49 protein-coding genes, 4 tRNA genes and 1 riboswitch (1 of these 54 only partly in view) are annotated in these 56,526 nt (G+C 60.9%); of the genes, 23 read left to right on the top strand and 30 right to left on the bottom strand.

The genetic code is table 11. From position 1 onward, the window contains the following. From qatD to PG897_RS19830, 9 genes are all read right to left on the bottom strand, one after another. Positions 1 to 531: the 5' portion of a Qat anti-phage system TatD family nuclease QatD gene (gene qatD / locus PG897_RS19870; RefSeq protein ID WP_065371228.1), read on the bottom strand. It extends 207 nt beyond the left edge of the window; only the first 531 of its 738 coding nucleotides appear in the window; its start codon is at positions 529 to 531; the stop codon falls past the left edge of the window. After that, positions 528 to 1,862 carry a Qat anti-phage system QueC-like protein QatC gene (qatC, locus tag PG897_RS19865; protein ID WP_270829290.1) on the bottom strand — a complete coding sequence of 445 codons (1,335 nt, stop codon included), beginning with the start codon at positions 1,860 to 1,862 and terminating at the stop codon, positions 528 to 530. Before qatC ends, qatD begins: the two co-directional genes overlap by 4 nt. Further along, the gene (locus PG897_RS19860) at positions 1,855 to 2,730 is read right to left on the bottom strand and encodes a hypothetical protein (protein WP_065371230.1); all 876 of its coding nucleotides are present in this window, start codon (positions 2,728 to 2,730) and stop codon (positions 1,855 to 1,857) included. The genes qatC and PG897_RS19860 overlap by 8 nt, the downstream gene beginning before the upstream one ends. Then, on the bottom strand, positions 2,730 to 4,490 hold the full coding sequence (locus PG897_RS19855) for a KAP family P-loop NTPase fold protein (protein WP_065371231.1): 1,761 nt from the start codon (positions 4,488 to 4,490) through the stop codon (positions 2,730 to 2,732). The genes PG897_RS19860 and PG897_RS19855 overlap by 1 nt, the downstream gene beginning before the upstream one ends. Positions 4,491 to 4,718: 228 nt before the next feature. Beyond that, complete coding sequence (gorA, locus tag PG897_RS19850; RefSeq protein WP_270829289.1) at positions 4,719 to 6,071, bottom strand: glutathione-disulfide reductase; 1,353 nt, start codon at positions 6,069 to 6,071, stop codon at positions 4,719 to 4,721. Between the two features lie 76 nt (positions 6,072 to 6,147). Then, positions 6,148 to 8,115 carry an ATP-binding protein gene (locus PG897_RS19845; protein ID WP_195879599.1) on the bottom strand — a complete coding sequence of 656 codons (1,968 nt, stop codon included), beginning with the start codon at positions 8,113 to 8,115 and terminating at the stop codon, positions 6,148 to 6,150. A gap of 122 nt (positions 8,116 to 8,237) precedes the next feature. Then, positions 8,238 to 11,318 (bottom strand): multidrug efflux RND transporter permease subunit, encoded by a 3,081-nt coding sequence (locus PG897_RS19840; RefSeq protein ID WP_010635626.1) that lies wholly within the window; start codon positions 11,316 to 11,318, stop codon positions 8,238 to 8,240. A gap of 15 nt (positions 11,319 to 11,333) precedes the next feature. Next, positions 11,334 to 12,440 (bottom strand): efflux RND transporter periplasmic adaptor subunit, encoded by a 1,107-nt coding sequence (locus PG897_RS19835; protein WP_005307097.1) that lies wholly within the window; start codon positions 12,438 to 12,440, stop codon positions 11,334 to 11,336. 32 nt (positions 12,441 to 12,472) lie between these two features. Next, a complete protein-coding gene (locus tag PG897_RS19830) occupies positions 12,473 to 13,036 on the bottom strand; it encodes a TetR/AcrR family transcriptional regulator (RefSeq protein ID WP_270829288.1) in 564 nt (187 codons plus the stop codon). Between the two features lie 259 nt (positions 13,037 to 13,295). On the opposite strand from PG897_RS19830, the gene PG897_RS19825 reads away from it, so the two are divergent. From PG897_RS19825 to PG897_RS19800, 6 genes are all read left to right on the top strand, one after another. Beyond that, positions 13,296 to 13,372, top strand: a tRNA-Arg gene (locus tag PG897_RS19825). A gap of 50 nt (positions 13,373 to 13,422) precedes the next feature. Then, a tRNA-His gene (locus tag PG897_RS19820) sits at positions 13,423 to 13,498 on the top strand. A 20-nt stretch (positions 13,499 to 13,518) separates the two neighbouring features. After that, positions 13,519 to 13,604, top strand: a tRNA-Leu gene (locus tag PG897_RS19815). Between the two features lie 64 nt (positions 13,605 to 13,668). Further along, positions 13,669 to 13,745, top strand: a tRNA-Pro gene (locus PG897_RS19810). 181 nt (positions 13,746 to 13,926) lie between these two features. Then, the gene (locus tag PG897_RS19805; protein ID WP_301952230.1) at positions 13,927 to 14,403 is read left to right on the top strand and encodes a ricin-type beta-trefoil lectin domain protein; all 477 of its coding nucleotides are present in this window, start codon (positions 13,927 to 13,929) and stop codon (positions 14,401 to 14,403) included. A gap of 14 nt (positions 14,404 to 14,417) precedes the next feature. After that, positions 14,418 to 14,942: an RICIN domain-containing protein gene (locus tag PG897_RS19800; protein ID WP_017766490.1), complete on the top strand. Its 525-nt coding sequence runs from the start codon at positions 14,418 to 14,420 to the stop codon at positions 14,940 to 14,942. 71 nt (positions 14,943 to 15,013) lie between these two features. Here the strand turns inward: PG897_RS19800 and PG897_RS19795 are convergent, their stop codons facing one another. Further along, complete coding sequence (locus PG897_RS19795; RefSeq protein ID WP_201882049.1) at positions 15,014 to 16,351, bottom strand: MFS transporter; 1,338 nt, start codon at positions 16,349 to 16,351, stop codon at positions 15,014 to 15,016. 314 nt (positions 16,352 to 16,665) lie between these two features. Here PG897_RS19795 and PG897_RS19790 point away from each other — a divergent pair, with 314 nt between their 5' ends. The 3 genes from PG897_RS19790 to PG897_RS19780 are packed head-to-tail and all read left to right on the top strand — an operon-like array spanning position 16,666 to position 21,618. Next, complete coding sequence (locus tag PG897_RS19790) at positions 16,666 to 17,925, top strand: ABC transporter substrate-binding protein (RefSeq protein WP_005307083.1); 1,260 nt, start codon at positions 16,666 to 16,668, stop codon at positions 17,923 to 17,925. Then, positions 17,922 to 20,357: an ATP-binding protein gene (locus PG897_RS19785; protein WP_201882051.1), complete on the top strand. Its 2,436-nt coding sequence runs from the start codon at positions 17,922 to 17,924 to the stop codon at positions 20,355 to 20,357. Before PG897_RS19790 ends, PG897_RS19785 begins: the two co-directional genes overlap by 4 nt. Then, complete coding sequence (locus tag PG897_RS19780) at positions 20,341 to 21,618, top strand: sigma-54-dependent transcriptional regulator (RefSeq protein ID WP_201882053.1); 1,278 nt, start codon at positions 20,341 to 20,343, stop codon at positions 21,616 to 21,618. Before PG897_RS19785 ends, PG897_RS19780 begins: the two co-directional genes overlap by 17 nt. An 81-nt stretch (positions 21,619 to 21,699) precedes the next feature. On the opposite strand, the gene PG897_RS19775 is transcribed toward PG897_RS19780, so the two are convergent. The 8 genes from PG897_RS19775 to PG897_RS19740 form a co-directional block, all read right to left on the bottom strand. Continuing rightward, positions 21,700 to 22,512: a Cof-type HAD-IIB family hydrolase gene (locus PG897_RS19775; protein WP_017783517.1), complete on the bottom strand. Its 813-nt coding sequence runs from the start codon at positions 22,510 to 22,512 to the stop codon at positions 21,700 to 21,702. Between the two features lie 93 nt (positions 22,513 to 22,605). Next, on the bottom strand, positions 22,606 to 23,646 hold the full coding sequence (locus tag PG897_RS19770) for an alpha/beta fold hydrolase (RefSeq protein ID WP_201882054.1): 1,041 nt from the start codon (positions 23,644 to 23,646) through the stop codon (positions 22,606 to 22,608). Then, positions 23,643 to 24,305: a CatB-related O-acetyltransferase gene (locus tag PG897_RS19765; protein ID WP_270829287.1), complete on the bottom strand. Its 663-nt coding sequence runs from the start codon at positions 24,303 to 24,305 to the stop codon at positions 23,643 to 23,645. The genes PG897_RS19770 and PG897_RS19765 overlap by 4 nt, the downstream gene beginning before the upstream one ends. A gap of 2 nt (positions 24,306 to 24,307) precedes the next feature. Beyond that, positions 24,308 to 25,048, bottom strand: a complete 741-nt coding sequence (gene trmH / locus PG897_RS19760) for a tRNA (guanosine(18)-2'-O)-methyltransferase TrmH (protein ID WP_201882058.1) — start codon at positions 25,046 to 25,048, stop codon at positions 24,308 to 24,310. A 118-nt stretch (positions 25,049 to 25,166) separates the two neighbouring features. Continuing rightward, a complete protein-coding gene (gene spoT / locus PG897_RS19755) occupies positions 25,167 to 27,284 on the bottom strand; it encodes a bifunctional GTP diphosphokinase/guanosine-3',5'-bis pyrophosphate 3'-pyrophosphohydrolase (protein WP_005307064.1) in 2,118 nt (705 codons plus the stop codon). 137 nt (positions 27,285 to 27,421) lie between these two features. Further along, positions 27,422 to 27,697, bottom strand: coding sequence for a DNA-directed RNA polymerase subunit omega (gene rpoZ / locus PG897_RS19750; protein ID WP_005307060.1), 276 nt, complete (start codon positions 27,695 to 27,697; stop codon positions 27,422 to 27,424). 79 nt (positions 27,698 to 27,776) lie between these two features. Next, positions 27,777 to 28,403, bottom strand: a complete 627-nt coding sequence (gene gmk, locus PG897_RS19745) for a guanylate kinase (RefSeq protein WP_017766485.1) — start codon at positions 28,401 to 28,403, stop codon at positions 27,777 to 27,779. Positions 28,404 to 28,707: 304 nt separating this feature from the next. Next, on the bottom strand, positions 28,708 to 29,763 hold the full coding sequence (locus PG897_RS19740; protein WP_201882060.1) for a glycosyltransferase family 9 protein: 1,056 nt from the start codon (positions 29,761 to 29,763) through the stop codon (positions 28,708 to 28,710). 155 nt (positions 29,764 to 29,918) lie between these two features. On the opposite strand from PG897_RS19740, the gene PG897_RS19735 reads away from it, so the two are divergent. After that, complete coding sequence (locus PG897_RS19735) at positions 29,919 to 30,632, top strand: 3-deoxy-D-manno-octulosonic acid kinase (RefSeq protein WP_026141425.1); 714 nt, start codon at positions 29,919 to 29,921, stop codon at positions 30,630 to 30,632. Positions 30,633 to 30,702: 70 nt separating this feature from the next. Next, positions 30,703 to 31,566 carry a GGDEF domain-containing protein gene (locus PG897_RS19730; RefSeq protein ID WP_010635641.1) on the top strand — a complete coding sequence of 288 codons (864 nt, stop codon included), beginning with the start codon at positions 30,703 to 30,705 and terminating at the stop codon, positions 31,564 to 31,566. A gap of 7 nt (positions 31,567 to 31,573) precedes the next feature. Here PG897_RS19730 and PG897_RS19725 read toward each other — a convergent pair whose 3' ends face one another. Next, complete coding sequence (locus PG897_RS19725; RefSeq protein WP_017766481.1) at positions 31,574 to 32,428, bottom strand: DMT family transporter; 855 nt, start codon at positions 32,426 to 32,428, stop codon at positions 31,574 to 31,576. A gap of 43 nt (positions 32,429 to 32,471) precedes the next feature. On the opposite strand from PG897_RS19725, the gene PG897_RS19720 reads away from it, so the two are divergent. Next, complete coding sequence (locus tag PG897_RS19720) at positions 32,472 to 32,930, top strand: DUF6314 family protein (RefSeq protein ID WP_117405688.1); 459 nt, start codon at positions 32,472 to 32,474, stop codon at positions 32,928 to 32,930. 135 nt (positions 32,931 to 33,065) lie between these two features. Here the strand turns inward: PG897_RS19720 and PG897_RS19715 are convergent, their stop codons facing one another. After that, complete coding sequence (locus PG897_RS19715) at positions 33,066 to 33,227, bottom strand: hypothetical protein (protein WP_005307030.1); 162 nt, start codon at positions 33,225 to 33,227, stop codon at positions 33,066 to 33,068. Beyond that, positions 33,212 to 34,111 carry a DMT family transporter gene (locus tag PG897_RS19710; RefSeq protein WP_010635645.1) on the bottom strand — a complete coding sequence of 300 codons (900 nt, stop codon included), beginning with the start codon at positions 34,109 to 34,111 and terminating at the stop codon, positions 33,212 to 33,214. The genes PG897_RS19715 and PG897_RS19710 overlap by 16 nt, the downstream gene beginning before the upstream one ends. Before the next feature lie 91 nt (positions 34,112 to 34,202). Between PG897_RS19710 and PG897_RS19705 the strand changes: the two genes are divergently transcribed. Beyond that, positions 34,203 to 35,177: a LysR family transcriptional regulator gene (locus PG897_RS19705; RefSeq protein WP_201882062.1), complete on the top strand. Its 975-nt coding sequence runs from the start codon at positions 34,203 to 34,205 to the stop codon at positions 35,175 to 35,177. Here PG897_RS19705 and trpS read toward each other — a convergent pair. Then, positions 35,156 to 36,169: a tryptophan--tRNA ligase gene (gene trpS / locus PG897_RS19700; protein ID WP_010635647.1), complete on the bottom strand. Its 1,014-nt coding sequence runs from the start codon at positions 36,167 to 36,169 to the stop codon at positions 35,156 to 35,158. The two genes, PG897_RS19705 and trpS, sit on opposite strands and share 22 nt — an antisense overlap. A gap of 191 nt (positions 36,170 to 36,360) precedes the next feature. Then, entirely contained in the window at positions 36,361 to 36,795 is a 435-nt protein-coding gene (locus PG897_RS19695; RefSeq protein WP_010635648.1) for a universal stress protein, read from the bottom strand. A gap of 436 nt (positions 36,796 to 37,231) precedes the next feature. Between PG897_RS19695 and fabV the strand changes: the two genes are divergently transcribed. Continuing rightward, positions 37,232 to 38,419: an enoyl-ACP reductase FabV gene (fabV, locus tag PG897_RS19690; protein ID WP_201882064.1), complete on the top strand. Its 1,188-nt coding sequence runs from the start codon at positions 37,232 to 37,234 to the stop codon at positions 38,417 to 38,419. Positions 38,420 to 38,437: 18 nt separating this feature from the next. On the opposite strand, the gene PG897_RS19685 is transcribed toward fabV, so the two are convergent. Further along, positions 38,438 to 40,228 carry a GGDEF domain-containing protein gene (locus PG897_RS19685; protein ID WP_201882088.1) on the bottom strand — a complete coding sequence of 597 codons (1,791 nt, stop codon included), beginning with the start codon at positions 40,226 to 40,228 and terminating at the stop codon, positions 38,438 to 38,440. Between the two features lie 209 nt (positions 40,229 to 40,437). Between PG897_RS19685 and ftnA the strand changes: the two genes are divergently transcribed. Next, a complete protein-coding gene (gene ftnA, locus PG897_RS19680) occupies positions 40,438 to 40,962 on the top strand; it encodes a non-heme ferritin (RefSeq protein ID WP_005307011.1) in 525 nt (174 codons plus the stop codon). A gap of 163 nt (positions 40,963 to 41,125) precedes the next feature. Beyond that, positions 41,126 to 42,310 carry an NAD(P)/FAD-dependent oxidoreductase gene (locus PG897_RS19675; RefSeq protein WP_201882066.1) on the top strand — a complete coding sequence of 395 codons (1,185 nt, stop codon included), beginning with the start codon at positions 41,126 to 41,128 and terminating at the stop codon, positions 42,308 to 42,310. Between the two features lie 293 nt (positions 42,311 to 42,603). On the opposite strand, the gene PG897_RS19670 is transcribed toward PG897_RS19675, so the two are convergent. Then, positions 42,604 to 43,824 carry an MFS transporter gene (locus PG897_RS19670; protein ID WP_201882068.1) on the bottom strand — a complete coding sequence of 407 codons (1,221 nt, stop codon included), beginning with the start codon at positions 43,822 to 43,824 and terminating at the stop codon, positions 42,604 to 42,606. A gap of 274 nt (positions 43,825 to 44,098) precedes the next feature. Between PG897_RS19670 and leuE the strand changes: the two genes are divergently transcribed. The 4 genes from leuE (at position 44,099) to PG897_RS19650 (ending at position 48,610) form a co-directional block, all read left to right on the top strand. Further along, complete coding sequence (gene leuE / locus PG897_RS19665) at positions 44,099 to 44,737, top strand: leucine efflux protein LeuE (protein ID WP_025202475.1); 639 nt, start codon at positions 44,099 to 44,101, stop codon at positions 44,735 to 44,737. A 174-nt stretch (positions 44,738 to 44,911) separates the two neighbouring features. Beyond that, positions 44,912 to 46,585 carry a sensor histidine kinase gene (locus PG897_RS19660; protein ID WP_201882070.1) on the top strand — a complete coding sequence of 558 codons (1,674 nt, stop codon included), beginning with the start codon at positions 44,912 to 44,914 and terminating at the stop codon, positions 46,583 to 46,585. Beyond that, positions 46,579 to 47,310, top strand: a complete 732-nt coding sequence (locus tag PG897_RS19655) for a LytR/AlgR family response regulator transcription factor (protein WP_017785110.1) — start codon at positions 46,579 to 46,581, stop codon at positions 47,308 to 47,310. The genes PG897_RS19660 and PG897_RS19655 overlap by 7 nt, the downstream gene beginning before the upstream one ends. Positions 47,311 to 47,419: 109 nt before the next feature. Continuing rightward, complete coding sequence (locus PG897_RS19650; RefSeq protein WP_019839374.1) at positions 47,420 to 48,610, top strand: L-lactate MFS transporter; 1,191 nt, start codon at positions 47,420 to 47,422, stop codon at positions 48,608 to 48,610. A gap of 74 nt (positions 48,611 to 48,684) precedes the next feature. Here the strand turns inward: PG897_RS19650 and PG897_RS19645 are convergent, their stop codons facing one another. From PG897_RS19645 to PG897_RS19630, 4 genes are all read right to left on the bottom strand, one after another. Then, positions 48,685 to 49,809 carry a 5-(carboxyamino)imidazole ribonucleotide synthase gene (locus tag PG897_RS19645; RefSeq protein ID WP_201882074.1) on the bottom strand — a complete coding sequence of 375 codons (1,125 nt, stop codon included), beginning with the start codon at positions 49,807 to 49,809 and terminating at the stop codon, positions 48,685 to 48,687. Further along, positions 49,806 to 50,315 carry a 5-(carboxyamino)imidazole ribonucleotide mutase gene (purE, locus tag PG897_RS19640; protein ID WP_005306988.1) on the bottom strand — a complete coding sequence of 170 codons (510 nt, stop codon included), beginning with the start codon at positions 50,313 to 50,315 and terminating at the stop codon, positions 49,806 to 49,808. The genes PG897_RS19645 and purE overlap by 4 nt, the downstream gene beginning before the upstream one ends. 62 nt (positions 50,316 to 50,377) lie before the next feature. After that, positions 50,378 to 50,680 carry a P-II family nitrogen regulator gene (locus PG897_RS19635; protein ID WP_005306985.1) on the bottom strand — a complete coding sequence of 101 codons (303 nt, stop codon included), beginning with the start codon at positions 50,678 to 50,680 and terminating at the stop codon, positions 50,378 to 50,380. A 4-nt stretch (positions 50,681 to 50,684) separates the two neighbouring features. Next, positions 50,685 to 51,611 carry a sodium-dependent bicarbonate transport family permease gene (locus PG897_RS19630; protein ID WP_201882076.1) on the bottom strand — a complete coding sequence of 309 codons (927 nt, stop codon included), beginning with the start codon at positions 51,609 to 51,611 and terminating at the stop codon, positions 50,685 to 50,687. A 111-nt stretch (positions 51,612 to 51,722) separates the two neighbouring features. On the opposite strand from PG897_RS19630, the gene PG897_RS19625 reads away from it, so the two are divergent. From PG897_RS19625 to murI, 3 genes are all read left to right on the top strand, one after another. Then, a complete protein-coding gene (locus PG897_RS19625) occupies positions 51,723 to 52,625 on the top strand; it encodes a LysR family transcriptional regulator (RefSeq protein WP_025202483.1) in 903 nt (300 codons plus the stop codon). Between the two features lie 35 nt (positions 52,626 to 52,660). Then, a riboswitch (cobalamin riboswitch) is annotated at positions 52,661 to 52,838 on the top strand. Between the two features lie 52 nt (positions 52,839 to 52,890). After that, entirely contained in the window at positions 52,891 to 54,768 is a 1,878-nt protein-coding gene (locus PG897_RS19620) for a TonB-dependent receptor domain-containing protein (RefSeq protein WP_201882078.1), read from the top strand. A gap of 105 nt (positions 54,769 to 54,873) precedes the next feature. Next, positions 54,874 to 55,668, top strand: a complete 795-nt coding sequence (gene murI / locus PG897_RS19615; protein ID WP_005306974.1) for a glutamate racemase — start codon at positions 54,874 to 54,876, stop codon at positions 55,666 to 55,668. Between the two features lie 18 nt (positions 55,669 to 55,686). On the opposite strand, the gene PG897_RS19610 is transcribed toward murI, so the two are convergent. After that, positions 55,687 to 56,181: an RNA recognition motif domain-containing protein gene (locus tag PG897_RS19610; protein ID WP_005306971.1), complete on the bottom strand. Its 495-nt coding sequence runs from the start codon at positions 56,179 to 56,181 to the stop codon at positions 55,687 to 55,689. Between the last annotated feature and the right edge of the window lie 345 nt (positions 56,182 to 56,526).

The raw sequence follows: 56,526 nt of genomic DNA, 5'->3' as shown, positions 1-56,526 counted from the left end.
TCCCCGATTTGAATTCAACATTGCCGGGCCGACAGAGAAAAAACAGCCGTGTTCAGTTGCTTCCTGTACTTGCTTTTTGGTTCCTAAAAACCAATGAAGTATTGGGGTTCCTGATAGAGGGTGTTTTTGCAAACAATCGATGACTTGTTCTGTAGCGTTTAGGCTATGAATAGATAGAATTTTGTCATTGAACTGAGAGCACTTTTCAAGAATATGGTTGAATACGTGGAGTTGATCCTCGATGTAGGGAAGGTAACCCTTTGAACCATCTAGACCAATCTCTCCTATGTACCTAGTTTCACCTATTAACTCATCGAAGATTGCTAGCTCATGCTTTCTCAAGTGGGCAAGCTGTGGGTGTAATCCTAAAGCAGTCTTACAACGGGCAATACCTTCAGTAAGTTTAACTGTGCCTCTCCAAGCGGATGGCACAGTTGTAACAGACAGCACATAGTAATTGCATTCTCTCAAGTCATTAAGTACCTCGCGGTGATCTGGGTACAAATCGACATGGCAATGCAGATCCATCATGCTAGTTTGACCGATTTCAAAAATGCTTCAACTTCTGCCAAACCTCTTTTCACTGTAGACTCCAGTTTTTCGCGTGTCTCTTTATTCTGTGGTAAAGGTCCAGACTGGCGTAACCAAGCCATGTAGTCAGGGCTCTTCTTTAATCGAATTATTGCAGTCTGTACTGCATGAACGTCATCTCTTTTCTCCGATTCGTTCAATACACTTGTAAGTCGTGGAACCGCATAGTCAGCATCTTTTGTAAAGCCTGCATGAAATATGGAAGCTCGCCTGACTAGACATGGAAGGCAATAACCACATTGTATATGTTCTCTATGCCAGTGGCTGCAAGATACACTTAATGGTATCGCTTTTTTAACAGCGTCTTGATCAACGCACTCAGCTAGCATTTCGCCTTTGGTTTTAAACTGGTACGGATTTGTAAATTTAATGTTAAACCCAACATCGTTAAGCAATAACTCTAACTGAGATAGAAAGTTTGGGTGAGTTGTTCGAGTGCTGTGGCTTCCAATGCGCCTGCGAGTTAACGGCGGATTAATTGATATATATCCATTTTCAGGCACAATAATCTGAGAGATAGTATCATCGTTATTTACTTTCCTAAGTGCCGTAATCCCTAATACAGCCATTGCTAAAAAATTAAAGCTTCTCCCCCTCATGCTGGTATCGTTAGCATGCTTAGCCTGATCTGATAATTGAGGGGCTATTGAATATGAAAACTCCCCAAATGGCTTTTTGAGCAGTTTTTTTATATCTTGCTGTTTCGCTCCATCAGCTCGATATGCGTGGCTTACAAGCATCGGACGGATTTCAGAGTGACCATTGAGAATATCAATCGCTCCAACTGCGCTATCTAACCCTCCAGAAAAAAGACAAACTGTATTCAATCCTTTTAATGAGTCCGCCGAAATCTTGGACTGCTTGCTATTTATTGGCTTAGGTAGTCCTAACTCCGACTTGATAAAAGATAATTTCCATTGATCGCCAGTTAAAAAACCTAACAGTGATTCAAGTCTTTTTGCTACTGCTTCCCACTTATCTGGAGCCAATACCGGTATGTGGAGATTTAAGATTCGTGACCAAGAATTTGGCGCATTCTCTCTTGGCTCAAATGTCTCTGCCGAAGTAACTGCTGTTGCGATAGTTACCAAATCAAGTGCATCGGGATTAATCTCAACCCCAAGCCTTCTAATCTTGGTGATCAACTCTTTCGATGCGTGGCTGCATTTATACTTATTTAGTGGATGATTATCAAAAATTTGCACCGGGTGGCATTTGCCTGAGTACTCAGGAAGTAGATCTGGGTTGTGATGGAAGTAAAAATCAGTCATTGAATTTCTCCCAATGGTCTACAGTTTTTGATATTGCCTCGATTTGAATTTTCTTGATGTTGTTCTTGGTGATATTACTTGGATTGCCGTTTGTCGCTGTGTCCATTTCTTGTTGTGCTATCACTTTAATCAGCTCCCTTAATTCGCTTTCCATTTTGTGGTGCTTAGTTGCTACCTCTGCTTTGAACCACGCTTCTCCCATTCCTGTGACTACATCTTGAAAAATTAAGTCAGTTAAATAACAGGAGATTGCTTCTTGGATTACCTCGTCAGTGAAACTTGCAGGATCGAAGTCTTGAGTGTCAGGAAGTGCTTCTTCCAAAGCGTAATTTAGAGCAATGCGCACCGCGTCAGAATCTGAGTTATCTGGTGCTAAATGAGAGGCAATGCGATCAATCGCTTGATCAGTAGTTAGACCTCGAAGGTCCTTAAGAGATAAGGACTGGTCACCAACAGTAACGCTGTCCCCTCGCATCATTCCTACGAGTCCTGCGCCTGCGGTTATACCACTGGCAAGTCTTCGACTTGTCCCTTTCCCGCCACCGGAAGAGTTTTTAGAGTAATGTTTTAGGGCGCGCCTAAGATCTGAACTTGTACCACCTGTACCAGCATATTTCCCGAATGCTTGTCTCGCACTTTTGTATCTGCTAGCAGGTGGTTGTGCTTGAGCCGATGGACCAATTTCTTGCTGCACCGCATTGTTATCAACTTCTTGGTTATTGTCAGCATGGCCGCCGCCATCACCGACGTTCACGTCTCCATCAGTATCAGTAGCTGGACTAATTGTTAATCCATTTCCACCTTCTGCCCATGGTGGTACGAGGGGATTTTTATCTTTAGGTCCCCTGGATGAGGCTGATGTTCCCATTATTTGGCTCCTTCTAATTCTTCTATTATTGGTTTCATCCAACGCTCTTGCGGTAGGTGCTTCATAAAATCCAAGAAAGTGGCTTTGCACCGAATATCTTTTTCAGCGAGCAATCGCGCTCCAAAAATACCATCAGGACGTTTGCTCCAATCTGCAATTGGCCTCAGCTTTTCTAGAACCGCGTCCATTGCTGGCATGTAGTCTTCTGGTGGAGTTTCTTCTATTGCTAAAGTACTTGCTTGGCTGATTCGTTGGGCCTGCTTCAATAATGCCACTACGAGTTTTTGAGCTGCTCCCGACATAACAGTTCCAAAAGCACCCATGGGAACATTTTCTTTACTCAGGTACAGAGCTGGGGTCAGATCAATATCAGAGAATTTAGGCGGCAGTTTTGCCCATTTAGCCAGAAACTTTTTCTCTGACTGCCACTCTTCAGGCAGTTTTATGTCCTCTATGTTGGCTCCGGCAGCTTCAAGTTCAGCTAAAACCTTTGGTTTGCCGTTTTCACTATCAATCATTTGGTAAAGCTTGTTACTGGCTCTTGTTCCAAGGCAACGTTCAAAGATAACTAGTTTGGTTATCGTTTTCTCATCTAATTGCATGCCGCGCCGGAGTGCCGTCTTTCTTCTGATCCTCACTTGATTAAGAAGACGCTTAACTATTCGTGGGTTACCATTTATGTTGGTTGATTCAGCTAATAAAGGTGCGAGTTGTTCTGCAACGACAAACTTATTCCTTAACTCAGGAGTCCCCAGAATATTTTTCCCATCAAGCAAATCATCTATGGTTATTGCTTCCTCTTTCCAAGACATTTTCAGATTTTTTTCAAGGGCATGTCGTAGAGTCTCTAATTCATCGCCTTTGACACCGTGATCAAGTGCAACCAGCATTAACAGATAGGCCCTAATTTCTAAAGCACCAGGGCGTGGGACATGTATAGGTATTTGAATCAGTTTGTCCAAATAGTCAGTTTGATGCCGTTGAGATGAACCCTTGTGGTATTCACTGACTGCGAGACGAATCATGTCTTCATCGGCTGCTATTACAAATGCTGTATTGGGCAGAAACAAGAAAAGGCGAATGGCTTCTAGCGTTGAAATCGCGTTGTAAGGCGAACAACGGTCTAAATTATCAACGTAGACAATTAATGGCTTACCAAACTCTGCAAGAAGATCTGAGTATGCTTGTCTGAACTCTTTGATTTCTTTGGGTGGAGAAAAATCTTTTTTCTTTCTCAGGAGGTCTTTGTTTCTGTTAGCAATTTCTTTAGCACCTTCGACCCCATCCTTAACATCATCGAAATCATATTCGCCGTCTTCTCCTCCACTGAACATTCCGAACAGCTTTTGGAACCCTCCAAATGTGGGGACACCTGCTGCGAGACTGCCTGCATCCATCAGAAGTCCCATAAGTCTAATTTTGTTTACACGCCCAGCAAAATCTTTGGCCTTTTCGCTCAAGCTTTGATCTGTCTTGGCTTGTTTGACGAGTGTTTCCGCGATTGTCTCTAATAGTGCAGCTTTGGCATCGTCGTAACCTTGGAACATCCAAGCGTCGAAACTTACTTGGATATAATCGTCCTTGTCGCTTACAAGTGCAGACTTTGTTAGTTCTAAAACTGTGGACTTTCCTGCTCCCCAATCTCCAAACACACCAACACTTATTGGCATAAGATTTTTTTCAGTAATTAGATCTTTGATGGATTCGGCAGTTTCATTGAAATTAAGAAAATCAATATTTGATTCTTTATCAGACCACATCTTTATATCCCTATTTAGCGTCCCTTAGCGACTCTCAATCGTCATTATTTATATAGTCACTTTGTGGCATAACTAAAGTTTGGTCAACTAAATTAGCCACACATTATGCATGGAGTTTTGAACTAGCAAGCTTAGGGGAAGTATCTATGAGCCAGTAAAGGCCAGAGAACGATGCTCTGGCCTCTCCGTTTTTCTACAGTAAGAACGTGTGTAGGTGGGTTTTCTACATTAACCCCTCATAGTAACAAACTCTTCCGCACTGGTCGGATGGATGGCAACGCAGTTGTCGAAGTCCGCCTTGGTGGCACCCATCTTCATGGCGACGCCGAAGCCCTGCAGGATCTCGTCCATGGCGAAGCCGATGCCGTGCAGGCCGACCACCTTCTCTTCCGGCCCGACGCAGACCAGCTTCATCCGGGTGGGCTGGCGATGCTGGGTCAGCGCCGAGTACATGGCGGTGAACTGGCTGCGGTAGACCTTGACCTGATCTTCACCGTATTCGGCGACGGCTTCCGGCTCGGTCAGCCCTATGGTGCCGATGGGCGGGTGGCTGAACACCACGGTCGGCACCAGATCGTAGTTGAGGTGCTCGTTCGGCTTGTTGTTGAACAGCCGCTCGGAGAGACGACGGCCCGCCGCAACGGCCACCGGGGTGAGCTGGATGCGGCCGGTGTTGTCACCGACGGCATAGAGGTTGGCGATGGCAGTATTCTGGAACTTGTCGGTCGGGATAAAGCCCTTCTCGTCGAGCGTGATACCGGTGGCGGCCAGGTTGAGGTTGTCGGTGGCCGGGACACGGCCGATGGCCCAGATCAGGCAGTCGACGGTGAGGTGGCGACCATCTTCCAGCTGCAGGGTCAGGCTCTCGTCGGCGTTCTTGACCACCGCCTTCGGAATGGCGTGGGTGTGCAGCTTGGGCCCTTCCTGCGCCATGATCTCCACCAGAGTCTCGTGGATCATGGGGTCGAAGTTGCGCAGCGGTGCGTGCTTGCGCACCACCAGGTGGGTTTCGGAGCCGAGCGCCTGCATCACGCCGGCGATCTCCACCGCGATATAACCGGCACCCACCACCGCAACCCGCTTGGGTTGTTCTTGCAACTCGAAGAAACCGTCGGAGTCGATGCCCAGTTCGGCACCCGGAATGGCCGGCACTTCGGGGCGGCCGCCGGTGGCGATCAGTATGTGATCGGCGCTGTACTGCTCGCCATTCACCTCGATGGTGTTGCTGCTGACGAAGCGGGCGAAGCCCTTGATGACGGTGATCTGGTTCTTGCCCAGCACGTTCTGGTAGGACTGATGAATGCGGCCGATATAGGCCTGGCGGGACTCGACCAGCTTGGCCCAGCTGAAGTGGTTGAGAGTGGTGTCGAAGCCGTAGTCGGCGCCATATTTCAGGGCATCGGCGATCTGGCCGGCATACCACATGGCCTTCTTCGGCACGCAGCCGACGTTGACGCAGGTTCCACCTAACTCTTTGGCTTCAATCAGGGCAACTTTCTTACCGTACATGGCAGCCCGGTTGGCCGAGGCGATGCCGCCGCTGCCGCCGCCGATGGCGATATAGTCAAAATGCTGTGCCATTGCGAGGTTCTCCGCTCATTAAGAATGCAATCACAGCATGATGGGGATAAAGCGGCTGGCTCACAAGAGCCAGCACTCAGTTATGTTGGATCGGCAGGCGAATATGGAACTGGGCGCCTTGCTCCGGTTCGCTGATGCAGTTGATTCGACCACGCAGCAGCTGCACCACCAGGTTGTAGATGATGTGGGTGCCGAGCCCGCTGCCGCCCTGGCCCCGCTTGGAGGTGACAAAGGGATCGAAGATGCGCGGTAGTATCTCGGGCGGGATGCCGCGGCCGTTGTCGCTGTAGTCGATCAGCAGCTCTTCACCCTGTTGCTCTACCTTGATGGTGATTTTCTTGGGCTTGTCCCAGTTGTCGAAGCCGTGATTGATGGAGTTGAGGATCAGGTTCGAATAGATCTGGGTGAAGCTGCCGGGGAAGGAGAAGATCGACAGCTTGGGATCGCACTGGATATCCACCTCGCACTGGGCCTTCTTCAGCTTGTGACCGAGGGAGACCACCACCTGATGCAGGTTGTCGGCGAGGCTGAAGTTGTAGCGCGCCTCGGACGACTGGTCCACCGCCACCTGCTTGAAGCTGGCGATGAGCTCGGAGGCGCGGCGCAGGTTGCCCTGCAGCAGCTGCATGGATTCATCCAGATTGACGGTGAATTCGGTGAGATAGGAGCGCGACAGCTGCTTGGAGTCGATGTGCTGCTTGAAGTCGGCCACCCGCTCCTGCAGGTAGGAGGAGGCGGTCACGCTGATGCCGATAGGGGTGTTGATCTCATGGGCCACGCCGGCCACCAGGGAACCGAGGGAGGCCATCTTCTCCGACTCCACCAGGGTCTGCTGGGCCTGTTTCAGATCGTCGTAGGCCTTGCCCAGCTGGTCGTTGGCATCGCTCAGGCTGCGGGTACGCTCCACCACCTTGCCCTCAAGCTGTTCGTTGAGCTGGATGATCTCCCGCTCCACCTTCTTGAGGCGGGTGATGTCGTAGCCGAAGCCGATCAGGTATTTGAGGTTGGGCCCTTCGTAGAAGGGGGCGAAGGTCCATTGCAGCACCAGCTCGTGGCCCTGCTGGTCATGCATCATGACCTCTTTGTCTTCGATGGAGCCGTGATCGGCCAGGGTGGCCGCCAGCTGGTCGCGCTGCTCCTTGCTGACGAACAGATCCAGCCAGTTGTGCTGCAGTATCTCCTGCTGGTGGTAGCCGGTCAGCAGTATGGCCGCCGGGTTGATGCTGGCGATGTTGAGGTCCGGCTCCATGCAGCAGATGACCATGTTGGCGGAGTTGATCAGGGTGGCGGAGAAGTCCCGCTCCTGCTGCAGCTGTTCGGCGGCCTGATGGCGCGCCGCAAATTCGTCGAGCAGCCGGGTGCGCATCTGGTTGAGGGTGGCGACCAGGGTGTCGAGCTCGTCGGGTTTCTTGCGGGGCAGCTGGCGCCCCTCCAGGGTCAGCTCGTTGGTGAGCCGGTCCAGATTCAACTTCTGGGCGTAGTGGGCGATGCGGTTGAGGTGACGCACCACCAGGTAATAAATGATGATCAGGATGCAAAACGAGACCACCAGGGTCTTGATGGTCTGGCTGACCATGATCAGCACGGATTTTTCGATGAGGCGCTGGTAGATCTGCTCCAGCGAAGCGGCCACGAACAGCTTGCCCACCACCTCGCCCTGATAGGTGAGGTTGAACTCACGGGAGATGTCGTAGCTTTCCCGTTCCACCCCCTGGGTCAGCAGCGGCACTTCCGAGTTGCCGAGCATCTCTTTCACCATCACGAACTGCATGTTGGGCAGGTTCATGATGCCCTCGATCTGCACCTTCACCTGCTCTTCATCCAGGTTCCACAGGCTGGCGGCGATGGGCTGCAGGAAGGAGGCCTCGATCTGGCCGATGCTGTCCTCGATGACGGCCACGTCCTTGCGGTAATCCCAGGCAAGCTGCAACACCGTAATGATCATCGCCAATACGGTACTGCACACCAGAATGTAGGAGAGCAGGCGGTATGAGAGTCCGTTACGGCCGACGGCCCTAGCGGTCTTGGAGAAGAGTCCTGACATGGCGTCCTTGCGGTCTGGATATATTGCCATTTAGTTTAACTGCTTCATGCACTTATGTCGTGTTTCGTTCGCGTGATAAAAACAAGGCCCCGAAACGGGGCCTTGTTGATTCAAAAAGGTTTTTAATGACTCCCTTTCGCCTTGGGCGGAATGGATTCATCAAACACCGGCAGCGGTTTGTGTTCGGAGGCCAGGTAGGTGTAGATCACCGGCAGTACGAACAGGGTGAACACGGTGCCTATGGCCAGACCGGCCACGATCACGATGCCGATGCTGAAGCGCTGGGCAGCCCCGGCCCCCGTGGCATAGAGCAGCGGGATGAGACCGGCGATCATGGCGGCCGTGGTCATCAGGATGGGTCGCAGACGCACCTTGGCGGCAGTCATGACGGCTTCTATCCGGTTGCGGCCGTGCAGCAGCTGCTCCTCCTTCGCCACTTCACAGATCAGGATGCCGTGCTTGGTAATCAGGCCGACCAGGGTGATCAGACCCACCTGGGAGTAGATGTTCATGGTGGCGGCACCCCAGGCCAGGGCGATCAGCGCCCCGCTGATGGCCAGCGGCACGGAGACCATGATCACCAGCGGGTCACGAGCCGATTCGAACTGGATTGCCAGCACCAGGAAGATGATGGCCAGCGCCAGACCGAAGGTGGCGTACAGGGCACTGCCCTCGGTCACGAACTGGCGGGCCTCGCCCATGAAGTCGTAACGGTAGCCCTGCGGCAGCTTCTCGTCCGCCGTGGTGTTGAGCCAGTTGATGGCATCACCCATGGTGGTGCCAGGCATCAGCACGGCACCTATGGTGGCGGAGTTGAGCTGGTTGAAGTGGGGCAGGGAGCGCGGCTCACCGATCACCTCGATGCTGATCAGGCTGCCGAGCGGGATGGATTTGCCATCGGCCGCCCGCACGTAGTAGCCCTTGATCGACTCGGGGTTGAGGCGGTATTTGCGCTCGACTTGCGGGATCACCTCGTAGGAGCGGCCATCCAGGTCGATACGGTTGACGTAACCGTCCGACATCATGGTGCCCAGGGTGATGCCGATGTCCTGCATGGTGATGCCGTAGGCACCCGCCTTGTCCTTGTCGATCTTGATCTTCATGGTGGCGGAGTCGTACTGCAGGTCCAGCTCGGAGTAGACGAAGCGTCCGCTCCCCTGGGCTGCGGTCAGGATCTCGCTGGCCACCTGATAGAGGCTCTCGAAGTTGTTCGGCGTGGTGATGACGAACTGCACCGGCAGGCCGCTCGAGGCGCCCGGCAGTTCCGGGAACTGGAAGGTGGTGATGGACATACCGGGCACGTCTTTCACCAGCCCGGCCACCCGGTCCAGCACCTCTTTCTGGCTCGCTTCACGCTGGCTCCACGGCACCATGGAGGCGATGCCGAACGCCTGGTTGGCGTTGAACACCCCGGAGAAGACCTGGGAGAAGGCCACTTCCGGCTGGGAGTCCAGCACCTTGTTCACCTGCTCCATGGTCCCCTGGATGTAGTCCAGGTTGACGTTGGAGGGGGCGGTCCCCAGCACGGCCATGACGCCCTTGTCCTCGTTCGGCGCGAGCTCGCTCGGGATGAACTTGAACAGCATCGGCAGGCTGGCGAACACGATAACGGCGAACAGCACCACCACGATGCGCTTTTGCATCACGGCGTGCAGCATGGCGTCGTAACGCACCGTCATGCGCTCGAGCAGGTGGTGTACCGTGCTTTCGAACTTGCCCGGCTCCTCGTTGGCCTTGAGCATCTTGGCGCACATCATGGGCGACAGAGTCAGGGCTATGATGCCGGAGACGAACACGGCGCCCGCCAGGGTCAGCGCGAACTCCTTGAACAGGGAGCCAGTGATGCCCCCCATCAGGGCGATCGGCGCGTACACGGCGGCCAGGGTGACCGTCATGGCGATGACCGGCACGGCGATCTCGCGGGTGCCTATGATGGCGGCACGGAACGGATCTTCCCCCTCTTTGACGTGACGATCCACGTTCTCCAGCACCACGATGGCGTCATCCACCACCAGGCCGATGGCCAGCACCATGGCCAGCAGGGTCATCAGGTTGATGGAGAAGCCGAACATCTGCATCACCATCACCACGCCGATCAGACTGAGCGGGATGGTGATAATCGGGATGATGACCGCGCGGAACGAGCCGAGGAACAGGGTGATCACCACCAGCACGATGGCGGCTGCCTCGGCGATGGTCTTGATCACCTCGTGGATCGATTCGTTGATGGCCACGGTGGAGTCATAGAGGACGTTGGCCTCCATGGTGCTCGGCATGTTGCTCTTCAGGCTCGGCAGCATCGCCAGCACGTCGTGGGCGATGTTGATCGGGTTGGCGGTCGGTGCCGCGTTGATGGCCAGTACCACGGCCTCGCGGCCGTTGGCGGTGGCGCGATAGGTGTCGTGGCTCTTCTCCAGGGTCACCTTGGCGATGTCTGCCAGGCGGATCACCTTGCCGTCACGGGTGGAGACCACCAGGCGCTCGAGCTCCTCGGTGGTGTTGACCTGGGTCTCGGCGTTGCCGTTGTAGAGGGTGAAGTAACCGGTAGCCTGGCCGGTGGCGGACTGATAGTTGTTGCTGTTGAGCACGTTCATCACGTCCGCGGCAGTCAGGTTGAACGCCGCCATCTTGGCCGGATCCAGCCATACCCGCAGGGCGTACTTGGTACCGCCGTACATGTCGACCTTGGAGACGCCGCCGACGGTGAAGAGCTGGGGCTTGATGACCCGCTCCAGGTAGTCGGTGATCTGGCTAGCGTTGAGCTCTGGGCTGGTGAAGCCGATGTAGAGCACCGCCGTGGTGGAGCCGGTGGACATGGTGACCGAGGGGTCTTCCGACTCCTTGGGCAGCTGGGATCGCACCGAGTTGACCTTGGCCAGAATGTCGGACAGGGCGGCGTTGGGATCGGTGTTGAGCTTCATGTAAGCGGTGATGGTGGAGCTGCCGAGCTGGGTGGACGACGTCATGAAGTCGATGTTGTCCGCCTGGGCGATGGCCTGTTCCAGTGGCTGGGTGATGAAGCCCTGGATCAGGTCGGCACTCGCGCCGTAATAGCTGGTGCTGACCGTGACGACCGTGTTGGTCATCTCGGGGTATTCCCGCACCTGCATCTTGAACACGGCCTGCAAACCCAGCAACGCGATCAGGAAGCTGATCGAGATGGCCAGGATGGGCCGTTTGATGAATATGTCGGTAAAGCGCATCTGTCTCTCCGCGTTTTACAGCATGGGAGCCTGGTCAGGAACCTTCAGACCCTGGTCCTGCACGATTTTTACCTTGGCGCCGTTGCTCAGGCGTACCTGGCCGGACATGACCACTTCGTCACCCGCCTTGATGCCGGAGACCACGTGGGCATCGTTGCCCTTGCGCTCGCTCACCTTGACCACCACCTGCTCGACGCGCTTCACGCCGTCCTGCTCCTTGACCAGGTAGACGTTCTCGCCGTACAGGGTGAAGGTGATGGCGGTCTGCGGCAGCACTATCTGGTCTTTCTGGGCCGGCAGCAGGATGCTGGCGCGGGCAAACATGCCGGAGCGCAGCAGGCCGTCGTTGTTGGGGATGTTCGCCTGCACCTGGATCAGGCCGCTCTGGTAGTTGACGGCCGGCTCGATGGCGCTGATGTGACCCTTGAACTGGCGGTTCGGGTAGGCATCCACGTTGATCCGGATCTCCTGATTCAGGCTGATGCGGGAGATGTCGGTCTGCGGCACTGTGAAGCGCAGGCGCATCACGCTGGTGTCTTCCAGCCGCACTATGTCGGTGCCCGGCTGCAGGTACTGGCCGAGGAAGACGTTGCGCAGGCCGACCACGCCGGCAAACGGTGCGCGCACTTCGCGGCGGGCGATGGTTGATTTCAGGCTCTCGATGTCGGCCTCGAGGGAACGATAGGTCGCCTCGGCATCATCCAGCTGGTCGCGGGAGATGGAACCCTTGGTAAACAGGTTCTGGTAGCGTTCGTACTTGGCCTTGGCCGCCGGCAGCTTGGCCATGGAGGCGCGCAGGTTGGCCTTCTCGACGCTGGCGTCCAGGCTCAGCAGCAGCTGGTCCAGCTTGACGGTGGCGCCGGATTCGAAGGAGATGCTGTCGATGGTACCGGACTGCTCGGTCGACAGGGTCACCCCCTGATTGGGTTCGATGAAGCCGATCGCCTCGATGGTCGGTACCCAGTCACGGGTCTCCACCTTGTGGGTGGTGACCGGGAACTCGGGCTCCGGCATGTTGGCCATGTAGTTGGCTATCATCTTTTGCTTGAACAGGTTGAAGCCAATCACGCTGCCGAACAGGGCCAGCGCGATGAGCAACATGATGCTCATCCACTTTTTCATGAACTCTCGCTCCTGAGATATGAGTGCAATGTTTAAGGGGTCAAAATGGCTCGCCAGCTGGCCCGGATCACGGCTTCCAGCTGCTCTTGCGTCAGTTCGAATTGGTGAACCTGGCGTTGAAACGCCAGATTTGCCACACAGTCCAGGCTCAGCACCTGCAGTACCCGAACGGGCAGGTCGATAAACAGGCCCTGTTCTATCCCCCGTTCGTAGAAGCGATCCAGCGGGGCCCAGGCGGCCTGGATGACCGGGTCCTGCTCCAGCTCAGCTCCCAGCGGGGATGTTTCATACTGCAATTTGCATTTGAGCGCGTTCGGTTCGTCGACAAAGATGGCGTGGATGTTGAGCCACAGCCGCCGAAATTGTTCGAACGATACCTCCTCTGTCTGCACGCCTTCCATGACCAGGGAATGACACTGGAGGATGGTGTGCCGATAGAGTTGACGGATCAGGTCATCCTTGTCGCTGAAATAGCGATAGATGGTGCCTGCCGCCACCCTGGCTTTCTTGGCCACCACGGCAATGGAGAGGCCGTGGAAACCCTGTTCGCCGAGTACTTCATGAGCCGCATCGAAAATGCGTTCTTTCTTGTTCATGATTGGATGATCACAACGACTGAATGAACGTTCATTCATTCTAGGGAGGCTTTGAGGCAAGTCAAGTTTTGCCCACCGCTGTCAGCAAGATGGTGGGGGTCAAAAGTAGCGGGGAGGGGCCGGAACCGGTCTGAATAACACAAAATCGCTTAAAAAAAACCAGAAACGATGGAAAAACAAGCGGTTGATTCGGCTTGATAAAAAAAGGGTAGACAAGGTGGGTCCTCATCATTAATATTGCGCCCCGTTCGACAGCGTAGCGCCCGTAGCTCAGCTGGATAGAGCGCTGCCCTCCGGAGGCAGAGGTCACAGGTTCGAATCCTGTCGGGCGCACCATCAAAAGTGCGCCGGTTAAACGGGCGAGTTGAAGAACGAAAACAGCTGTGGTGGCTGTAGCTCAGTTGGTAGAGTCCCGGATTGTGATTCCGGTTGTCGTGGGTTCGAGCCCCATCAGCCACCCCATTTTACAGCTTGTCAGGTACGCGAAGGTGGCGGAATTGGTAGACGCGCTAGCTTCAGGTGTTAGTGCCCCCCGGGTGTGAGGGTTCGAGTCCCTCTCTTCGCACCATACTTGCTGTATAACGAGGATGACCGCATGGTCGTCTTTGTTTTTTGTAGAATCAAAATATTCTCGGTGATTAGCGCAGCCCGGTAGCGCATCTGGTTTGGGACCAGAGGGTCAAAGGTTCGAATCCTTTATCACCGACCACATTCTGAAAAACCTCGCTTCGGCGGGGTTTTTTGCTTTCTGCCTTGCCTATCATCCCGGCTTGCCGCGTCGCTGTAACGTTTGTTTACACTCTATCCGGGCAGTCTTGTCCCCCCTTCAGTTATCCTGCCAGCTGGAGTCCTTGGTGACCGGATGTCACAGACCTCTTTCAGGCTTTTTTATGAATAACAAAATCTCGATTTTCTCCTGCAGACCCGCAGTCATGGCCGCCCTGCTGCTGGGCGGTTGTACCCTCAAGCCGCCGATGGATGAGGTGATGAACTCCATGGTCTCTCAATCGCAGAGCGAGTCTGCCTCCTCCCTCTTGCTGACCTACAACGGCTTCTGTGTCGGTGTTGCCGGGCAGCAGGCTGTCACCCAGGTATGCGGTGGCAAAGACTCCAGGTCGTTTGAGTGGGCGCTGGGAGAGCTGAAGATGCAGGAGACATGCCTGCAGGCCAGAAGCGGCAATGAACTGATCCTGGCTCCCTGCGATGGTCATGCCCAGTGGGTGTGGCGGGAGGACAAGCTGTTCAACAACAAGGCCTCCCGTTGTCTGGATGTCGCGGGGCGGCGTCACACCCCGAATACGCCCTTGCGTTTGGCAGAGTGCTATGGTGGTGCCAATCAGAGCTTCCTGGTCGGGGGGATTGAGTGATGCGTCCATCTCCTTTGATTGCCGCCTGTCTCTCGCTTTCGCTGGGAGGGTGCCAGAGTCTGGACTCTTCGGATTTTCTGCTGGGGGCCGTGGTGATCGGTGCCATAGGTGCTGCCGCCTACTACGACCACAAGCAGGAGAAGAAGGAAGCCCGCAAGCGAGAAGAGTCGGGGGGCCAGTTGCTGGCAGCCAATGGCAAATGCCTCGACATTGCCGGTGGCGTGCGCAATGGCAACCAGTTGCAGCTTTGGGACTGCAACGGCGGAGAGAACCAGCGCTTTCGTCTGGATGGCAAGGCGGTGAAGGTCGGCGGCAAGTGCCTGGATGTGGCCGGCGGCGATCGCGACACCGGGGCCAGGGTAATCGCCTGGGATTGTCATGGCGGCAGCAATCAGCAGTGGCGCTGGGAGCGGGATCGGCTGGTCAGCCGCAGCAGCCACCTCTGTCTGGATGTATCCAAGGATGGCAGTGCCAATGGTACTCCCCTGATCCTCTGGCAGTGCCATGGGGGCGACAACCAGCGCTTTCGAAGAAAGTAACCCCGGATTGCCAATGCCAGTCAGCATCAACTGACTGGCATTGTTTTTTGGCGTGTCCCGGTGAACGGGGATCAGTAGTTGACGACTTTTTTGGCGCTCCACACCGTCATGGCGAGCAGCATGGAGACCACGGAGGCACCGAGCCAGAAGTACTGGGCACTGCTGAAGTCATAGTGGGTCACGCCGTCGATCTCGCTGGTCTTGATCAGGGCCGCAGAGACCAGCTCCTGGATGGAGGCGGCGATGTAGGAGCAGAGGCCGATGAAGCCTTTCACGGCACCGACCGCCGTCTTGGGCATCAGGTCGCAGGCGGTCAGGCCGGCCAGGAACACCACCAGACCACCGATGGCGTAGCCGATCAGGGCCAGCGCGACGGCATCCATCATGCGGCTCTGCGGGCCCCAGAACATCAGGCACATGCCGGCCACGTTGGCCAACCCGTACAGCAGGGTGGGGATGTGGCGGTTGGCGTTGAATACCTTGTCGGAGATGATCCCGGCCAGGATGGCGCCGAGGAAGCCGGCGATGGGGTAGGCCGACATGGCGAAACCGGCGTCGATCAGGCTGTAGCCCTTCTGCTCCTGCAGGTAGAGCACGGCCCAGGAGCTCATGGCGTAGCGGGACATGTACATGCAGGCGCAGGCGGCGGCGATGAGCCAGACGACGGGCTGCTTGAGTACGAACAACTGGGCGCGGCGGATTTCGGCCGGATCCACCTTCTTGGCGATCTCGGGGGCTTCACCAAAGGCGACGGCCGGCTCCGGCAGGGCGTAGGTCTGCGGGCGATCCTTCAGCACCAGATACATGCACAGGGCGGCGATCAGGGAGGCGATGCCGGCGCCGATGAAACCGGCCTTCCAGCCGAAGTAGCTGACGATGGTGGCGGTCAGGATCCAGGAGATGCCTTCCCCTATGTTGCGCGAGCCACCCCAGACCGAGTAGACCGAACCCCGCTGCTTGGGGGAGAACCACTGGAAGATGGAGACGCAGGAGGGGGCGGAGCCGACGGACTGGAACCAGCCGTTCAGGCCCCACATCAGCACCAGGAAGAAGGTGGCGGTGTTCATGCCCATCAGAATGGTACAGATGGACGAGAGCCCCAGCGAGACCGACATGAAGCGGCCTATGTTGGCGTAGTCGGAGAGGAAGCCGTTGGAGAACTTGCCGACGGCATAGGTGAACAGGAAGGCGGAGCCGATGACCCCCAGCTCCTCCAGGGTCACCACGCCGGAGTCCAGCATGGGTTTCTTGACCACGTTGAGGCTCATGCGCACGACATAGAACATGGCATAGCCCAGTACCAGCCCCAGGAAGACCTGCCACTGGTACTTGCGGTAAATCGAGCGGATTTTATCGGGCGAGGCATCCATGACCGGCAGGTCGGCTCGCGTCTTGAAGAAGTTGAACATGGGGTTCTCCGTTTCTATTTTGGCAGCATGGTTTCAGAGGGAGCTCTGATAGCGGCTGCCATCATATGAAGGGAGAAATTCAGTCGGCAAAAAGCCGGATATGGGTCAACTCTGACTCAATCATGGGAAAACCATGAGTCAAAAATGACATATTTGAACTGTCCTATTGATATTCGATGAATAACAATAGCCGCGTGCCGAGGCATAATGAGTCAGAACTGGCTCATCCTCGTGAAAATAAAAATTACGGCATGTGCCGAATATTAGATGTACTGCACATATTCCTGAATTAACGCGCGAGTCGACCGATAGTCATGCACCTCTTTTGCCGCCGGCTGGCCCTGTTCATGGGCAGCGTTTTGTTGCCATTCAGCACCCTGCAGGCCGCTTCACTGACGGTGCTCACCTCGTTTTCGGAGGCGCCGGTCAAGGCGGTGATCGAGGGCTTTGCCGAACAATATCCCGGGATCCGGGTCGAAGTTATTTATCGGCGCACCATTCCCTCCCTGCGCTTATTAACGGAGGCCGATGCACCGCAAGTCGATATTATCATGTCCTCTTCGCCGACTTTTTTTAACACGCTGGACAAAGCCGGTTTGTTGGCGGCTTTGCCAAATGAAACTATGCCGCCCAAATGGCTCGCTCCCCATACTCTGGGGCTGGGCAATAAAGTGGCCGTGGTCGGTTATTCCAGCAGTGGCATCATGTATAACCGCCATTATCTGGCCAAATATCAGCTGCCGCAGCCCACCAGTTGGCAGCAACTGGCGTCCCCGCTCTTCATGGGGCACGTGATGATGAGCTCCCCCTCCCAGTCCGGCACCACCCACATGATGGTGGAGAGCGTGCTGCAGCAATATGGCTGGCAGCAGGGCTGGGCCCTGCTGATGCGCCTGGGTGGCAACCTGTCGGCCATCACGGCGCGCAGCTTCGGGGTGAGCGACGGCATCAGCCGCGGTCTGGCGGGGGCCGGCCCGGTGATCGACAGCTACGCCCTCACCAGCCAGGCCCGCTTCGATCACGTCGGCTTCAACATCATGCCGGACTCGGTGATCCTGCCGACCTACCTGGGGGTACCCCGTCGCTCGGACAATCCGCACAGTGGCGCCCTCTTCATCCAGTACCTGCTCTCCGACAAGGGGCAGGGGATCCTCGCCACACCCGGCATGGCCAAGGCCACGCTGAGCCAGCCCGGGCTGGCCAGGCAGACCCGCTACGTCACCGACAAGACGCTGCTCTATCGACGGGCAGGCCTGCTCAAGGCCCTGTTCGAGCAGGCCATCACCCAGCAGCTGCCCAGGCTGAAGATGACCTGGCAGGGGATCAACGGGTTGAATACCCATGGCGAGCCCTGGCGGGTTGCACTGCTGGAACAGGCTGTCGCCAAGGCGAGCATGCCGCCGCTGAGCGAGCAGGAGGCGCAGGATCCGGCCCTGCTGGCGCTGTTTGACGGCCTCTATGACCGGGAGCAGGGCAATCCGCAGGCGGAGCGGGTGATGCACCAGTGGCGCCAGGCGACCGAGGCGCGCCTGAACGAGGCGCAGCGGCTGGTCGAACAGGCGGCCAGGCCATGAGCCGGCTGGGGCACCTGCTGGCCATGCCGCGCAGCCTGGGGCGGCGGCTCATCCTCGCCTTCGTGGCCATCACCGCCCTGACCGGCGCCATGGGCATGGCCGCCTATGTGATGTGGGATCGGCTGGGCCGGCAGATCCACCTCATCGTGGAGGAGAGCCTGCCCGCCATCGACAACGCCTATCAGCTGGAGCGGGCCAGTTCCCGCCTGTTGCTGTTGCTGGCCCAGCTGCGCGACACCCGGGATCCGGTGCAGTACCAGCGCCTCTCCCACGCGGTGTCGACCACCCTGCGGGACATCCAGCGCGCCTACCGGCTGGGCACCCCGGGGGATCAGGAGACACCCTCGCAACGCCAGGCGTTCGGGGAGCTGAGCGCGCTGGTGGCGGATCACGGGCGCTACCTCAAGCAGCAGATCGAGCACGCCGAAACCCTGCAGCAACTGCAAAAGCGCAGCAACTGGCTGCATCAGGATCTGGTGGATGATGCCGCCCCTCTGCTGCAGGAGGTGGAGTGGCACCTGACCGGCATGGTGGCAAGCCCGGACGACATGAGCGAGTTTGGCAACGTCATCAAGGAGTTCTCCGCCCTGCAGGATCTCACCTTCAAGGAGAACGAGCTGCAGTCCCTGGTCGGCGAGGTGATCGCCCAGCGTTATCAGCAGGATCTGGAGAGCGCCTTCCTGTTCATCGGCTACAAGATCGACGAGATAGACGAGCTGACCTCGCGGCTAGCAGAGTACCCCTCGACCGTGAGCTACCGCCAGATCCTGCAGGACATCATCACCCTGGTGAAGCCGGACGGCCCGCTGCACCGGCTGCTGCTGGCGGATGTGCAGACCCATCAGCAGCTGACGGCCCTGCGCCCCCGGCTGGACGACGCCGTGTCGCGCTATCACCAGAAGGTCAGCCTGATGGTGAGCGACGCCAACCGCTCCCTCAGCGCGCTGGGGGAGGACAGCAGCCAGCAGGTGGCGACCGGCAAGCTGGTGATCCTGGTGGTGCTGGCGCTCACCCTGCTGCTCAGCATCTTCGTGCTGGTGGTGCTGATCGGCCGCCGGCTGATCAAGCGGCTCGACCTGCTGGGGCAGGAGCTGGACAGGGTCGCGGTAGGCCGGCTGGACGTGCCGGTCAGCACCTGCGGCCGGGACGAGATCGGCCGACTGGGCGACAGTTTGCGCCACTTCAGCCAGCAGTTGCAGCAGATGGAGCGGGCCAATGCCCTCAACCTTATCAACAACACCCAGGCCTGCCTTATCACCTGCCATCCGGATGGCACCATAGAGTCGGTCAACCCGAGCGCGCTCACCCTGTTCCGGCAGACCGGCGTCGAGCCGGGCCGGCCGTTGTGGCAGGCCTTTCCGGCAGCGGCGAGGGCGATGCTGGCGGAGCAGTTCGGGGCGGACCAGCCGCTGCACCGGCTCGGCCACAGCGAGTGCACCCTGGCCTGCGATCAGGACGAGACGCCCCGTTTCCTGCATCTCAACCTGCGCCGCTTCGAACAGGGGCGCGGGTACAGATTCATCATCACCATCACGGATGTCACCCGCCAGGAGCTGACGGCCAGGGAGCTCGGCCTGCGGGTGGCGGAGCGTACCCGCGAGCTGACCGAGAACAACCGGCTGCTGGCGGAGGAAGTGGTGCAGCGCCAGCAGGCGGAGCGCACCCTGTTGCAGACCCAGGATGAGCTGATCCAGGCGGCCAAGATGGCGGTGGTGGGGCAGGCGATGACCAGCCTGGCCCACGAGCTGAACCAGCCGCTGTCGGCGATGATGACCTACCTCTACACCAGCCGGGCGGCCCTCGCCGCCGGTCAGCTGCAGGCGCTGGACCAGGACCTGGGCAAGCTCGACAAGCTGGGGCGGCGCATGAGCCGCATCATCAATGCGCTGCGCCATTTCGCCCGCAAGTCGCCGGCGGAGGAGGTGCGGGTCCGGCTCGAGCTGGGGACGCTGGCCGAACAGGCCATGTTGCTGCTGGAGACGCGGGCGAAACGCGATGGCTGCACCCTCTGCAACGAGTTGCCGGAGGGGCTCTGGCTCGAGACCGACCCCGTGCTGCTGGAGCAGGTGCTGGTCAATCTGCTGGTAAACGGGCTGGACGCGGTGGCCGGGCTGGCGCGGCGGGAGATCCGGTTGCAGTTGCTGGAACGAAGCGAGGCCCGGCTGCGACTGGCGGTGGTCGACAGCGGTGCCGGCTTTGGCGAGGCGATCCTGCCCAGGCTGTTCACCCCCTTCACTACCTCCAAGGAGGTTGGACTGGGGTTGGGGCTGACCATCTGCCGTTCCCTGCTGGCCCGCTGCGGCGGCGAGATCATGCTGGGCTCGGCGCTGACTGGCGGCGCCATGGTGATAGTGGAATTGGCGGCGGTCGACCCTGCCGGGTCGATCGCCCATCAGAACGAGGAGAGTGCCATCTATGCTGTTGCCCGCTAACCGTCCCGCCAACGTGCTGCTGGTGGACGATGACGAGGACGTGCTGGAATCCTATTGCCACCTGTTGCGGCTCTCCGGCTACCAGCCGAGGGCGACCACCTCCCCCCACGAGGCACTGGAGCTGCTGGCCGGCCAGTGGCCCGGGGTGCTGGTCTCTGACATCTACATGCCCGCCATGAACGGCATGGAGCTGTTGGCCCGGGTGCACGAGATAGATGCCGAGATCCCGGTCATCATGATCACCGGCCATGGCGACATCCCGCTGGCGGTGAAGGCGGTGAAACAGGGGGCGTTCGACTTTCTGGAGAAACCGCTTCATCCCCAGGATTTGCTGGGCCTGCTGGAGCGGGCCTGCCAGCAGCGCAGCGCCGTGCTGGCGCGGCGCAGCGAGATCCAGGCGACGGTGGATGACGAACTGATCGGCACCAGCCCGCAGATAGTGGCGATCCGCGGCCAGCTCAACCAGCTGGCGCAGACCGACAAGGATCTGCTGCTGGAGGGGCCGGCCGGTTCTGGCCGCCACACCCTGGCCCGGCTGCTGCACAGGATCAGCGCCCGGCGGGAGCAGACCTTCCAGCTGCACGACTGCGGGTCGGCACCCAGTCTGGCCGAGGTGCAGGCCAGCCTGGCGCAGGCCGATCAGGGCACGCTGGTGCTGCAATCCCCGGCCCGCCTGAGTGCCGGCTGCCAGCGCTGGCTCGGCAACCACCTGCTGGATCAGGAGCGCAAGGGAGGCAAGTCGCTGCGCACCATAGCGCTGTTCGAGGAGTCGCCGGAGGCGCTGGTGGAGCGCCAGCAGCTGATGCCTGAGCTCTACTACTTCCTCTCCCAGGTGCGGCTCAGGCTGCCGCGGCTGGTGGAGCGCAGCTGCGACATCATTCCCCTGTTCCGGGCCTTTCTGCGACAGGGCTGCAAGCGCATCGGCCGGCCGGTGCCGGCGGTGGATCGCGCCTATCTGGAGACGCTCAAGCGGCATCAGTGGCCCGGCAATCTGCGTGGACTGCGCAACGTGGCCGAGCTCTATGCGGTGGGGATCGTCAAGCTGGCCGGTGCGGAGCGGGCCATGCCGCTGGCCAGCGGCAAGGAGCCGCTGGACGATCTGGTGGAGGAGTTCGAGCGGCGGGTGATCGAGGATACCCTGTTCCTCTTCTCCGGCCGGGTGACCGACGCCGCCCAGTACCTCGGCATCCCGCGCAAGAAGCTCTACTTGCGCATGAAGAAGCACCAGCTCGACAAGGAGCAGTTCAAGCCGGCCACCTGAGGGGCTGCCGGCCTGTTCGTTTGGAGGATTATCCGGGCGGGAGCACGCCATGAGCCGCAGCGTGGCTCATGGCGCCTTGTCTCAGGCGACGTCAACGCCCTGCAGAGCGAACAGCTGCTCCAGATAGACGGCGACGCCGTCCTCGTCGGAGCTCAGGGTCTGCTCGTGGTTGGCCAGCGCCAGCTTGAGCCGGTCGTGGGCATTGCCCATCACCACGCCGCGGCCGACCATGCTCAGCATCTCGAAGTCGTTCATGCCATCGCCGAAGGCCACCGCCTGGGACATCTCCAGCCCGTGCTGCTCCAGCACGGCGCGCACCGCATTGCCCTTGTGCACCCCGGCGTGCATCACCTCGAGACAGTCCGGCAGGGAGAAGGTGACGTTGAGCCGATCACCATAACGCTGGTTCAGCTCTGCCTCTATCTGCAGCAGCTTCTCGTGCTCGCCGATGTAAAACACCTTGTTGACCTTGTCCAGCGGGTGGCTGGCGAGATCGGTCAGGCGATAGCTGAAGCCGGATTCATGATGGAACTGCAGCAGCCAGGGCATCTCCTCTTCCACCAGCCACTCGTCGCCGTAGTAGAGGTTGATGTGGATGGAGGGGTCGCGCTCCAGCGCGATCAGCTCGGCCGCCACGCTGTCCGGCAGGGCCTGGTTGAAGATCAGCTGATCCTGCTTGTCGTGCACCACGGCGCCATTGGAGGTGATGAGATAGATGTCGAGCCCGAGCGTGTCGCGGATGCTGCGCACATCCACATGGTGACGGCCGGTGGCCACCACGAACTTGACTCCCTGATCCACCAGGCGGTGCAGGGTATCGCGGGTGCGGGGGGAGATCTGGTGCTGCCCGTTGAGCAGGGTGCCATCGAGATCAGATACAACGACCTTATACATCATCACCTCGGGGTTACGAATGAAAGCGGGAGCAGTGTACAGCAACCGCTCCCGCGACCCCATTTATTTAGGGATACAAAAAATAACCAGCCGCTAGTAGCGCGCGAAGAAGGCCAGGGTGGCGTTGAGCGCGGCCTGGCGCTGGGGATCGGCCTCCATGAACAGCTCGTGCCAGGCCCCTTCGATGCGCAGCGGCTTGCCTCCCTCGCAACGAGCGAGCGCGCAGAAGGCATCCTGCGCCGCGTTGTCCACCACGCTGTCGTCACCAGCCTGCAGCAGCAGCAGCGGCGTCTTGATGGCGCCGGCCCCGGCCACGGCGGCGTCCGCCCCCGTCAGCCCCTGATAGATCCAGTGGGCGGTGGCGCCCCCCAGCTTGATCTGCGGGCGCTGCTCATAGAGCTCGCGGAAGGCCTGATAGCGGGCTTCGCTGTGGCTCAGACCGTTGTCAGCAAAGGCGTGGCTCTCGTACGGGCCCTGACCCGGGCCGTAGGGAGGCTCGCCCAGCCAGCCGCCGACCGTGCCTATGGTGGCCGCCAGCCCCTTGGCCAGCCCCTTGGGCAGGCCGCCCAGGTTGATGCCCATCATGGGGGAGGAGAGCACGGCCGCCTCGATGTCACCGGGCCAGCGCTCCAGATAGCGGGCCGAGATGGCGCCGCCCATGGAGTGGGCCAGCAGGAACAGCTTGGCGGGTTGGTCCTGGGCGATCACCTCGTCATGAAACTGCTTGAGATCGAGCACATAATCGTCGAACTGGTCGACATATCCCTTCTCCGGGTCGGTCAGCAGCCGATCGGACAAGCCCTGGCCGCGGTGGTCGATGAGGTAGAGGCTGTAGCCCTGACGCCACAGATCCCAGGCCAGCTCCTGATACTTTAGGTAGCTTTCGACCCGGCCGTTGACGATGAGGATGGCGCGATCGACCTTGGCCTGGCGCAGGGCGGCATAGCGGATGGTGACGCCATCTTTGCCCTTGAAGGCGCTCTCGACGGCGTGCTGGCGCCAGAAGTCTGGCAGCGTCTGCTGATGGAGGGTGGCGACGTCGGCTTCCGGCGTCAGCTGATAGGGATTGTTCACGGCGAGGGCTCCGGCAGAAAACAGGGTCAGGGCCAGCAGGGCGGGCGACATCAGCTTCATGATGCCGACTCTTGCTGCCAGTGCTGGTAAAGCCCCTCGATATCGCCCGAGCAGAGCAGCGGCATGGCCACCTGCAGGCGTGGCAGCGGCCAGTCCCACCACCGCATCTCCTGCAGCAGGGCAATCTGCTCATCGCTGAAGCGGCGACGGATCGGCTTGGCCGGGTTGCCGCCGACTATGGTGTAGGGCTCCACATCCCGGGTGACCACGGCGCGAGTGGCGATGACGGCACCATCGCCTATGGTGATGCCGGGCATGATCATGGCTTCCGAGCCGATCCAGACGTCATTGCCGACCCGGGTATCCCCCTTGCGCTGGAAGCCACTCTGCACCCCGTCGCCAAAGGTGGCCGGATCGAACGGGAAGGTGGATACCCACTCCATGCGATGGCCCTGATTGCCCGCCAGCAGGAAGGTGGCACCCGAGCCGATGGAGCAGAACCTGCCGATGAGCAGGCGATCCACCTCGCCCCAGATGCCGCTCTCCCAGGTCTCCCGAGTCGAGCCGTCACCCAGCAGATAGCGTATGCAGTGATCCTCGAACGTCTTGCCATGGTAGTAGCCGGAGTAGTAGCTGTAGTCGCCCGCCTCGATATTGGGGTTGCTGAGATGATCCCGTATTACCTGGGACTCCAGCCAGCTGCCAAAGGGACTATTCATTATTATTGCTCCTGTAATTGCTCCTGTAATTGCTCATCTTGCTGTGCTGCCCAGCCTTTGCGGGTCAGCTGCATCTGCTGCCACCACTGCTCGTCAGCCAGGATCTCACCGGCCGGGCCGAGCTGGGGATAGGGCATCTCCTTCTCCTTGCAGAGCTGGGCATATATGGGATAGCCCCCCTCGAACAGTATGCTGTTCTGCTCTTCCAGGCTTAAGGGGCAGCCGCGTTGATAACAGCCGGCCAGCTCGCGTTGGCGCTGGGCCTCGTAGAGGATGGCGGCGGCGGCCACCGAGACGTTGAGGGACTGCACCATGCCCACCATGGGGATGACGATATGGTGATCGGCCAGGGCCAGCGCCTCTTCGCCGATGCCGTGCTTCTCCTGGCCCACCAGGATGGCGGTGGGTTTGGTGTAGTCGATGGCGCGAAAATCCACCGAGCTGTCGGAGAGGTGGGTCGCCAGGATCTGCATGCCGGAGGCCTTGAGCTCGGCCACCGCGCTGCCGATGTCCGGGTGCAGCTTCACGTCCACCCAGTTCTGGCTGCCGCGGGCGGTACCCTTGCGCTTGTGGATCCAGCTCTTGGGCCAGACCGCGTGCACCCGGTGGATGCCGATGGCATCGGCGGTGCGCACGATGGCGGCCAGGTTGTGCGGCTTGTGGACCTCTTCCATGCAGACGGTCAGATCGAGCTGGCGCTGGGCCAGCATGTCGGAAATTCGTTTGAAGCGTTCAGGTGTCATGTCAGTTTCTATCGGGTGAGGCTGGTGCGCGCATCGCTTGCATGCACAGGGTCAAATCGGGCCGGCGCCGGGCCAGCATGTCTCTTGAAAAGCAGCAGGCGGCTTGCGCCGCCTGTGTTCAGTTTTTCTGCCGGCTCACCTTGAGCACGTTCGGCATCACCCGGATCTTGCGCATGATGTTGGCGAGGTGGATCCGGCTCTTGGTGGTGATGAGCAGGGTGACCAGATAGACCCGGCCATCCTTCTCTTCGGTGCTGATGGCGTGAATGTTGGCGCCGGTGGCGGCAATCACGTTGGCCAGCTCCGCCAGGGCGCCCTGGTGGTTAACGATCTCGATGCTGATGCCGGTACGGAACTCCTGTTCCTGCTCCTTGTCCACTTCCCACTGCACCGGCAGGTACTTGTCCGGCTCCTTGCTGTAGCCCTTGATGTTGCGGCAGGCTTCCTGGTGGATCACCAGCCCCTTGCCCGGGCTGATGTGGGCGATGATGGCGTCCCCCGGGATGGGGCGGCAGCAGTTGGCAAAGGTGACCAGCATGCCGTCGGCACCCTTGATCGGCATCTTCTTGCTGCTGGACTTGGGCTGCTCTTCCGGCGGCAGTTCATCCCCCAGCATGCGGCGCGCCACCATCACGCTCATGGCGTTGCCAAGGCCCACGTCGGCCAACAGGCCCTGCAGGTTCTCGTGCTTGGTGTCGGCCAGCACCTGCTTGATGCGAGGCTCGGGGATGTCTTCGATGTTCTTGGCGCCGAGTGCATGGTTGAGCAGGCGGCGACCCAGCACCACCGACTCCTCGGTGCGCAGGTTCTTGAGGAACTGGCGGATCTTGGAGCGGGCCTTGGTGGTCACCACGAAGTTGAGCCAGGCCGCGTTCGGGCGGGCCCCCGGTGCCGTGATGATCTCCACCGTCTGGCCGGAGTGCAGCGGGCTGCTCAGCGGATAGGGGTGGCGGTCGACCCGCGAGCCGACGCAGGCGTGGCCGATGTCGGTGTGCACCGTGTAGGCGAAGTCCACCGGAGTGGCCCCGGCGGGCAGCTCCATGATGCGCCCTTCCGGCGTGAACACGTAGATCTCGTCGGGGAAGAGGTCGGTCTTGACCCCCTCGATGAATTCAAAGGAGCTGCCGGCGCTCTGCTGCAGCTCGAGCAGGCTCTGCATCCAGCGCTGGGCGCGGATCTGGGCCGTGGTACCCGAGCTGTCGCCATCCTGCTTGTAGGCCCAGTGGGCGGCGACGCCCTTGTCGGCCATCTGATCCATGAATTCGGTGCGGATCTGCACCTCCACCGGTACCCCGTGCGGCCCCACCAGGGAGGTGTGCAACGACTGGTAGCCGTTGGTCTTGGGGATGGCGATGTAATCCTTGAAGCGGCCGGGGCGGGGCTTGTAGAGACTGTGCATCTGGCCCAGCACCCGGTAACAGGTATCTATGTCCTTCACCCTCACGCGAAAGGCGTAGATATCCATTACCTCATGAAATTGCAGCTCTTTTTTCTCCATCTTGTTGTAGATGGAGAACAGGTTCTTCTCGCGGCCGCTGACCTGGGATTCGATGCCTGCTTCCCGCAGCCGGCCTTCAATCTCGCTCTGGATGGAGTCGATGATTTCGCGGCGATTGCCGCGGGCGCGGCGCACCGATTCGCGCAACACCCGCGAGCGCATGGGGTAGAGCGCCTCGAAGCCCAGCTCTTCCAGCTCGTTCTTCATGGTGTGAATACCGAGGCGGTTGGCGATGGGGGCGAAGATCTCGAGGGTTTCCCGGGCGATGCGGCGGCGCTTGTCCGGCCGTAGCGAGCCCAGGGTACGCATGTTGTGGGTGCGGTCGGCCAGCTTGATCAGGATGACCCGGATATCCTGGGTCATGGCCATCACCATCTTGCGGAAGTTCTCGGCCTGGGCCTCCTTGCGATCGCGAAACTTCAGCTTGTCGAGCTTGGAGACGCCTGATACCAGCTCGGCAACGGCATCGCCAAACAGTTCGGCCAGGTCGGCCTTGGTGACAGGAGTATCTTCGATGACGTCGTGCAGCACGGCGGCCATCAGGGTTTCATGATCGAGGCGCATGTCGCCGAGAATGCGGGCAACGGCAACCGGGTGGGTGATGTAGGGCTCGCCGCTGGAACGCATCTGTCCCTGGTGAGCATCACGGGCCACCACATAGGCTTGCCTGAGCTTCTCCACCTGCTCGGGTGGCAGGTAGGAACTGGCTATTTCTTTAAGATTTTCAAATAAATACAAGACAGTCCCCGCAGCGGTGAAACGGCAATCCGTGGATATAGAGGGTATAGTCCTGAGTTTGCGAGGTTTTCGAGCGGTTGTAAATGGGGGAGAACAGTCGGCACCCGGGCGGGCGCCGACTATAGGAAACAGCTGACTTAGCCGCGACCTTCGGCGATGGCGGCAACGGCAGCCAGCTCGGCGGCTTCCTGCTCTTGCTGCTCGTAACGGTCCTGGGTATCCATTACCTGGTTGTTCACCAGACCCAGTTCGATCTCACGCAGGGCGATCACGGTCGGCTTGTCGTTCTCTTCGTCAACCAGGGGATCTTTGCCTTGAACCGCGATTTGGCGGGCGCGGCGTGCGGCGACCAGCACCAGGTCAAAACGGTTACCTACCTGTTTTACAGCATCTTCTACAGTAACGCGTGCCATGCAGGACTCCAGTGTTTGGGCTTTCTCGGTTTAAAAAAGCGGTGTTTAAAAATGACGCAAAAGTTTACTTGTTTTTGGCCTATTCTGCCAGTAGCTGTTGCAGCAAGTTTTGTTGGGCCTGCTGCTGCTGGCGCAATTCCAGCCGTTGGCACTCGATGATGGCCCTGAGCTGGAACAGCGCCTGCTCAAAGTCTTCGTTGATGATGACATAGTCATACTCGTCGTAGTGCACCATTTCGGCAATGGCTTTATCCATCCGGCCCTTGATCACCTCTGCACTGTCCTGGCCGCGGCCGATCAGGCGACGCTCCAGCTCTTCGCGGCTGGGGGGCAGGATGAAGATGGATTTGGTCGGCATCTGCTCGCGGATCTGGCGGGCTCCCTGCCAGTCGATGTCGAGGAAGACGTCGATGCCCTGCGCCAGGCAGGCTTCGATGGCGGCGCGGGAGGTGCCGTAGTAGTTGCCGAACACCTCGGCCCACTCCAGAAAGTCGCCACGCTCGATCAGCGCCTTGAACTCTTCCACCTTGACGAAGTGGTAGTGCACCCCGTGCTCTTCACCGGGACGGGTGGCGCGGGTGGTGTGGGAGACCGACAGCTGCATCTTGCCTGCGCTGTTGTGCTGGGTCAGCAAGGCATTGAGCAGGCTGGATTTACCCGCTCCGCTCGGGGAGGAGATGATATAGAGAGTGCCTTGTTGCGCCATGTCTGTACCTTTAATCTAAACCCGTGTTTTGGTTGTAGCAGAGGCCGCCGTCTTGTGCCCGAAAGGGAGACAGCCAAATCCGAAACGCGGAAAATTCTTGAAGAAGAGGGATGTAAAGGCGGCGAATTTTAACAGAAGGCAGCGGATAAAAAAACGGCCGGAATCATATTCCAGCCGATCAAAGTATTCGTAGCTTGCTGCGGGAGCGTAACCCACATCAGCCCTCATTCTGCCTGCCGTTGCCGGGGCGGGCCAGCAGATTATCCCTGCCGCTGGCTTCGGGATTTCCGAGTTGCGCGCATCATCAGCGCGGCAGTTGGCGCTCGGCGCAGAGCCGGTCGAAGGCGGCGATGACCCGTTCGCTGGTGATTTTGCCCATGGCGTCCGGATCCTTGAGGCGGGTGCGCCAGCCAAGCTTGGCCAGCGGCTTGCCGGTCTCCTGCTCAATCAGCTCCTGATAGACGCTGACCGCGTAGTCGCGGCACAGATAGGGGCCGGTACGATCCGGGTTGTGATGGGCATAGAGGCCGAGCACCGGCGTACCCACCAGGGTGGCCATGTGAGCCGGGCCGGTATCGGGAGCCAGCACCAGGCTGGCCTCCTTGATCAGCGCCAGCAGTTGCTTGAGGTTGGTCTGCCCCACCAGATCCACCGGCTTGCTGTGGCTTAAGCGCTGAATGTTGGCAGCCAGTTCCCGCTCCAGCTTGGCCGGCCCGCCACACAGATAGACCTGAAACCCCTTGAGGGCGGCGTGATCCGCCAGTGCGGCATAGCCGGCGGCAGTCCAGTTCTTGAAGGCCTTGCTGGCGGCGGCGCAGATGAGCAGAGTCGGCTTGCCGCCGATCTTCTCCTTCGCCCAGGCCTGGTGCTCGGCGCTGATGGGCAGTTGCCAGTCCGGGGTCAGATCCTGGATGCCGAGCTCTTTGGCAAAGGCGAGAAAGCCGTCCAGCACGTGGGGTGAAGCGGGTGAGGGCACGGGATGGTTGGTGAACAGCCACTGGCCGTCGCTGGCCCGCTCCCGATCAAACCCGAGTTTGACTTTAGCCTTGATGCCGAGGGTGGCGATGCTGGCCCGCATGGCCGCCTGCAGGTGGAGCAGGGCATCGAACCTGCGCCCCTTGAGGGCCTGCCAGAGCTCGCGATAGCCGCGCCAGCCCTTGCTCTTGTCGAAGGGGATGACCTCGACCCCAGGCAGATCGGCAAACAGGGTCGCCTCAATCTTGCCGGTGATCCAGGTGATGCGGGTCTGGGGCCAGGCACGCTGGATGACGCGCACCAGCGCCAGCGCGTGGCAGCAATCCCCGATGGCGGAGAGCCGCAGGATGCAGATGGAGGAGGGCGGCGTTTGGAACAGCGGCATGATGTGGCGCAACGATGGCAAAATGGATGGATGGCATTATGCAAACTCCCCTGTGGATTGTAAAATTGCGCACGACTGGCAGCCGGCCCCACCGGGCCCCTGTTGCCCTGGCCCTGAGCGCCAACCCGTAGCGATGACCGACCGGAATGACCAAGATGCAAATTCAGACCGAACACAACCAGATCTGCTGGTATGCCGAAGGGGCGTTTCGCGACCCTTCTCCTGAGCTGTTTGATCCGGCCTGGTGGCAGAACAACCGGCAGGTGGTGGGTACCTCCATCGGCCGCGGTGTGACCTGGTTCGTGAAGGATGAATCCCGCCACCTGGTGCTGCGTCACTACTATCGCGGCGGCATGGTGGGCAAGGTGGTGCGGGATCGCTTCTGGTTCGAGGGAGTGGAGTCTAGCCGGGCCATGGCCGAATACAGCCTGCTGGCCAAGTTGAGCGCCCAGGGGTTGCCGGTGCCGCGCCCGTTTGCCGCCCGCATGGCCAAACAGGGCCCCTTCTACCGGGCCGACATCCTGATCGAGCGCATCCGCGGCGCCAAGGATCTGGTCGCCCTGCTCAAGCAGGGGCCGATCGCCGGCGAGGTGTGGCACAAGGTGGGCCAGACGGTGCGCCAGTTGCACGACGCCGGGGTCTATCACGCCGATCTCAACAGCCACAACCTGTTGCTCGACAAGGAGGGCAAGGTGTGGGTGATCGACTTCGACAAGGGGGCCATCCGCTCGCCCGGCAACTGGCAGCAGGCCAACCTGGAACGCTTGCTGCGCTCCTTCAACAAGGAGTCCCAGCTGCATACCAGTTTTCACTTCGTACCGGAGAACTGGCAGGCCCTGATGAACGGCTATCAAGGAAAAGCGAGCTGACCCTGTTGCTCGGCGCGAGAGCCAATGTTACTTATTGAGAAGGTCTTCAGATTCGGTGTCGAGGCGCTCGATGGACATGCTCAAGGCTCCCCTCAGGGAGGCAATTACCCGGTTTGATCTGGCGCTGATGGCGGATGCCATCGCCTTGCTGGAGGCAGGGCTCTGGAGCTGGAGTCCGCAGCAGGGCGTGCAGCGAGATCTCTCCTGTCTGCGGCTACTGGGATTGAACGAAGCCGGTCTGGATGATCTCGGCTGGCTGGAGCGGGTGCACCCCGACGATCTGGGGAGCCTGCAGGAGGCGCAACTGGCCTGCCAGAGCGGGCGGGTGGCCCAGATCCGGCTCGAATACCGGATCCTGCATCACGATGGCCACTATGTTCGGCTGGAAGAGCGGGCCAGGCGCGATGTCCACGGCCAGGTGCTGGGGGTGGTGCGTCTGCTCGAACCGCAGGCAGTGCAGGTGGAGGAGCGGCACGGTACCGATCCCCTCACCGGGCTGGAGAGCCGCAGCCGCTTCGAACAGCTGCTCGATGAGCGGCTGGCCAGCGCGAGCGGCAGTTTCAGCCTGCTGCAATTCACCGTCGATCACAGAGCCAAGATCCAGCAGCTGTTTGGCGAGGCGGCCTGCGACGCCATGCTGGCCAAGCTGGCCCGCATCGTGCGCCACGAACTGCGGCGGGAAGATCCCTTCGCCCGCTGGGACGAAGACGGCTTCATCCTGATGCTCTCCCAGACCGACCGACTGAGCGGCCTCGAGATTGCCGAGCGACTGCGGATGGAGATCGCCGATGCCAGCCTGTTGCCGCAACGGCCGGTGACCGTCAGCATCGGGCTGGTGCAGAGTCAGGCCGGCGAGCAGATCGATCACCTGCTGGCCCGGCTGGCCACCTGTCACGGTCAGGCCAGACGGGAGCACAACACAGTCGTTGGCTGATTTTTAGTCAGCGCTCACTTACCCCATGACGCTGGCATACCCAGAGGGAGGCCAGCATCAGCAGGCCGCCCAGGCTGAGCCTGAGCAGGTCGGTATCCTTGCCCCACAGCACTAGGTTGACCAGAAGACCCGCCGGGATCAGGGCGTTGTTCATGATGGCCAGCACGCCGCTGCTGACCTGGGTCGCCCCCTTGTTCCACAGGAAGTAACCAAGGCCCGAGGCACCGATCCCCAGCCACAGCAATATGCCCCACTGCAGGGCGCTGGTGGGGTATTGCGGTGTGCCGAGCAGCCACCAGGCGGGCAGGGCCACGGCCAGGGCGCCCAGATAGAAGCAGCCGAACACCGCCAGTTGCGGCGGTTGCTGTTCCTCCCGTGCCAGCAGTACCTTGTAGCCCACCTGACCCAGGGCGAAGCAGACGTTGGCACCCTGCACCACCAGGAAGCCCAGCACGTAGCTTTCGGTCAGCCCGTCGAAGCGGATGACGGCCGCCCCCAGCACCGCCAGCAGTGCTCCCCACAGATAGATCGGCTTGAAGCGCCGCTCCAGCAGATCGTGGATCAGGGTGACGTAGATGGGGGTGAAGATGGTGAACACCAGCACTTCCGGCACCGTCAGCAGCAGGAAGGAGTGGTAATAGAACAGATACATGATGCCGAGCTGGGTGGCACCGAGGGCCATCAGCTTGGCCACCAGGTCGGGCCGCAGCCAGCGGCGGCGCAGGAAGGGCAGGAACACCAGGCTGGCGAGCACGATGCGGGTCAGCACCGAGAAGTAGGCATCCACCTGGCCGGCGAGATAGACCCCGATCAGGCTGAAGGAGAATGACCAGAGCAGGGTAACCCCTATCAAGTAGTTCATGTGGTTGATTTGTCGTCAGTTGTCAATTTTGAAGGGGGCTATGATGGCCGAGAAGGAAGCCGTGATCCAGCGTTTATGGCGCCAGTTGCCACAGATCGGAGCATTTGCCTTTAGCGCGAGCAACGGGGCAGGATCCGCCACCGACTGGAGTGGCAGCGGCGAGGGGGAGGTGGTGGTGACCGATCACCAGGGCGGCTGGTTGTTTGTCGAGACGGGTCGCTACACCACGCCCCATGGCCGGGTGCTGACCATGCACAACCGTTTCTGGTGGCAGCGCGGCGAGCAGGGGATCCGCCTCTCTCATCTGCGCTATGAACAGCCGGTGGTGCTGTTCGAGCTGCTGCCCCAGGCCGATGGTCGCTGGCTCACTGCCGAACCCCATCTGTGTGGCCAGGATCACTACAGCGCCGAGCTGACGCCGGCCGAGGGCGGTTTTCTGCTCGGCTGGCAGATCACAGGGCCGCGCAAGAACGAGCGGCTGAGTTATCGCTATCTGGGGTGATGGGACGGCAAGGCCGCCAGGCGGGCATAAAAAAACCGGCGCAGAGCGCCGGTAGAGGGGACAAATCGGAGGTTTTTTTAAAACGGTCCCAAAAACAGGAGAGATACACTCTCGTCACACATTCAGAAACAGACCTCAGGCGCTCAACGCATAGCTCAGCATGGCTTGCAGCTTGCTGTCGAAGAACCAGGGCAGCAGCACCATCAACAGCCCGAGCAGACCCACCAGCCGCTGGCGATACTGCCAGCCGGCGATCACCACCAGGCCGCCGCAGAGCGTGGTCAGGATGCCTGACATAGGGCAGCCTCCCGCTGGACGCGGCGCTGCTGGGCCCACTGGTTGAGGGCGACCGAGCCCAGGATCAGGGCCAGTGCCACGCCGGTGGTGGACTGGATCTGCTCGCCGAGGAACAGGGCACCCAGCATGACGCCGAACAGCGGCACCAGGTAGTTGCTGAAGGAGGCGAAGGTCGGGCCCGCCTTCTGGATCAGCGCCATGTAGAGGAAGTAGACCAGACCGGTACAGAACACCCCGAGCACCGCGACGGCGCCGATGGCCTGCTGGCTCGGCAGGGTGAGCGCGCTCAGATCGGTGACGAACGGTGCGGCCAGCAGCAGCTGGATGGCCGAGGAGATCAGGATGTTGCGTGCCACGACCACCGGGTGGTCCTTGGCGAAGCGCTTGATCATCAGCAGGCCGATGGCGAAGCAGCTGGCACCGAACAGGATGGCCATGGCGCCGAGCAGGCCGGCATTCATCCCGCTGGCCAGTTTCGGCCAGAACAGCACCAGTACGCCGACGAAGCCGATGATCACGGAGACGAGACCGCCCTTGGTGATTTTTTCACCGGAAACCAACAAGGGTGCCATCAGGATGGTGACAAACGGGATACAACCCATTACCACGGCGGCGATGGCGCTATCCACATACTGTTGACCCCAGGCCACCATGATGAAGGGCAGGGTGGCATCGAGCAGGGCGATCAACATGTAGGTACGCCACGGGGTGTGCTCGCTCTTGAGACGCATGAACAGGCAGAGCAGACCCAGGGTCAGGCTGCCACACAAGGCGCGACCGGCTGCCACCATGATGGGGGGCAATTCGGTCACGGCCTGATGCATGAAAATGAACTGGGAGCCCCACAACAGGCCAATCGCCAGCAACAACAGATAGCTACGCATTTTAATCTCCGATGTAATTCGCCTGCGCATTCTATGCAATCTGCTACTATGCCAAAAATGAATTGTCGTCATCCAACCATGGTCAATATCGATGGAACTGCCCCTTTCCCGCCTCGACCTCAACCTGCTCACCGTGTTCGACATGCTGATGCAGGAGCGCAACGTCACCCGTGCCGCCGAGCGGCTGCACCTCTCCCAGTCCACCGTCAGTCATGCGCTGGGGCGGCTGCGAACGGCGCTGGACGATCCCCTGTTCGTGATGAGCCGGCGCGAGATGATGCCGACCGAGCGCGCCAAGGCGCTGGCTGGCCCGGTGCGCCAGGCGCTGGCCATGCTGGAGCAGGGGTTGCGGCAGGCGAAGGGGTTCGATCCCGCCAGTGCGCGGCGGATCTTTCGTATCGCCACCCCGGGTTCGGTGGAACACGGCCTGGTGCCGGCGCTGGTGGAGCGGTTGCACCGGCATGCCCCTCACTGCCGGCTGGAGGTGTGCGAGCTGGCCAATAGCGACTACGAGCGGGAGCTGGAGAAGGGGGAGCTGGATCTGGTGATCGGTTTCGCCGATGCCAACCACCTCTCGCCCCGGCTGTGGCGCGAGCCCTGGTTCAACAACCCGCTGGTCTGTCTGTCGCCCCTTGGCTGCGAGCTGCCGGACGTGCTGGGGCCGGATGATCTGGTCAGCCGGCCCCACATCCACACCTCCAGCTGGGGCCATAGCCAGGCCATGGTGGATCTCTGGCTGGCTCGCTTCGGGGTGGAGCGGGAATTGGGTGTCCGCCTGCCGAGCTTTATGGCGGTGCCGCCGCTGATGGCCACCGGCCGCTATCTGGTGGTGGTGCCAGAGATGATCGGGCGCCACTTCTGCCGCTACTACCCGCTGCGGCTGCACCAGCTGGACCCCGCCATCCCCATCGTCTATCTGATGGCGGGCCACCCGCTCACCGCCCATGACGAGGCGATCGGCTGGTTCAAGGGGCTGTTGCACCGGCTGGCGTTCGAGCGCTACGGGGCGGATGCGCTCGGTAGCCCGGCGCAGCGCGGGGCGGATCAGTTCAATCCGGCGAAGTAGTCGAGCCCCATCGCCCCCTTCACCTCGGCCAGCACCTCGTCGGTCAGGGCGCGCGCCTGCTCGGTGCCCTGCTGCAACAGGCGCAGCAGCTGGCGCTTGTCGGCGATGGCCGCCTCGCGCCGTTCCCGCATCGGGGCGAGCAGGGTCTGCAGGCAGTCATTGAGCACCTGCTTGCAGCGCATGTCCCCCAGCCCGCCGCGCTGATAATGGGCCTTCATCTCGGCCACCAGCGCCTTGTCGGGGTGGAAGGCATCCAGATAGGCGAACACCGTATTGCCCTCCACTTGACCCGGATCGCTCACCTTGAGGTGGTTGGGGTCGGTATACATGGCGAACACCGCCTGCTTGATCTCGTCGCTCGACATGCCGAGCTCTATGGTGTTGCCGAGGGACTTGGACATCTTGGCCTTGCCGTCGATGCCGGGCAGGCGGCCGGTGTCGCTCAGAATGGGCTGGCACTCGGTCAGCACCTCCTTGCCAACCAGAGAGTTGAAGCGGCGCACTATCTCGTTGGTCTGCTCCAACATGGGCAGCTGATCCTCGCCCACCGGCACATGGGTGGCGCGAAAGGCGGTGATGTCGGCGGCCTGGCTGACCGGATAGATCAGGAAGCCGGCCGGCAGGCTGCGCTCGAACCCTTTCTGCTGGATCTCCGCCTTGACGGTGGGGTTGCGCTCCAGCCGGGCGACGCTGACCAGGTTGAGGTAATAGGTCGTCAGCTCGGCGAGGGCGGGCAGGGCGCTCTGCAGGCAGAAGGTGGTTTTGGCCGGATCGAGGCCGGCGGCCAGGTAGTCGGCCATCACTTCCAGCACGTGATCGGTCACCTTGGCCGGGTTGTGGCCGTTGTCGGTCAGCGCCTGCAGATCGGCGATCATCACGAACTGGCGGTAATGGTGCTGGGCGGCCACGCGCTGGCGCAGCGAGCCGACGTAGTGGCCGATGTGCAGTTTGCCGGTGGGACGGTCGCCGGTCAGGATAACGGGGTTGTGCATGTCACTCTCTCCAGTTGGGTGAGCCGGGAGGCGACAAAGGGATGAAAACAATGACCGCCTCTCGGCGGTCACGGTGTTTTCTTTGGGAAATTTTACATAGAAAAGCAGTGCCGCCTGTTTAAGAGCAGCACCACCAGTAGTTGTGATTGAACGAGGTCATATTCATGGCAAATCAAACTACGCCTGTTCGGTTACTTCTGCAAGGGGACGACCAGCAGATCGCAGGGCACGGTATTCATCAGCTGGCGCGCACTTGAGGTGAGCAGGCTCCAGAAGCTCTGGCGGTGGCCGCACACCAGCAGGTCGATCTGATAATCCCTGACCGCCTGGTTGACCCGCTCGCTCAAATCGCCGCAGATCACCAGCTTCTTCTCGATGGGGTAGTCCACCGACGCCAGGAAGGCTTCCAGCTTCTCTTTCGCCTCGGCGATCACCTGGTCCTGCACGTTGTCGATGTCGATATCGATCATCTCGGTGTAGAGATCCTTGAGGTCCACATCGACATGGATCACCGACAGCTTGGCGCCGTTGGAGCGGGCCCGGTCGACCGCCTTCTCGATCACCTTGCGGTTGTCTTCCGACAGGTCGATCGCGGCCAGTATGTGTTTGTAATAGGTTCCATTCATGGGAGTTCTCCTCACTGATCCTGAGTCCACTATACCAATGTCTGCTGAAACTAAAATGGTGTCCCCGGCACAGTTTTGGGATTTTAAAGAGTTTCCTATGGAGCTTACTGTCGATGATGGGCAATAAACTGGCGATAAATCGAACAGGAGTTTGAAGCAGGTCACACCTGCCGGCTTGCCCGTAGCCGGTGACAGGCATAGGATGTGCCCGTGTTTCGCAATGAACACAAAACAACAAAAAGCATCTGAATACCGCTTTGGGGAGCCTCGCGCTCCCTTTTGTTTTTCTGCCCTCTTCCCGCCGATATTCCGCCCGACATCAAGGTAATCCTGCCCCGCTTGGTTATGCTGTAGCCAGTTCCCTTGGCAAACCGTGGCGCGCCGCTGCGTTCCACGGCCGTTCCTGCTGTCGTGTTCCTTTCCCGGAGACTCCTTGATGATCATTCATCCACAAATCCAGGGCTGCGTCGCCCGCAACTGTCACCCCATCGGCTGCCGCGCCGCCGTGCTGCAGCAGATCGCGCGGATCCGGGCGGCGGGCCCGTTCAACGGGCCGAAACGGGTGCTGGTGCTGGGCGCTTCGTCCGGCTTCGGGCTGGCGTCGCGCATCGCCCTGGCCTTCGGGGCCGGCGCCGACACCATTGGCGTGTCGTTCGAGCGCGGCCCCTCCGACAAGGGGCTGGGCAGCGCCGGCTGGTACAACAACATCTGGTTTCGCACGGAGGCGGAACAGGCTGGCCGCGTGGCCATCAACCTGATCGGTGACGCTTTCTCAGACCAGATGCGTCAGCAGGCCATCGACGTCATCCGCCAGCAGCTCGGACAGGTGGATCTGGTGATCTACTCGTTGGCGAGCGGCATCCGGGTGCTGCCGGACGGCACGCAAGTGCGCTCCGTGCTCAAGACCACCGGCCAGCCCTTTCGCGGCTGGGGGCTGGATCTGGAACAGGACACACTGGTGCAGCAGTCGCTGGATCCGGCCACCCCGGAGGAGATCCGCGACACCGTCAGCGTGATGGGGGGCGAGGATTGGCAGCTCTGGTTGCAGGCGCTGCAGCAGGCGGATTGCTTGGCGCCCGGCGCCCAGACGGTGGCCTACTCCTATATCGGCCCCGAATCGACCTATCCCCTCTATCGGGACGGCACCATCGGCTATGCCAAGGAGCACCTGCACGCCACCGCCGAGACCATCAACCTGCAGCTGGCGGAGATCGGCGGCCACGCCTGGGTGTCGGTCTGCAAGGCGCTGGTGACCAAGGCGAGCGCCTATATTCCGGTGCTGCCTGTCTATCTGGGCTTGTTGATGGGGGTGATGAAGGAGCGCGGGGTACACGAGGGCTGCATCGAGCAGATGCAGCGGTTGTTCGCCAGCAAAATGTACGGCCCGCAAGGGGTGGTGGCTGACGGCAACCGGCTGATCCGGATGGATGACCACGAGCTCGACCCGGCCGTGCAGGCCGCCATCTCGGCGCTCTGGTCCAAGGTGACGCCGGACAACTTCCACGCGCTGGGGGATTTTGCCGGGCTGCGGCAGGACTTCATGCAGCTCAACGGCTTCGAGCTGGCGGGGGTGGACTATGGCGAGCCCGTGGATGTCGCCTCCCTCAGCGAGCTGCAGCCCTGAGTCAGGGGAGGCTGCGGCTCAGGCCACGCTGCTGGCCAGTGCCTCCGGTTCTTCGGGGCTGCCAGGCTCCGCGGCCAGTATGGTCTGGTTGCGGCCCTGGCGCTTGGCCTGATACATGGCCATGTCGGCCCGGTGGATGAGCTGGCCCAGCCCGTCATCGGTGGCCGAGCGGCCGGCCACCCCGATGCTGATGGTCATGCGCGGCTGTTCGATCTGGCCGATGCGCTGGCGCAGTTGCTCTGCCAGATACCAGCAATCCGCCGCCGGCAGCGGCACCGCTACCAGAAACTCCTCGCCACCCCAGCGCCCCACCAGCTGCTGGTCGGGCGCCCAGGATCTCAGCTCCCGCGCCAACCGCTGAATAGCTCTGTCCCCCGCCTGATGGCCGTGACGGTCGTTGATCTGCTTGAAGTGATCGATGTCGATGATGATCAGGGTGAGCGGCCCCTCCTGCTGCCAGCGGCTGGCCAGCCGCTCCAGCAGGGCACGGCGATTGGGCAGCTCGGTCAGCTGATCGAAGGTGGCCAGCTTGTAGAGGTGGCGTGAGCTGCGGTGCAGCCGATGGGTGGTGAGTCCGAGCAGCAGCAGGGCTCCTGCCAGCAGGCCGACCAGCATCAGCTGGTAGTGGCGGGCACTCTGCTGATGCAGCAGCTGCTGGCGCTTGTTCTCATTCTCCTGCTGCAGCACCCGGTTGCTGGCCTCGCTGCGGGCCAGATCCATCTCGGCCTGGAAGGCGGCGGCATGCTGGCTCAGGGTCTGGTTGAAGTGCTGCTTGTAGTCGCTCACGTATTCGCTGAGTGCCTGGTAGGCCTCCGGGTAGCGCCCCTGATCCGCCAGCAGGCTGGCCTGCAGCGCCTTGCTGGCGGCTCCCGTGCTCCCCTGGCTGGTCAGCACCTGCAGCGCCAGCTGTTTCTCGCCGCTACCCTGCAGCGCCCGGGCCCGGGTCTCCTGCAGGCGCGTGCCGGCTTCCGGGTAGCCCAGCTGCCGATACAACGCCTGTGCCTCGTCCAGGGTGCGCAGGGCGCCGGCCCAGTCGTGCTGGGCGTTGAGCGCCATGGCCTGATAGCCGAGGATGATGGCTCGGTAATCCGGCGCCAGCTCCGGGTTGCTGAGCAGGTTGTCCAGCAGCCGCCTGGCCTGGGCGGGTCGATCGGTATCGATATAGAGCCGCGCCATGTTGGCGCGGATGATGATCTGGCTGTTGGGTTCGCCCAGCTGCACCATGCGTTGCAGCGCCTCCAGATAGTAGCCTTCGGCTTCCCGCGCCAGGTTCAGATCGGCATAGAGGTTGCCGAGGGTCATCAGCAGGCGGGCACACTGCAGGCTGGCGATAGGGGAGTCCGGTACCGATTGTTTGAGGCGAAAGGCGGTCTTGAGTTCGGCGATGGCCGGGCTTAGTTGCTGGGTGCGGTAGAGGGCGAGCCCGTTCAGGGCGTGCCACTCCGAGGTCTGTTGCGGATGGCCGGCAACGGCGGGTCTGAGCTGCTCCAGCAGGGTGAGCGCCTGATCCGGCGCCTCGGTGTCCAGGGTGAGGGCGATCTGCTGCAAGCGAAAGTCGAGCAGGCGCAGGGTCTCCTGCTGGGCGCTGGCCAGCCCGCGGGCCCGGGCGTTGTCGAGCAGGGCCTGTGGATAGCGGCCAAGGGCTGCTTGGGCCAGGGACCTGGCGTAGAACAGTTCCATATCCTGCTGGGGACTGGCGTCGAGGCGCTGCAGATAGCCGACGGGATCGCGCGCCGCCTGCAATTCAGCCTCTTTCAGCAAGGAGGGAGCTGCCTGCAACTGGGTCATCCAGAGCAGCGCCAGTGCCATTATGAATCTCATTGAATCCTTTCCCCGACCACTGGCGCCATCATAATGGCTGAATCCGCTTACACCATGTTTCTTTGCTTCTCTATAACCGTATGGGGGATAGGATGAGGCGAAAAGCTGTCACAACTGGGATCTTCGGCTGCGCTATCTGGTTGCGTCGGGCAGCAACTGTGGCGACAATCGTGACCAAATCACAGTGGAGAATCATCATGTTGGCCAAAGCCATGATCGAGAAGTTGAACGAGCAGATTAATCTTGAATTCTATTCCTCCAACCTCTACCTGCAGATGAGCGCCTGGTGCGAGGACAAGGGCTTCGAGGGGGCGGCCACCTTCCTGCGCCAGCACGCCGTCGAGGAGCGTCAGCACATGGAGCGCCTGTTCACTTACGTGAGCGAGACCGGTGCCATGCCGCTGCTGGGTGCCATCGATGCCCCTCCCCACGAGTTTAAGTCGCTGGGCGACATCTTCCGTACCACCCTCGAGCACGAATACCACATCACCAAGTGCATCAACGGCCTGGCTCACGTGGCGTTCACCACCCAGGACTACTCCACCTTCAACTTCCTGCAGTGGTACGTGGCCGAGCAGCACGAAGAGGAGAAGCTGTTCAAGAGCATCGTCGATCGTCTGAGCCTGGTGGGCGAGGACGGCAAGGGCCTCTACTTCATCGACAAGGAGCTGGCCGAGCTGGCCAAGGGCGCCCCGGCCAGCATCATGGATGGCAACGCCTGATAGTCGTGGACACTTAGTGTTCAGCCAGTACAATGACGGCCCCTCTTAACAGGGGCCGTTTTCTGTTGCAAATGTCCTGCAACCGCTGGGCTGGTGTCTGCCGGGTACAATGACGGTCTCTCGTTTGAACAGGGGCCGTTTTTCTTTTGATGGGTGAGTGATGATGAAGCAGTTTGATGTGGTGGTGATCGGCGCCGGGGCGGCCGGCTTGATGTGTGCGGCCCAGGCTGGTTATCGGGGCCGCTCCGTGCTGGTGCTCGACAACGCCAAGAAGCCGGGCCGCAAGATCCTCATCAGTGGCGGCGGCCGCTGCAACTTCACCAACCATCAGGCCGGCCCCCACGCCTTTCTCTCGGCCAACCCTCACTTCTGCAAGTCGGCGCTGGCGCGCTACACCCAGCAGGATTTCATCGAGCTGGTGGACCGGCACGGCCTGAACTATCACGAGAAGACCCTGGGCCAGCTCTTTTGTGACGAGAGCGCCAAGGAGATCGTCGACATCCTGCTGACCGAGTGCGACTGGGCCGGCGTGGCCCTGCAGTTCCAGACCGAGATCCTCACCGTCAGCAAGAACGACGAGGGCTTCGTGCTGACCACCAGTCAGGGTGAGATAACCTGCCACTCGCTGGTGGTGGCCACCGGCGGCCTCTCCATGCCGAAGCTCGGTGCCACCCCCTACGGCTTCAAGCTGGCGGAGCAGTTCGGCCTCAAGGTGCTACCGACCCGTGCCGGGCTGGTGCCCTTCACCCTGCATCAGGCAGATAAAGAGGCCTTCGCCGATCTGGCCGGGGTCAGCCTGCCGGTGGCGGTGACCGCCGAGGATGGCACCTGTTTCAAGGAGGCCATGTTGTTCACCCATCGCGGCCTCTCCGGCCCGGCCATCCTGCAGATCTCCTCCTTCTGGCTGGCGGGGGAGAAGATCCACATCAACCTGCTGCCGGAGCTCGACATCGCCGCCACCCTCAGGGAGTGGGCCCAGGCCCATTCGGCACAGGAGCTGAAAACCGTGCTGGGGCGCGAGCTGCCCAAGCGCTTCGTCGACAAGCTGGTGGAGCTGGGCCAGCTGGTCAGCAAGCCGATGCGCCAGTACAACGAGCGGGAGCTGGAGGCGGTGGCCACCCTGCTGGGGGATTGGCAGATCCTGCCCAACGGCACCGAGGGCTATCGCACCGCCGAGGTGACCCTGGGGGGGGTTGATACCAACGAACTCTCCTCCAAGACCATGGAGGCGCGCAAGGTGGCCGGCCTCTACTTCATCGGCGAGGTGGTGGACGTGACCGGCTGGCTCGGTGGCTACAACTTCCAGTGGGCCTGGTCCTCCGGCTGGGTGGCTGGCCAGTACTGCTGATGGCGGCTGCTTCTGTATCGTCGATGAGCGCGATAGCGGCCTTCGCGATGGCAACTTCCAGTGGGGCTGTAGCCCCAGCGGCTGGGTGGCTGGCCAGTACTGCTGATGGAGGCTGCTTGTGTATCGTCTATGAGCGCGATAGCGGCCTTCGCGACGGCAACTTCCAGTGGGGCTGTAGTCCCGGCGGTTGGGTGGCCGGCCAGTACTGCTGACCACCCCTTGCTCTCATCCACGTCAAACGCGGCCGCTCAGGCCGCGTTTTTTATGGGTTGCATTCCTCGCGGGGTGGCCCGCTATCCCTTTCTAAGGGTTGGCAAGAACACGGTCAGCAGGCCGATGAGCGGCAGGTAGGCGCAGACCCGGTACACGGTTTCGATGCTGGTGGCATCCGCCAGTTGGCCGAGCAGAGCCGCCCCTATGCCCCCCATGCCGAAGGCGATACCGAAGAACAGGCCGGAGATGGTGCCGACCTTGCCGGGCACCAGCTCCTGGGCGTAGACCAGGATGGCAGAGAAGGCCGAGGCCAGGATCAGGCCGATGATGACCGAGAGCACCGAGGTCCAGAACAGGTCGACATGGGGCAGTAGCAGGGTGAAGGGGGCGACGCCGAGGATGGAGATCCAGATCACCCGCTTGCGACCGATGCGGTCACCGATCGGCCCGCCGAGCACGGTACCTGCCGCGACGGCAAACAGGAAGGCGAACAGATAGAGCTGGGCGCTGTCCAGCGACAGGCTGAACTTGTCCATCAGGTAGAAGGTGTAATAGCTGCTGAGACTGGCCATGTAGAAGAATTTGGAGAACATCAGCAGGCCGAGGATGGTCAGCGACCAGCCGATCTGGCGGCGGCTCAGACCGTGACCGAGGTGCGCCTTCATCCGTTTGTGGAAGTTGGCGGCGTGGTGGCTGGACCAGCGCCCGACCAGGCTGAGCACGATGACGCCGATCAGGGCGAACAGCGAGAACCAGGCCGCGCTGCCCTGGCCCCGTGGCACTACGATCAGCGCGGCGAGCAGCGGGCCTATGGCCGACCCCAGGTTGCCGCCGATCTGGAACAGCGACTGGGCCAGCCCGGGCTGACTGCCGGCCGCCATGCGAGCGACCCGGGACGATTCCGGGTGGAACACCGACGAACCGATACCGATCAGCATGGCCGACAGCAGCACGGCACCGAAGCTGGCTGCCTGCGACAACGACAGCAAGCCGATCATCGTAAAGCCCATGCCGAACGGCAATGAATAGGGCATGGGCCGACGGTCGGTGTAGAGGCCGATGAGCGGCTGCAACAGCGAACCTGTGAACTGGTAGGTGAGGGTGATGAGGCCGATCTGGGCGAACGACAGGTTGAGGCCGAGCTTGAGCAGCGGATAGATGGCCAGCAACACCGACTGCATCATGTCGTTCAACAGGTGCGAGAAGCTGATGGCGGCGATCACCGGATAGCTGGTGCGATTCAAGGCGTCGTGCGCGGCAGCGGCGGCGAGTGGCTGATCGGTACTGAGGCGCTTTTCCATGAGGGCGGGTTCTGTGAATCTGGATATGGCTTAACATGCCTGATCCCGACGCATCTGGACACCACAAAGTGGTGAGTGCGGGGATGTGCAGTCCAGATATGACGGATCATTGCTCGGTGCTTGTGCTCGGCGGGCGGAGGATTAGTATAGAAACCTCGTCGTCGCATTATGCGGGCCGCTACCCGCCATGGAGGGATCATGTTTGAGAGCCTGGGAGTCATCAATGTCTGGACCTGCCTGAGCGGGCTGTTTTCCAAGTCCAGAGGGGCGCGCCATGTTTGAGAGTCTGGGGGTCATCAATGTCTGGACCTATCTGGTGGGGCTCTTCTTCATCATCATAGCGCCGGGGCCCAACTCGATTTATGTGCTGCGCACCGGGGCGAGCCGCGGCGTCGGCCCGGGCTACCAGGCGGCCCTCGGGGTCTTCGTCGGCGATGCCATCCTGATCTTCTGCGCCTATCTGGGCATCGCCTCCCTCATTCGTACCACCCCCTTGCTGTTTACCCTGGTGCGCTACCTGGGGGCCATCTACCTGCTCTATCTCGGGGTGAAGATCCTGCACGCCAACTTTATCGCCAGGCGGGAAGGGCAGGCGTCCGTGGTCGAGCACGGCGAGCGCTACTTCTCCAAGGCGCTTACCTTAAGCCTCACCAACCCCAAGGCGATCCTGTTCTACGTCTCCTTCTTCGTGCAGTTCGTCGACTTCAACTATGCCCACACCTGGCTCTCCTACCTGGTGCTGGCGAGCATGCTGGAGGCCATGAGCTTCGTCTATCTGACCCTGCTGATCTTCGGCGGCACCCTGATGGCGCGCTTCTTTGCGCGCAAGGTACGCCTCGCCAGACTCGGCAACGGCCTCATCGGCCTCTTCTTCATGGGCTTCGCCGCCAGGCTGGCCACGCTGTCATCCTGACCCCGACAAGGGGTCACACCCGTCCGGGGGAGTCGCGGCCTTCCCTATCCGGTCGGCTGGGGTAAACTACTGTGCTTTATCATGAGGGGATCAGTCCCTCATGCTTGCCTTCCACGTGTCATGGCGAGAGATAATTCAGTTGTGTTCCCTGGTTGCAATCGGTCGGATGGTCTCATGCTCGAAAATCAGATGATGTTGTTGGCGGTGTTCGAACGGGCGGCGCTGATGCTGATGACCTTGTTCTTCCTGACCCGCACCCGGCCGTTCCAGCGGCTGTTCCAGAAGCGGGACCACACCCCGGCCGAACTGGTGCTGGTGGCGGCCATCTTCTGCCTGTTCGCGGTGTTCAGCACCTACACCGGCATTCCGGTGGAGGGGGCCCTCATCAACGTGCGGATCATCGCCATCATCTCCGGCGGTATCCTGTTCGGCCCCTGGGTCGGCATTCCGGCCGGGGTCATCTCGGGTCTGCACCGCTACCTCATCGACATGGATGGCCACACCTCGATCCCGTGTCTCATCGCCAGCATCATCGCTGGCCTGCTGGCGACCTGGCTGCACCTGCGCTGCCGCAAGTCGCGGCTCTGGCTGTACGGCATCCTGGCGGGGATGGCCTGCGAGGGGCTGACCATGCTGCTCATCTGGCTGCTGACCGAGCCCCATGCGGTGGGGGTCGAGATCGTCAGCCACATCGCCTATCCGATGATCGCCGGGGCGCTCTGTATCGGCCTCATCATCAAGCTGGTACAGGATCTGGATGACGAGAAGGAGCTGATCGCCGCCAAGCAGGCCAAGCTGGCGCTGGACATCGCCAACAAGACGCTGCCGTTTTTCCAGAACATCGATCGTCACTCCCTGAGCCAGGTGTGCGGCATCATTCGCAGCGAGATCAGCGCCGATGCGGTGGCCATCACCGACACCCGCGACGTGCTGGCCTATGTGGGGGTGGGCAAGGATTACTACGAGCTGGACGAGCACCACGCCATCAGCGCCATGACCCAGCGGGCGGTGCTGCTGGACCAGATCATCATCAACAACGATCTGCGCCAGTATCACCTCTCCGATTTCCACTCGGTCATCATTATTCCGCTGCGAGAAAACGGCTCGGTGAGCGGCACCCTCAAGATCTACTACCGCCGCACCCACAGCATCACCAGCTCCCTCAAGGAGATGGCGGTGGGCCTCTCCCAGCTCATCTCCACCCAGATGGAGGTGTCGCGCATCGAGCAGCTCAAGGAGATGACCCGCAAGGCGGAGTTCACCGCGTTGCAGAGCAAGATCAACCCGCATTTCCTGTTCAACGCCCTCAATGCCATCTCGTCGCTGATCCGCATTCGGCCCCAGCAGGCGCGCCAGCTGATCGCCAATCTGGCGGACTACCTGCGCTACAACCTCAACAAGGGGGACACCCTCATCGACATTCAGGAGGAGCTGCAGCAGGTGCGCGACTACGTGGCCATCGAGCAGGCCCGCTTCGGCGACAAGCTGGAGGTGGTATTCGAGGTGGACGACGTGCACATCCAGGTGCCGAGCCTGTTGTTGCAGCCGCTGGTGGAAAACGCCATCCTGCACGGCATCCAGCCCCGCAGCGCGCCGGGTCGGGTCACCATCGAGGTGAAGCAGCTGGCGGGCGGCATTCGGGTAGCGGTGCGCGATACCGGTTACGGCATCAGCCAGGAGGTGATCGACGGGGTCGCCGCCGGGCGGGTGGAAAGCCGCAGCATCGGCCTGATGAACGTGCATCAGCGGGTCAAGCTGCTCTATGGCGACGGCCTGCACCTCAAGCGGCTGGAGCCGGGTACCGAAGTGAGTTTCTATCTGCCGGATCAGGAGTCGATGCCATGCTGAAAGCCATCATAGTGGAAGATGAATACTTGGCCCGCGAGGAGCTCATCTATCTGGTGAATCAGCACAGCCAGATCGAGATAGTGGCGAGCTTTGAGGACGGGCTGGAGGCGTTCAAATACCTGCAGGATCACGAGGTGGACGTGGTCTTCCTCGACATCCAGATCCCCTCCATCGACGGCCTGCTGCTGGCCAAGAATCTGCACAAGTCGAGCCATCCGCCCCACATCGTCTTCGTCACCGCCTACAAGGAGTTCGCAGTGGAGGCGTTCGAGCTGGAGGCGTTCGACTACATCCTCAAACCCTACAACGAGCCGCGCCTCATCAGCCTGCTGCAAAAGCTCGAGCTGGCGGGCAAGTCGCAGACAGGGCAGGGGAGCGAGCCGGGCACGCCACACAATCGCACCGTCAATCTGGTGAAGGGGGAGCGCATCATTGTCACCCCCTGCGAGCAGATCTATTACGCGGAAGCCGACGAGAAGCTCACCTATGTCTACACCCGCGATGATCGCTACGTGATGACCATGACCCTCAGCGAGTTCGTCAGCCGGCTGCCCGCCGAGGGGTTCTTCCGTTGCCACCGCTCCTACTGCGTCAACATCAACAAGATCCGCGAGATAGTGCCCTGGTTCAACAGCACCTATCTCATCCGGCTCCATGACTTGCCGTTCGAGGTGCCGGTCAGCCGCAGCAACATCAAGGCGTTCCGTCAGCTGATGCGGCTCTGATTGTCATTCATTCCCGCCGATCTGCATTTCATGCCTTAATCGGTCGGCGGGACTGGCGTCTTGCCTATAGTGGCCCCAGTTTCCTTAAGGCCATTGACCGAGACGCATCATGACCATCGATCTGAATCGCACCCGCTACCTCACCCTGTTGGGGACCATCATCACCCAGTTCGCGCTGGGATCCGTTTACACCTGGAGCCTGTTCAACGCCCAGCTCTCCGACAAGCTGGACGAGCCGGTCAGCCAGGTCGCCTTCGCCTTCGGCCTGCTCAGCCTCTCCCTGGCGGTGGCCTCCTCCCTGGCGGGCAAGCTGCAGGAGCGGTTCGGGGTGCGCAACGTCACCCTGGGTGCCGGCGTGCTGCTCGGCATCGGCTTCTTCCTCACCGCCCACGCCAGCAACCTGGCGATGCTCTACCTCTGCGCCGGCATCCTGGTCGGTTTTGCCGATGGTACCGGCTACCTGATGACCCTCTCCAACTGCGTGAAGTGGTTCCCGGAGCGCAAGGGGCTGATCTCCGCCTGCTCCATCGGTGCCTATGGCCTCGGCAGCCTGGGCTTCAAATACATCAACCTGCTGCTGCTCTCCAGCAACGGCCTGGAGACCACCTTCCAGCTGTGGGGGCTGATCGCCATGTCCATGGTGCTGGTGGGTGGCATGCTGATGAAGGATGCGCCCAAGCAGGCCACCGCCGTGCAGCAGAGCGAGAGCCGCGACTTCACCCTGGCCGAGGCGATGCGCAAGCCGCAGTACTGGATGTTGGCGCTGATGTTCCTCACCGCCTGCATGAGCGGTCTCTACGTCATCGGCGTGGCCAAGGACATCGGCGAGAACATGGTGGGCCTGCCGGCCGTGGTCGCCGCCAACGCCGTCGCCATCATCGCCATGGCCAACCTGGGTGGCCGGCTGGTGCTGGGTATCCTCTCCGACAAGATGTCCCGTATCCGGGTCATCACCATTGCCCAGCTGATTACCCTGGCCGGGATGGCGCTGCTGCTGTTCGTGCCGCTCAACGCCAACCTCTTCTTCGTGGCGGTGGCCTGTGTGGCGTTCAGCTTCGGCGGCACCATCACCGTCTACCCCTCGCTGGTGAGCGACTTCTTCGGTCTCAACAACCTGACCAAGAACTACGGCGTCATTTATCTGGGTTTTGGTCTGGGCAGCATCATCGGCTCCATCGTGGCCTCCCTGTTTGGCGGCTTCATGGCGACCTTCAACCTGATCCTGGTGTTGTTGGTGGTGGCGCTGGTGCTCTCCCTCACCATCCGCCTGCCGGCGCCGGTATCGGTGGAGCGGGCCTGATCACCTTCTTACCGCAGCAAGCAATGAAAAGACCCGGGCCAGGCCCGGGTCTTTTTTTGTGCGCGGCTCAGGGCTCAGTGTGGCGGCAGCCCCAACAGCTGGCGCACCCGCTGGCAGGCCTCTTCCACCGTTGGCCAGTCGGCGGCGGTGATGGTGACATGGCCCATCTTGCGGCCGGGGCGGGGTTCTCCCTTGCCGTAGAGGTGCAGATGCACGCCGGGCAGTGCCAGCAGGGCGGCCCAGTCTGGCGTGCCGGCCTGCCAGAGATCCCCCAGCAGGTTGAGCAGCATGGCGGGGCGCACGGCGATCCGGGCGGGCAGCGGCAGATCGCACAGGGCGCGCACCTGCAGCTCGAACTGGCTGCACTCGGCGTTGTCGAGGCTGGGGTGGCCCGAATTGTGGGGCCGGGGGGCCATCTCGTTGACCAGCAGTTTGCCTGCCACCAGGAAGAACTCCACCGTCAGCACGCCGACGTAGTCGAGGGCGGCGATCAGCTGCTCGGCGATGCGTCTGGCGTCGGCTTCCAGCGCCGGCATGTTGGCCGGGGAGCGGGTCTGATCCAGAATGCCGCCGCTGTGCCAGTTCTGCACCAGCGGCAGGGCACCGATGGCACCGCTCGGGCTGCGGGCTAGGGTCAGGGAAAATTCCCCTTCCAGCGGCAGGCGCTTCTCCAGCACGCAAGGGACGCCGCTGGCGGCCAGCGCTGCCGGCAGCTGGTCGGCGGCCTGAATGGTCCACTGGCCTTTGCCGTCGTACCCCTCGCGGGCGGTCTTGAGGATGGCGGGGAAGAGGTGATCCGGCAGCTCGGGCAGCGGCTCACCCGGCTGCAGCGTCTGGTTGGGGGCGACCGGGATGCCGGCTCTGCTCAGGAAGGCCTTCTCTTCGCGGCGATCCTGACAGATGCGCACGGCACCGGCGGCCGGTCGTACCGGCTGGTACTGCTCCAGCAGGGCCAGGGCGGTGGCCGGCACGTTCTCGAACTCGCAGGTGACGGCGGCGCAGCGGCTGGCCAGATCGTGCAGTGCGGTCGGGTCGTCATAGGCGGCAACAATATGATGATCGGCAGCGGCGCCGGCGATGCTGGCAGGGTCGGGATCCAGCACCACCACCTTGTAGCCGAGGCGGTGGGCGGCCATCACGAAGTAGCGGCCCAGTTGGCCGCCCCCCAGCATGCCGAGGGTGGCGGGTGGCAGTATCATGCCGGGTCCTCCAGCGTGAGGGCCAGCACCCGGTCGCGTTCGTTGGCGCGAAAACCGTCGAGCTGCTGCTGGTAGCGAGGGGCATCGCCGTCTTGCGCGACGGAGAGCAGGGAGACCGCGAACAGGCCGGCGTTGGCGGCGCCCGCCTCGCCGATGGCGAAGGTGGCGACCGGCACCCCCTTGGGCATCTGCACGATGGAGAGCAGGGAGTCCATCCCCTTGAGCTGGCGGGTCGGGATGGGCACACCCAGCACCGGAAGGGTGGTCTTGGCGGCCACCATGCCCGGCAGATGGGCGGCGCCGCCAGCCCCGGCGATGATGGCGCGCAGGCCACGCTCACGGGCGCTGGCGGCATATTCAAACAGCAGATCCGGGGTGCGGTGGGCCGAGACCACGCGCGCCTCATAGGGGACGCCATGCTCCTTGAGGATGCGGGCGGCAGCCTGCATCACGGGCCAGTCGGAGTCGGATCCCATTACCAGGCCGATCAGGGGAGGGGTGTTCATGGCTATGACTCCTTGCAGTAAAACGTTTGTCTCTGGGTGGCAAAAAGAGCCGGCAAGCCGGCTCAGAATTTTTCGGGTCGGACGATCTCGACCGGTTGTAAAAAGGCGACCATGGCATAGTCGGGGTAGTAGCGACTCTGCAGGTGGGCGAGCAGGCGCTCCGCCTGTTCGCGGCTGCAGATCGCTTCCAGCCGGATGTTGCCGCTCTCGCTCCAGCTGGCGTTGCGCTCACCGTGGTCACCGCGGCCTCTGGCATCGGTGATGGTGTAGCCGCGCAGCCCCTCGCGGGTGAGGGTGCGCAGCAGGGTGGGTTCCAGGTTTGCTTCCGTGATGACGGTGAGCAGGGTACGGATCTCGGTCTGCATGTGGCTACTCCATGAAGTGGCGGGCCCAGCTGTGGTAGAGCGGGATCCCCAGCATGATGTTGAACGGGAAGGTGACCCCCAGCACGGCGCTGAGCGACAGGCCCGGATTGGCCTGAGGCACGGCGATGCGCATGGTGGCCGGCACGGCGATATAGGAGGCGCTGGCTGCCAGGGTGGCCAGCAGGGTCAGGCCACCCAGGGAGAGCCCCATCAGCTGGCCGATCACCAGGCCGAGGCCAGCCGAGGCGAGCGGCATCAGCAGGGCAAAGCCGAGCAGGAACAGGCCATGGCGGCGCAGGTCCTGGCACTGGCGGGCGACGATGAGGCCCATCTCCAGCAGGAACAGCGCCAGCGCCCCCTTGAACAGGTCGACAAACAGGGGCTTGAGCGGGGCAATCCCGTCGGGACCGGCGAGATAACCGATGGCCATGCCGCCCAGCAGCAGGGTGACCCCCTTGCCGAGGAAGGTTTCATGGGCCAGTCGGCGCCAGCGGGTCTGCCGGCTCACTCCCTGGGCCAGTACGATGCCGACCAAGATGGCGGGGATCTCCATCACCGCCAGGAAGATGGAGAGCTGGGATTCGAAGCTGATGCCGCGCTCGGTGAGCCAGTTCACCCCGACCGCAAAGGTCGCCACGCTGACCGAGCCGTAGTGGGCGGCAGTGGCGGCGGCATCGACCCGGCTCATCTTGAGGCGTAGCACGGCGAACCCGGCCAGGGTCTGCAGCATGCCGAGCAGGATCACTAGCGCCAGTTGCGGTAATAAGGGTTGCAGGGATTGCTGCGCCAGACCGACGCCGCCCTTGAGGCCGATGGCCAGCAACAGAAAGAGGGAGAGAGTATCGTAGAGCGCGGGCGGTAGCTTGAGCTCGGAGCGCACCAGACCGGCCAGCAGGCCAAACAGGAAAAAGAGTACAACAACATCCAGCATGGGAGTTCGCAGGAGGCAATTCACAGGGTGGTTGCATGCTAGAGTGCAAGATGTTTCGATAAAATCAGATTTTGATTGATGATTGTTCGGTAGAAACTGATAAGGGACCCGATGCTCAACTATAAACAGCTCTATTACTTCTGGCACGTGGCGCGCAGCGGTAGTGTGACGCGGGCCGCCGAACAGTTGCACCTCACGCCGCAGACCGTCAGCGGCCAGGTGGCCGAGCTGGAGCTCTCCCTCGGGGTAGCGCTGTTCAACCGGGTAGGCAGGCGGCTTGCCCTGACCGCCGCCGGTCGTCAGGCGCTCGAACAGGCTGGCGCCATCTTCTCGCTCGGCGCCGATCTCGAGCATACCCTGCGCCATGCCAGCCAGGAGCTGACCATGCAGGTGGGGATTGCCGACTCCGTGCCCCGTACCCTGGCGTTCGAGCTGCTGGCGCCTGCCATGGCGCTGGCCACCCCGCTGCGCCTGGTGTGCCATGAAGAGCGGGCGGAGCAGCTGTTCAGCGAGCTGGCCAGCCACAAGCTGGACATGGTGCTGATCGATCGCCCGCTTCCCCCCGACAGCGGGGTGCGTGGCTACAACCACGAGCTGGGACGCAGCCCGCTGGCGCTGTTTGCCAGCCCCGAGCTGGCTGCCAGGGCACGGCAGGATTTTCCTGCCTCCCTCGAGGGACTGCCGCTGCTGATCCCGGGAGAGAAGTCGGCGACCCATGACAGCCTGCTGGCCTGGTATCGGCAGCAGGGCATTCATCCTCATCTGGTCGGCCAGTTCGATGATTCGACTCTGATGAAGTCGTTCGGCAAGGCGGGGATGGGGATCTTCCCGGCGCCGCTGGCCATGGCCGAGGAGATTGCGCGGCTCTATGGTGTCGAACGGATTGCAACCCTGACCGAAGTGACGCTCTCCTACTATCTGGTGTCGGCCGGTCGTCATCTCTCCCATCCCGGTGTGCAGGCGGTGATGGCAGGGGCGAAGCAGCGATTGGCGGCACTGGGTGGCAAGAAATAGAAATCTGGATGGCTATACATCCACCTCCGCTCTGCCTATAATCCCTGCGCTTTGGCGCATCATGCTTAATAGGGAATCCGGTGAAAATCCGGAGCTGGCGCGCAGCGGTAAGGGGGAACGAAGCGACATCAGGGCACTGCCATCGGGTGGGAAGCCGTCGCCGTAGGCCATCAGCCCCCCAGCCCGAAGACCTGCCAAAGTTCGTATTTCGGGCCGAGAGAAACCGGCCACGAAGTAGATGCTTACGCGAACTTAAGGATCTCTCATGTCCAAGAAATTATTGGCGGCTGCCCTGTTGCCAACGGCGGCCTTTGCCCAGCCACTGACTATCCCCGTCAACCCCACCATGGTGGTGACCGCCACCCGTGTCGCCCAACCTGCCTCCAGTGTGCTGGCTCCCGTCAACGTGGTGACCCGTGACGAGATTGACCGTCTGCAAGCCCAGACCGTGACCGATGTGGTCAAGACCCTGCCCGGCGTGGAAGTGGTGAGCAATGGTGGCCGTGGCCAGCTGAGCTCGCTGCGGGTGCGTGGCGGCACTTCTTCCCAGACCCTGGTGCTGGTGGACGGGGTGCGTAGCGCCTCCCTGACTGCCGGGATGACGGAGCTCAACAACCTGCCGCTCAACCAGGTGGAGCGCATCGAATATATCCGCGGTGCGCGTGCCACTATCTATGGTTCGGATGCCATCGGCGGGGTGATCAACATCATCACCCGTCCCGATCCCGCGACCAACAAGCACAAATTCAATGTCGGTGCCGGCTCTCACAAACAGCGCCAGGCCGCCTTCAGCAGCGCCAGCCAGATCGGTGAAGCTGGCCAGCTCAAGGTTGCCGGGGGCTTCGATGACGAGACCGGCTACAACGTCCACCCCATCGCAGGGGTGAACGATGGCGACAAGCACGGTCACCGGGGCTATAACGCCATGCTGGACTATCAGCATGCGCTGACCGGCAACTGGGATCTGTTCGGCACGACCCGCTGGTTCCGCAACATTGCCCAGTACGACCGATCGTCCGCCGCTTCTGCCTGGGGCCCGGCCTACCATCAGCGCAACGAAACCTGGACCGAGAATCAGAGCTACCAGCTGGGGTCCCGTTATCACGACGAGCGTTACCTGAGCGAACTGCGCGGTGCCTTCTCCAAACAGGATGCCTACGACTACCCGGACAGCAGCGGCCGCGATCAGGCCACTGACCGGCTCTATACCCGTCAGTACACCCTGAACTGGGTCAACAACGTCAAGCTGGACGAGAACTGGACCCTGGGTGGCGGCGCCGACTGGCAGCGTGACATGCTGGATGCCAGTTCCCGCTCCTCCGGCACCGCCTTCCCGAGCGATGCCGACGAGCGCGACAACACCGGGCTCTATGCTCTGGCCCAGTTTGACAACCAGACGTGGCAGGCCGAGCTGAGCGGTCGCAGTGACGACAACAAGCAGTTTGGTCGTCACAACACCTGGCAGACCGGGGCTGGTTGGCGCTTCGCGGAGGATTATCGCCTCAGTGCCCGTTACGGCACCGGCTTCCGCGCCCCCTCTTTTAATGACCTCTACTACCCGAGATCAGGCAACCCTGACCTGAAGCCGGAAGAGTCGAAGAGCCGCGAGCTGATGCTTGATGGCCAGACTGTCGGCGTCGAGTGGCGTGTGACCGGTTATCGCAATGACTTCGAGCAGATGATCCAGTGGGCACCCACTAATCCGAGTGATTCCAACAGCCTCTGGAGTCCTCAGAACGTTGGCAAGGCGCGGATCGAGGGTGTCGAGCTGGAAGGGGAATTTGACACCGGCTGGCTGAGCCACCGGGTCTCTGCCGAGTACAAGGATCCCAAGGACAAGGTGACCGACAAACAGCTGCAGCTGATCTCCCGCAAGGGGGCCAAGTGGGTGACCCAGGCACAGTGGCAGCAGTTCGATGGCTCCCTGAGCTGGATCTATCAGGGCGAGCGCTATGGCGACGCGGCCAACACGACCCAGCTGGGGGGCTACAGTGTCTGGAACCTGGCAGTGGGTTATCAGGTCGCGCCTTCCTGGAAGGTCTCCGGCAAGATCAACAACCTGCTGGACAAGGAGTACCAGACTGCGGTGGGCTACCCGGCCGACGAGCGTGCCTATTACGTGACGGTCGACTACTCACTCTGATCCCGACCGTGATTGTATAAATGAGGGGCCCCGCCATTGGTGGGGCCTTTTCTATTGGCGGTGGGCGGGAGTATGATCGCCGCCTTGCACCAAAGGGGAGCTCAAGTGGCCAATATTCTCGTGTTCGACTCCGGTATGGGTGGGCTGACCATCTACCGCGAGATCCGCCGCGCATTGCCGGCACACAACTATCTCTATTGCTTCGACAACGCCAACTTCCCCTATGGTGAGCTGAGCGAGCCTGCCCTGATTGCTGCCTGCACCCGACTGGTCACTACCATGGTGGCTCGTCATCATATCGATCTGGTGGTGATCGCCTGCAACACCGCCAGCACCATAGCGCTGCCTGCCCTGCGCGAGGCTCTGGCTATTCCCGTGGTAGGGGTGGTGCCTGCCATCAAGCCCGCGGCCGCGCTTACCCGCAACGGTTGCATCGGTCTGCTGGCGACACCGGGTACCGTCAGCCGTGAATACACCCACGAGCTTATCGCCCAGTTTGCGCCGGGCAAGCGAGTGTTGCTCAAGGGGGCGACCGAGCTGGTCATCGAGGCCGAACGCAAGCTGGCGGGTCTGCCGGTCAATATGGCGCTGCTGCGGGAAGTGCTGGCGGACTGGCTGGAAGGGGAAGAACACCCGGATACCCTGGTGTTGGGCTGTACCCATTTCCCGTTGCTGGATGAAGAGATACGGCAGCTGATGCCTGCGTGCCAACTGGTGGATTCCGGCAGTGCGGTTGCCAAACGGGTGGCTCACCTGTTGACTGGTTTGGTCACGACACCGACGCGGATGGAAGATGTCGGGGGGAGCGCCTATTGCACCCGGCTGGATGCCCAGACCCAGAAACTGACAGCCCCCTTGCAAGCTTGGGGGCTGTCATCACTCGAAGAGGTCAGGTTCTAACAAACGATCGGTTGCCGATCAGGCGTCAACCTCGTTGCCTTCTCGTTCATCTTTATCCCGCTTGTCATTGGCTTCGCGCACCTTGAGAGTGCGCTGCTGATACTCCTTGTCGTTGAGCGCTGCGATCGCCTTGGCAGCGTCCGCAGCAGGCATCTCTACGAAACCAAATCCCCGGCGCTTGCCGGTGGCCTTGTCCTTCATCAGACGAACAGAGATCACCTGGCCCTGTTCGGCAAACAGTTCACGCACGGCTATCTCATTGGCACGGTATGGCAGGTTGCCTACATATAAGGTGCAGGTCTCCTGATTGGAGGCCTGTTCAGTGGCGCCGGCGGGCGCACGGTTGTTGAGGAACAGCGGTACCACGAAACCGCCGATGGCCAGACCCACAGCAAAAATCACTTCGGCTTTCAAAGAAAATTGCAGTGCCTGGGCAACCAGATAACCAACCAGTGCCAACACCAGGGCAAGGATGGCTGCCTGCACATAAACGGGAAACTTGGATAAATTCATCTTTAAAGACCTTTTGTAAATGAAAGCAAAAAAGGTGCAACACTCTATTCACCTCCATGGTAACCAGCTTTCCAGCCGGGCGCTACCATGGACCATTCGGGACACATTATCCGTTCCAGTATGGCATCCCTTGCGGGAGGAAGACCCACTTAAATGATGATAAAAGGGGTCTGAAATCATTGGGTTGTGGATAACATTGTATATATACACTGAGTAAGCTGTTTCTAATTGGATAATTTGAGATTTCCGTGACTTTCTTCAAAAAAAGCCTTGTCATCGCGACGCGCCTCCCTATAATGCGCCCTCACCAGCACGGCAGAACACGCCAACCTGATGAGCTCGCTT

It is taken from the genome of Aeromonas sp. QDB20 (assembly GCF_027707805.1).
GTDB classification, from domain to species: domain Bacteria; phylum Pseudomonadota; class Gammaproteobacteria; order Enterobacterales; family Aeromonadaceae; genus Aeromonas; species Aeromonas dhakensis.
Note: the sequence above shows the minus strand (reverse complement) of the source record. Positions and strands in the feature narration are given on the sequence as shown.

Bases quoted from the DNA above. Each gene is read 5' to 3' on its own strand.
- PG897_RS19650 (WP_019839374.1), top strand. From the start codon at position 47,420: ATGACCATCGATCTGAATCGCACCCGCTACCTCACCCTGTTGGGGACC.
- PG897_RS19695 (WP_010635648.1), bottom strand. From the start codon at position 36,795: ATGAATGGAACCTATTACAAACACATACTGGCCGCGATCGACCTGTCG.
- PG897_RS19715 (WP_005307030.1), bottom strand. From the start codon at position 33,227: ATGTCAGGCATCCTGACCACGCTCTGCGGCGGCCTGGTGGTGATCGCC.
- trmH (WP_201882058.1), bottom strand. From the start codon at position 25,048: ATGACACCTGAACGCTTCAAACGAATTTCCGACATGCTGGCCCAGCGC.
- PG897_RS19770 (WP_201882054.1), bottom strand. From the start codon at position 23,646: ATGAAGCTGATGTCGCCCGCCCTGCTGGCCCTGACCCTGTTTTCTGCC.
- fabV (WP_201882064.1), top strand. From the start codon at position 37,232: ATGATCATTCATCCACAAATCCAGGGCTGCGTCGCCCGCAACTGTCAC.
- PG897_RS19620 (WP_201882078.1), top strand. From the start codon at position 52,891: ATGTCCAAGAAATTATTGGCGGCTGCCCTGTTGCCAACGGCGGCCTTT.
- PG897_RS19710 (WP_010635645.1), bottom strand. From the start codon at position 34,111: ATGCGTAGCTATCTGTTGTTGCTGGCGATTGGCCTGTTGTGGGGCTCC.
- PG897_RS19670 (WP_201882068.1), bottom strand. From the start codon at position 43,824: ATGGAAAAGCGCCTCAGTACCGATCAGCCACTCGCCGCCGCTGCCGCG.
- PG897_RS19660 (WP_201882070.1), top strand. From the start codon at position 44,912: ATGCTCGAAAATCAGATGATGTTGTTGGCGGTGTTCGAACGGGCGGCG.
- PG897_RS19735 (WP_026141425.1), top strand. From the start codon at position 29,919: ATGCAAATTCAGACCGAACACAACCAGATCTGCTGGTATGCCGAAGGG.
- gmk (WP_017766485.1), bottom strand. From the start codon at position 28,403: ATGGCGCAACAAGGCACTCTCTATATCATCTCCTCCCCGAGCGGAGCG.
- PG897_RS19775 (WP_017783517.1), bottom strand. From the start codon at position 22,512: ATGTATAAGGTCGTTGTATCTGATCTCGATGGCACCCTGCTCAACGGG.
- leuE (WP_025202475.1), top strand. From the start codon at position 44,099: ATGTTTGAGAGTCTGGGGGTCATCAATGTCTGGACCTATCTGGTGGGG.
- PG897_RS19625 (WP_025202483.1), top strand. From the start codon at position 51,723: ATGCTCAACTATAAACAGCTCTATTACTTCTGGCACGTGGCGCGCAGC.
- rpoZ (WP_005307060.1), bottom strand. From the start codon at position 27,697: ATGGCACGCGTTACTGTAGAAGATGCTGTAAAACAGGTAGGTAACCGT.
- PG897_RS19780 (WP_201882053.1), top strand. From the start codon at position 20,341: ATGCTGTTGCCCGCTAACCGTCCCGCCAACGTGCTGCTGGTGGACGAT.
- PG897_RS19840 (WP_010635626.1), bottom strand. From the start codon at position 11,318: ATGCGCTTTACCGACATATTCATCAAACGGCCCATCCTGGCCATCTCG.
- trpS (WP_010635647.1), bottom strand. From the start codon at position 36,169: ATGCACAACCCCGTTATCCTGACCGGCGACCGTCCCACCGGCAAACTG.
- PG897_RS19765 (WP_270829287.1), bottom strand. From the start codon at position 24,305: ATGAATAGTCCCTTTGGCAGCTGGCTGGAGTCCCAGGTAATACGGGAT.
- PG897_RS19645 (WP_201882074.1), bottom strand. From the start codon at position 49,809: ATGATACTGCCACCCGCCACCCTCGGCATGCTGGGGGGCGGCCAACTG.
- PG897_RS19705 (WP_201882062.1), top strand. From the start codon at position 34,203: ATGGAACTGCCCCTTTCCCGCCTCGACCTCAACCTGCTCACCGTGTTC.
- PG897_RS19725 (WP_017766481.1), bottom strand. From the start codon at position 32,428: ATGAACTACTTGATAGGGGTTACCCTGCTCTGGTCATTCTCCTTCAGC.
- PG897_RS19805 (WP_301952230.1), top strand. From the start codon at position 13,927: ATGAATAACAAAATCTCGATTTTCTCCTGCAGACCCGCAGTCATGGCC.
- PG897_RS19830 (WP_270829288.1), bottom strand. From the start codon at position 13,036: ATGAACAAGAAAGAACGCATTTTCGATGCGGCTCATGAAGTACTCGGC.
- PG897_RS19795 (WP_201882049.1), bottom strand. From the start codon at position 16,351: ATGTTCAACTTCTTCAAGACGCGAGCCGACCTGCCGGTCATGGATGCC.
- PG897_RS19845 (WP_195879599.1), bottom strand. From the start codon at position 8,115: ATGTCAGGACTCTTCTCCAAGACCGCTAGGGCCGTCGGCCGTAACGGA.
- PG897_RS19785 (WP_201882051.1), top strand. From the start codon at position 17,922: ATGAGCCGGCTGGGGCACCTGCTGGCCATGCCGCGCAGCCTGGGGCGG.
- ftnA (WP_005307011.1), top strand. From the start codon at position 40,438: ATGTTGGCCAAAGCCATGATCGAGAAGTTGAACGAGCAGATTAATCTT.
- purE (WP_005306988.1), bottom strand. From the start codon at position 50,315: ATGAACACCCCTCCCCTGATCGGCCTGGTAATGGGATCCGACTCCGAC.
- PG897_RS19610 (WP_005306971.1), bottom strand. From the start codon at position 56,181: ATGAATTTATCCAAGTTTCCCGTTTATGTGCAGGCAGCCATCCTTGCC.
- PG897_RS19655 (WP_017785110.1), top strand. From the start codon at position 46,579: ATGCTGAAAGCCATCATAGTGGAAGATGAATACTTGGCCCGCGAGGAG.
- PG897_RS19740 (WP_201882060.1), bottom strand. From the start codon at position 29,763: ATGCCGCTGTTCCAAACGCCGCCCTCCTCCATCTGCATCCTGCGGCTC.
- PG897_RS19860 (WP_065371230.1), bottom strand. From the start codon at position 2,730: ATGGGAACATCAGCCTCATCCAGGGGACCTAAAGATAAAAATCCCCTC.
- PG897_RS19790 (WP_005307083.1), top strand. From the start codon at position 16,666: ATGCACCTCTTTTGCCGCCGGCTGGCCCTGTTCATGGGCAGCGTTTTG.
- qatC (WP_270829290.1), bottom strand. From the start codon at position 1,862: ATGACTGATTTTTACTTCCATCACAACCCAGATCTACTTCCTGAGTAC.
- PG897_RS19685 (WP_201882088.1), bottom strand. From the start codon at position 40,228: ATGGCACTGGCGCTGCTCTGGATGACCCAGTTGCAGGCAGCTCCCTCC.
- PG897_RS19730 (WP_010635641.1), top strand. From the start codon at position 30,703: ATGGACATGCTCAAGGCTCCCCTCAGGGAGGCAATTACCCGGTTTGAT.
- PG897_RS19675 (WP_201882066.1), top strand. From the start codon at position 41,126: ATGAAGCAGTTTGATGTGGTGGTGATCGGCGCCGGGGCGGCCGGCTTG.
- PG897_RS19720 (WP_117405688.1), top strand. From the start codon at position 32,472: ATGGCCGAGAAGGAAGCCGTGATCCAGCGTTTATGGCGCCAGTTGCCA.
- PG897_RS19630 (WP_201882076.1), bottom strand. From the start codon at position 51,611: ATGCTGGATGTTGTTGTACTCTTTTTCCTGTTTGGCCTGCTGGCCGGT.
- PG897_RS19635 (WP_005306985.1), bottom strand. From the start codon at position 50,680: ATGCAGACCGAGATCCGTACCCTGCTCACCGTCATCACGGAAGCAAAC.
- PG897_RS19855 (WP_065371231.1), bottom strand. From the start codon at position 4,490: ATGTGGTCTGATAAAGAATCAAATATTGATTTTCTTAATTTCAATGAA.
- PG897_RS19835 (WP_005307097.1), bottom strand. From the start codon at position 12,440: ATGAAAAAGTGGATGAGCATCATGTTGCTCATCGCGCTGGCCCTGTTC.
- gorA (WP_270829289.1), bottom strand. From the start codon at position 6,071: ATGGCACAGCATTTTGACTATATCGCCATCGGCGGCGGCAGCGGCGGC.